This window comes from Shewanella sp. CG12_big_fil_rev_8_21_14_0_65_47_15, from assembly GCF_002783505.1.
Lineage (GTDB): Bacteria > Pseudomonadota > Gammaproteobacteria > Enterobacterales > Shewanellaceae > Shewanella.
In genome coordinates this window covers 1-57,671 of record NZ_PFGL01000042.1, presented here as the reverse complement: position 1 = coordinate 57,671, position 57,671 = coordinate 1, and the positions used below count along the sequence as shown (strand labels likewise).

The 57,671-nt window shown below is 46.0% G+C and carries 55 protein-coding genes (1 of these 55 running past the window's edge); 28 read left to right on the top strand and 27 right to left on the bottom strand.

What is annotated here, in order from left to right; genetic code table 11:
* The 5 genes from COW15_RS10995 to COW15_RS10975 all read left to right on the top strand — a co-directional run.
* Positions 1 to 1,544 carry the 3' portion of an oligopeptide:H+ symporter gene (locus tag COW15_RS10995; RefSeq protein ID WP_293632609.1) on the top strand. It extends 7 nt beyond the left edge of the window, so only the last 1,544 of its 1,551 coding nucleotides appear in the window; its start codon lies beyond the left edge, outside the window; it ends in the stop codon at positions 1,542 to 1,544.
* A 364-nt stretch (positions 1,545 to 1,908) separates the two neighbouring features.
* Complete coding sequence (locus COW15_RS10990) at positions 1,909 to 2,751, top strand: hypothetical protein (RefSeq protein ID WP_011920338.1); 843 nt, start codon at positions 1,909 to 1,911, stop codon at positions 2,749 to 2,751.
* On the top strand, positions 2,748 to 3,158 hold the full coding sequence (locus COW15_RS10985) for a hypothetical protein (RefSeq protein WP_293632608.1): 411 nt from the start codon (positions 2,748 to 2,750) through the stop codon (positions 3,156 to 3,158). Before COW15_RS10990 ends, COW15_RS10985 begins: the two co-directional genes overlap by 4 nt.
* 125 nt (positions 3,159 to 3,283) lie before the next feature.
* Positions 3,284 to 3,667, top strand: coding sequence for a hypothetical protein (locus tag COW15_RS10980; RefSeq protein ID WP_049766862.1), 384 nt, complete (start codon positions 3,284 to 3,286; stop codon positions 3,665 to 3,667).
* 132 nt (positions 3,668 to 3,799) lie between these two features.
* The gene (locus COW15_RS10975) at positions 3,800 to 4,414 is read left to right on the top strand and encodes a recombinase family protein (RefSeq protein WP_293632607.1); all 615 of its coding nucleotides are present in this window, start codon (positions 3,800 to 3,802) and stop codon (positions 4,412 to 4,414) included.
* A 6-nt stretch (positions 4,415 to 4,420) separates the two neighbouring features.
* Here COW15_RS10975 and dinD read toward each other — a convergent pair whose 3' ends face one another.
* From dinD to mobI, 4 genes are all read right to left on the bottom strand, one after another.
* Positions 4,421 to 5,281, bottom strand: a complete 861-nt coding sequence (dinD, locus tag COW15_RS10970) for a DNA damage-inducible protein D (RefSeq protein ID WP_286994449.1) — start codon at positions 5,279 to 5,281, stop codon at positions 4,421 to 4,423.
* 11 nt (positions 5,282 to 5,292) lie between these two features.
* Positions 5,293 to 6,825, bottom strand: a complete 1,533-nt coding sequence (locus tag COW15_RS10965; protein WP_293632606.1) for a type I restriction-modification system subunit M — start codon at positions 6,823 to 6,825, stop codon at positions 5,293 to 5,295.
* 1 nt (position 6,826) lies between these two features.
* Positions 6,827 to 7,420 (bottom strand): restriction endonuclease subunit S, encoded by a 594-nt coding sequence (locus COW15_RS10960; RefSeq protein WP_293632605.1) that lies wholly within the window; start codon positions 7,418 to 7,420, stop codon positions 6,827 to 6,829.
* 446 nt (positions 7,421 to 7,866) lie between these two features.
* On the bottom strand, positions 7,867 to 8,427 hold the full coding sequence (gene mobI, locus COW15_RS10955; protein ID WP_286994455.1) for a conjugative transfer protein MobI(A/C): 561 nt from the start codon (positions 8,425 to 8,427) through the stop codon (positions 7,867 to 7,869).
* Between the two features lie 532 nt (positions 8,428 to 8,959).
* Here mobI and COW15_RS10950 point away from each other — a divergent pair.
* The 3 genes from COW15_RS10950 to COW15_RS10940 are packed head-to-tail and all read left to right on the top strand — an operon-like array spanning position 8,960 to position 11,254.
* Complete coding sequence (locus tag COW15_RS10950; protein WP_286994456.1) at positions 8,960 to 9,160, top strand: helix-turn-helix domain-containing protein; 201 nt, start codon at positions 8,960 to 8,962, stop codon at positions 9,158 to 9,160.
* 13 nt (positions 9,161 to 9,173) lie between these two features.
* Positions 9,174 to 10,850 carry a DUF927 domain-containing protein gene (locus COW15_RS10945; RefSeq protein WP_293632604.1) on the top strand — a complete coding sequence of 559 codons (1,677 nt, stop codon included), beginning with the start codon at positions 9,174 to 9,176 and terminating at the stop codon, positions 10,848 to 10,850.
* A gap of 59 nt (positions 10,851 to 10,909) precedes the next feature.
* Entirely contained in the window at positions 10,910 to 11,254 is a 345-nt protein-coding gene (locus tag COW15_RS10940) for a helix-turn-helix domain-containing protein (RefSeq protein WP_259561444.1), read from the top strand.
* 406 nt (positions 11,255 to 11,660) lie between these two features.
* On the opposite strand, the gene COW15_RS10935 is transcribed toward COW15_RS10940, so the two are convergent.
* From COW15_RS10935 to rpmH, 6 genes are all read right to left on the bottom strand, one after another.
* On the bottom strand, positions 11,661 to 12,830 hold the full coding sequence (locus COW15_RS10935; protein ID WP_293632603.1) for a site-specific integrase: 1,170 nt from the start codon (positions 12,828 to 12,830) through the stop codon (positions 11,661 to 11,663).
* A 163-nt stretch (positions 12,831 to 12,993) separates the two neighbouring features.
* Positions 12,994 to 14,355, bottom strand: coding sequence for a tRNA uridine-5-carboxymethylaminomethyl(34) synthesis GTPase MnmE (mnmE, locus tag COW15_RS10930; RefSeq protein ID WP_293632602.1), 1,362 nt, complete (start codon positions 14,353 to 14,355; stop codon positions 12,994 to 12,996).
* 105 nt (positions 14,356 to 14,460) lie between these two features.
* Positions 14,461 to 16,086 carry a membrane protein insertase YidC gene (gene yidC, locus COW15_RS10925; protein WP_293632601.1) on the bottom strand — a complete coding sequence of 542 codons (1,626 nt, stop codon included), beginning with the start codon at positions 16,084 to 16,086 and terminating at the stop codon, positions 14,461 to 14,463.
* A 3-nt stretch (positions 16,087 to 16,089) separates the two neighbouring features.
* Positions 16,090 to 16,344 (bottom strand): membrane protein insertion efficiency factor YidD, encoded by a 255-nt coding sequence (gene yidD, locus COW15_RS10920; RefSeq protein WP_011070421.1) that lies wholly within the window; start codon positions 16,342 to 16,344, stop codon positions 16,090 to 16,092.
* Complete coding sequence (rnpA, locus tag COW15_RS10915; protein ID WP_007652336.1) at positions 16,311 to 16,667, bottom strand: ribonuclease P protein component; 357 nt, start codon at positions 16,665 to 16,667, stop codon at positions 16,311 to 16,313. The genes yidD and rnpA overlap by 34 nt, the downstream gene beginning before the upstream one ends.
* A gap of 15 nt (positions 16,668 to 16,682) precedes the next feature.
* Positions 16,683 to 16,820: a 50S ribosomal protein L34 gene (gene rpmH / locus COW15_RS10910; protein WP_006083827.1), complete on the bottom strand. Its 138-nt coding sequence runs from the start codon at positions 16,818 to 16,820 to the stop codon at positions 16,683 to 16,685.
* 446 nt (positions 16,821 to 17,266) lie between these two features.
* On the opposite strand from rpmH, the gene dnaA reads away from it, so the two are divergent.
* From dnaA to gyrB, 4 genes are all read left to right on the top strand, one after another.
* Complete coding sequence (dnaA, locus tag COW15_RS10905; RefSeq protein WP_293632600.1) at positions 17,267 to 18,655, top strand: chromosomal replication initiator protein DnaA; 1,389 nt, start codon at positions 17,267 to 17,269, stop codon at positions 18,653 to 18,655.
* A gap of 19 nt (positions 18,656 to 18,674) precedes the next feature.
* Positions 18,675 to 19,775, top strand: a complete 1,101-nt coding sequence (dnaN, locus tag COW15_RS10900) for a DNA polymerase III subunit beta (RefSeq protein WP_293632599.1) — start codon at positions 18,675 to 18,677, stop codon at positions 19,773 to 19,775.
* 177 nt (positions 19,776 to 19,952) lie between these two features.
* Positions 19,953 to 21,035, top strand: a complete 1,083-nt coding sequence (gene recF, locus COW15_RS10895; protein WP_293632598.1) for a DNA replication/repair protein RecF — start codon at positions 19,953 to 19,955, stop codon at positions 21,033 to 21,035.
* Positions 21,036 to 21,051: 16 nt separating this feature from the next.
* Positions 21,052 to 23,469 carry a DNA topoisomerase (ATP-hydrolyzing) subunit B gene (gene gyrB, locus COW15_RS10890; protein WP_293632597.1) on the top strand — a complete coding sequence of 806 codons (2,418 nt, stop codon included), beginning with the start codon at positions 21,052 to 21,054 and terminating at the stop codon, positions 23,467 to 23,469.
* Positions 23,470 to 23,544: 75 nt separating this feature from the next.
* Here gyrB and COW15_RS10885 read toward each other — a convergent pair whose 3' ends face one another.
* The gene (locus COW15_RS10885; RefSeq protein ID WP_293632596.1) at positions 23,545 to 24,207 is read right to left on the bottom strand and encodes a glutathione S-transferase family protein; all 663 of its coding nucleotides are present in this window, start codon (positions 24,205 to 24,207) and stop codon (positions 23,545 to 23,547) included.
* Between the two features lie 173 nt (positions 24,208 to 24,380).
* On the opposite strand from COW15_RS10885, the gene COW15_RS10880 reads away from it, so the two are divergent.
* Positions 24,381 to 25,421 (top strand): HDOD domain-containing protein, encoded by a 1,041-nt coding sequence (locus tag COW15_RS10880; protein WP_293632595.1) that lies wholly within the window; start codon positions 24,381 to 24,383, stop codon positions 25,419 to 25,421.
* 68 nt (positions 25,422 to 25,489) lie between these two features.
* Here the strand turns inward: COW15_RS10880 and glyS are convergent, their stop codons facing one another.
* Positions 25,490 to 27,556 carry a glycine--tRNA ligase subunit beta gene (glyS, locus tag COW15_RS10875; RefSeq protein WP_293632594.1) on the bottom strand — a complete coding sequence of 689 codons (2,067 nt, stop codon included), beginning with the start codon at positions 27,554 to 27,556 and terminating at the stop codon, positions 25,490 to 25,492.
* 10 nt (positions 27,557 to 27,566) lie between these two features.
* Positions 27,567 to 28,472 carry a glycine--tRNA ligase subunit alpha gene (glyQ, locus tag COW15_RS10870; RefSeq protein WP_198781729.1) on the bottom strand — a complete coding sequence of 302 codons (906 nt, stop codon included), beginning with the start codon at positions 28,470 to 28,472 and terminating at the stop codon, positions 27,567 to 27,569.
* 117 nt (positions 28,473 to 28,589) lie between these two features.
* On the opposite strand from glyQ, the gene COW15_RS10865 reads away from it, so the two are divergent.
* Positions 28,590 to 29,165 carry a DNA-3-methyladenine glycosylase I gene (locus COW15_RS10865; RefSeq protein ID WP_293632593.1) on the top strand — a complete coding sequence of 192 codons (576 nt, stop codon included), beginning with the start codon at positions 28,590 to 28,592 and terminating at the stop codon, positions 29,163 to 29,165.
* A gap of 111 nt (positions 29,166 to 29,276) precedes the next feature.
* Here the strand turns inward: COW15_RS10865 and COW15_RS10860 are convergent, their stop codons facing one another.
* From COW15_RS10860 to fadB, 6 genes are all read right to left on the bottom strand, one after another.
* Positions 29,277 to 32,465 (bottom strand): amidohydrolase family protein, encoded by a 3,189-nt coding sequence (locus COW15_RS10860; protein ID WP_293632592.1) that lies wholly within the window; start codon positions 32,463 to 32,465, stop codon positions 29,277 to 29,279.
* A gap of 263 nt (positions 32,466 to 32,728) precedes the next feature.
* The gene (locus COW15_RS10855) at positions 32,729 to 33,175 is read right to left on the bottom strand and encodes an MOSC domain-containing protein (RefSeq protein WP_293632591.1); all 447 of its coding nucleotides are present in this window, start codon (positions 33,173 to 33,175) and stop codon (positions 32,729 to 32,731) included.
* 47 nt (positions 33,176 to 33,222) lie between these two features.
* Positions 33,223 to 33,468, bottom strand: coding sequence for a sulfurtransferase TusA (gene tusA, locus COW15_RS10850; protein WP_293632590.1), 246 nt, complete (start codon positions 33,466 to 33,468; stop codon positions 33,223 to 33,225).
* Positions 33,469 to 33,647: 179 nt separating this feature from the next.
* Positions 33,648 to 34,811, bottom strand: a complete 1,164-nt coding sequence (locus COW15_RS10845; RefSeq protein WP_293632589.1) for a diguanylate cyclase — start codon at positions 34,809 to 34,811, stop codon at positions 33,648 to 33,650.
* A gap of 240 nt (positions 34,812 to 35,051) precedes the next feature.
* The gene (gene fadA / locus COW15_RS10840; protein ID WP_293632588.1) at positions 35,052 to 36,215 is read right to left on the bottom strand and encodes an acetyl-CoA C-acyltransferase FadA; all 1,164 of its coding nucleotides are present in this window, start codon (positions 36,213 to 36,215) and stop codon (positions 35,052 to 35,054) included.
* Between the two features lie 22 nt (positions 36,216 to 36,237).
* The gene (fadB, locus tag COW15_RS10835) at positions 36,238 to 38,388 is read right to left on the bottom strand and encodes a fatty acid oxidation complex subunit alpha FadB (protein ID WP_293632587.1); all 2,151 of its coding nucleotides are present in this window, start codon (positions 38,386 to 38,388) and stop codon (positions 36,238 to 36,240) included.
* A gap of 321 nt (positions 38,389 to 38,709) precedes the next feature.
* Here fadB and pepQ point away from each other — a divergent pair, with 321 nt between their 5' ends.
* The 4 genes from pepQ (at position 38,710) to hemG (COW15_RS10815) (ending at position 42,735) form a co-directional block, all read left to right on the top strand.
* Positions 38,710 to 40,032: a Xaa-Pro dipeptidase gene (gene pepQ / locus COW15_RS10830; protein WP_293632586.1), complete on the top strand. Its 1,323-nt coding sequence runs from the start codon at positions 38,710 to 38,712 to the stop codon at positions 40,030 to 40,032.
* Positions 40,033 to 40,058: 26 nt separating this feature from the next.
* Positions 40,059 to 40,673 (top strand): YigZ family protein, encoded by a 615-nt coding sequence (locus tag COW15_RS10825; protein ID WP_293632585.1) that lies wholly within the window; start codon positions 40,059 to 40,061, stop codon positions 40,671 to 40,673.
* A gap of 77 nt (positions 40,674 to 40,750) precedes the next feature.
* Positions 40,751 to 42,208: a TrkH family potassium uptake protein gene (locus tag COW15_RS10820; RefSeq protein WP_293632584.1), complete on the top strand. Its 1,458-nt coding sequence runs from the start codon at positions 40,751 to 40,753 to the stop codon at positions 42,206 to 42,208.
* A 2-nt stretch (positions 42,209 to 42,210) separates the two neighbouring features.
* On the top strand, positions 42,211 to 42,735 hold the full coding sequence (hemG, locus tag COW15_RS10815; RefSeq protein WP_293632583.1) for a menaquinone-dependent protoporphyrinogen IX dehydrogenase: 525 nt from the start codon (positions 42,211 to 42,213) through the stop codon (positions 42,733 to 42,735).
* Positions 42,736 to 42,783: 48 nt separating this feature from the next.
* On the opposite strand, the gene COW15_RS10810 is transcribed toward hemG (COW15_RS10815), so the two are convergent.
* Complete coding sequence (locus COW15_RS10810; protein WP_006083802.1) at positions 42,784 to 43,092, bottom strand: metalloregulator ArsR/SmtB family transcription factor; 309 nt, start codon at positions 43,090 to 43,092, stop codon at positions 42,784 to 42,786.
* Positions 43,093 to 43,292: 200 nt separating this feature from the next.
* Here COW15_RS10810 and hemG (COW15_RS10805) point away from each other — a divergent pair, with 200 nt between their 5' ends.
* Positions 43,293 to 43,844, top strand: coding sequence for a menaquinone-dependent protoporphyrinogen IX dehydrogenase (gene hemG, locus COW15_RS10805; protein ID WP_293632582.1), 552 nt, complete (start codon positions 43,293 to 43,295; stop codon positions 43,842 to 43,844).
* 69 nt (positions 43,845 to 43,913) lie between these two features.
* Here hemG (COW15_RS10805) and COW15_RS10800 read toward each other — a convergent pair whose 3' ends face one another.
* From COW15_RS10800 to def, 5 genes are read right to left on the bottom strand one after another with little or no spacing between them, the layout of a single operon-like run.
* The gene (locus tag COW15_RS10800) at positions 43,914 to 45,356 is read right to left on the bottom strand and encodes a TrkH family potassium uptake protein (protein WP_293632581.1); all 1,443 of its coding nucleotides are present in this window, start codon (positions 45,354 to 45,356) and stop codon (positions 43,914 to 43,916) included.
* Positions 45,357 to 45,376: 20 nt separating this feature from the next.
* Positions 45,377 to 46,786 (bottom strand): Trk system potassium transporter TrkA, encoded by a 1,410-nt coding sequence (gene trkA, locus COW15_RS10795; protein WP_293632580.1) that lies wholly within the window; start codon positions 46,784 to 46,786, stop codon positions 45,377 to 45,379.
* A 15-nt stretch (positions 46,787 to 46,801) separates the two neighbouring features.
* Positions 46,802 to 48,088: a 16S rRNA (cytosine(967)-C(5))-methyltransferase RsmB gene (gene rsmB / locus COW15_RS10790; RefSeq protein ID WP_293632655.1), complete on the bottom strand. Its 1,287-nt coding sequence runs from the start codon at positions 48,086 to 48,088 to the stop codon at positions 46,802 to 46,804.
* Between the two features lie 2 nt (positions 48,089 to 48,090).
* A complete protein-coding gene (gene fmt, locus COW15_RS10785; RefSeq protein ID WP_293632579.1) occupies positions 48,091 to 49,047 on the bottom strand; it encodes a methionyl-tRNA formyltransferase in 957 nt (318 codons plus the stop codon).
* Between the two features lie 8 nt (positions 49,048 to 49,055).
* Positions 49,056 to 49,568, bottom strand: a complete 513-nt coding sequence (gene def / locus COW15_RS10780; protein ID WP_293632578.1) for a peptide deformylase — start codon at positions 49,566 to 49,568, stop codon at positions 49,056 to 49,058.
* Positions 49,569 to 49,693: 125 nt separating this feature from the next.
* On the opposite strand from def, the gene COW15_RS10775 reads away from it, so the two are divergent.
* The 6 genes from COW15_RS10775 to hemF all read left to right on the top strand — a co-directional run bounded on the left by COW15_RS10775 (position 49,694) and on the right by hemF (position 54,716).
* Positions 49,694 to 50,812, top strand: coding sequence for a LysM domain-containing protein (locus COW15_RS10775; protein WP_293632577.1), 1,119 nt, complete (start codon positions 49,694 to 49,696; stop codon positions 50,810 to 50,812).
* An 83-nt stretch (positions 50,813 to 50,895) separates the two neighbouring features.
* A complete protein-coding gene (gene dprA / locus COW15_RS10770; protein WP_293632654.1) occupies positions 50,896 to 51,918 on the top strand; it encodes a DNA-processing protein DprA in 1,023 nt (340 codons plus the stop codon).
* Between the two features lie 2 nt (positions 51,919 to 51,920).
* Positions 51,921 to 52,394: a DUF494 family protein gene (locus tag COW15_RS10765; protein ID WP_198781773.1), complete on the top strand. Its 474-nt coding sequence runs from the start codon at positions 51,921 to 51,923 to the stop codon at positions 52,392 to 52,394.
* Positions 52,395 to 52,504: 110 nt separating this feature from the next.
* Positions 52,505 to 53,068, top strand: a complete 564-nt coding sequence (locus tag COW15_RS10760) for a type I DNA topoisomerase (RefSeq protein WP_293632576.1) — start codon at positions 52,505 to 52,507, stop codon at positions 53,066 to 53,068.
* Positions 53,069 to 53,215: 147 nt separating this feature from the next.
* A complete protein-coding gene (locus COW15_RS10755; protein WP_293632575.1) occupies positions 53,216 to 53,782 on the top strand; it encodes an L-threonylcarbamoyladenylate synthase in 567 nt (188 codons plus the stop codon).
* A gap of 25 nt (positions 53,783 to 53,807) precedes the next feature.
* Positions 53,808 to 54,716, top strand: a complete 909-nt coding sequence (gene hemF / locus COW15_RS10750) for an oxygen-dependent coproporphyrinogen oxidase (protein ID WP_293632574.1) — start codon at positions 53,808 to 53,810, stop codon at positions 54,714 to 54,716.
* A gap of 34 nt (positions 54,717 to 54,750) precedes the next feature.
* Here hemF and COW15_RS10745 read toward each other — a convergent pair whose 3' ends face one another.
* Positions 54,751 to 55,191: a group II truncated hemoglobin gene (locus COW15_RS10745; protein WP_293632573.1), complete on the bottom strand. Its 441-nt coding sequence runs from the start codon at positions 55,189 to 55,191 to the stop codon at positions 54,751 to 54,753.
* Between the two features lie 153 nt (positions 55,192 to 55,344).
* Between COW15_RS10745 and aroE the strand changes: the two genes are divergently transcribed.
* Genes aroE through COW15_RS10730 form a run of 3 tightly spaced genes read left to right on the top strand, consistent with a single transcriptional unit; the run spans position 55,345 to position 56,736 of the window.
* Positions 55,345 to 56,193 (top strand): shikimate dehydrogenase, encoded by an 849-nt coding sequence (aroE, locus tag COW15_RS10740; protein WP_293632653.1) that lies wholly within the window; start codon positions 55,345 to 55,347, stop codon positions 56,191 to 56,193.
* A gap of 5 nt (positions 56,194 to 56,198) precedes the next feature.
* Positions 56,199 to 56,474 carry a DUF1488 domain-containing protein gene (locus COW15_RS10735; RefSeq protein ID WP_293632572.1) on the top strand — a complete coding sequence of 92 codons (276 nt, stop codon included), beginning with the start codon at positions 56,199 to 56,201 and terminating at the stop codon, positions 56,472 to 56,474.
* A 22-nt stretch (positions 56,475 to 56,496) separates the two neighbouring features.
* Positions 56,497 to 56,736, top strand: coding sequence for a hypothetical protein (locus COW15_RS10730; RefSeq protein WP_293632571.1), 240 nt, complete (start codon positions 56,497 to 56,499; stop codon positions 56,734 to 56,736).
* 175 nt (positions 56,737 to 56,911) lie between these two features.
* Here COW15_RS10730 and COW15_RS10725 read toward each other — a convergent pair whose 3' ends face one another.
* Complete coding sequence (locus tag COW15_RS10725) at positions 56,912 to 57,460, bottom strand: gamma carbonic anhydrase family protein (protein WP_293632570.1); 549 nt, start codon at positions 57,458 to 57,460, stop codon at positions 56,912 to 56,914.
* Between the last annotated feature and the right edge of the window lie 211 nt (positions 57,461 to 57,671).

Sequence of the window (57,671 nt, the reverse complement as noted above, 5' to 3'; positions counted from 1 at the left end):
CTCCTGTTCCTTCAGCCCAGTGGCCACGCCAAATTCCTTATATCATTGCCAGCGAAGCTTGTGAGCGTTTTAGCTTTTATGGAATGCGCAACATTCTAACGCCCTTCTTGATGACGGCACTCTTGTTATCAGTACCGGAACATCTCCGTGGTGCCATGGCAAAGGATGTGTTCCATTCCTTTGTCATCGGGGTGTATTTTTTCCCATTATTAGGTGGTTGGATCGCTGACCGTTTCTTCGGAAAATACAATACTATTCTGTGGCTTAGCTTAATTTATTGTGTCGGTCATGCTTTTCTTGCCATTTTTGAGCACAGTATTCAAGGGTTCTATACTGGGTTGTTTTTGATCGCCCTTGGCTCGGGTGGTATTAAGCCCTTAGTTTCTTCCTTTATGGGGGATCAGTTTGATCAAACCAACAAATCTTTGGCTCAGAAGGCCTTCGATATGTTTTATTTTACGATCAATTTTGGCTCTTTCTTCGCTTCTTTATCTATGCCATTGCTACTGAAAAATTTTGGCGCGGCGGTGGCATTTGGGATCCCAGGTGTACTGATGTTTATTGCAACCGTATTTTTTTGGTTAGGGCGCAAGCGTTATGTGCATATGCCACCCGAATCTAAAGATCCCCATGGTTTTTTACCTGTCATCCGTACAGCATTACTGACTAAAGTCGCTGGTCAAGCCAATGTGGGTTTAGTACTCGCTTTAATTGGCTTGGTGTCTGCAGCCTATGCTTTAGTGAATATTCCTACTTTAGGCATTGTGGCGGGTTTATGTTGTGCACTGGTACTCGTTATGGGCTTTACCGGCGTAGGGGCTTCACTGCAGCTTGAAAGAGCTAGGGGGATCCACCCTGATCATGCCGTGGATGGTGTACGGTCTGTGCTACGTATTTTAGTGCTATTTGCCTTAGTTACCCCGTTTTGGTCCTTGTTCGATCAAAAGGCATCTACTTGGATTTTACAGGCTAACGATATGGCTAAGCCTGAATGGTTTGAACCTGCTATGATGCAAGCCTTGAATCCATTATTAGTCATGTTATTGATCCCATTTAATAATTTTGTGTTATATCCCGCGATTGAGCGTATGGGGATAAAACTGACAGCGCTGCGTAAAATGGGGGCGGGGATTGCTATCACAGGTTTAAGTTGGATAGTGGTAGGAACGATTCAATTGATGATGGATGGCGGTTCAGTACTTTCTATCTTCTGGCAGATTTTACCCTATGCCTTGCTGACATTTGGTGAAGTGTTGGTTTCGGCTACGGGGCTAGAATTTGCTTATAGCCAAGCACCTAAAGCCATGAAGGGGAGCATTATGAGCTTTTGGACCCTTTCAGTGACAGTCGGAAACCTTTGGGTACTGCTGGCTAATGTCAGTGTAAAAAGCCCTGCTGTGACTGAACAAATTACACAAACGGGTATTAGTACCACGGCGTTCCAAATGTTTTTCTTCGCTGGATTTGCCCTTTTAGCTGCATTGGTATTTGCACTTTACGCCAGATCCTATCAGATGCAGGATCACTATCGCCAAGTGGGGTAACGCAAATTTTACTCCATTAGGAAGACAAAAAAGCCCATTTTAAATGGGCTTTTTTATTTGAATCAATTATTTGCCGATACAGAAACTAAAAATGTAAAACTATTCAAATTGTTAGAAGAATATTGGCGCACATGTGGAGTGCAACTCATTTGTCGGGTTTTGTCATGGAAGTATCTATTCTAGGGGATTCTCAACATTTTTAAAGTGGGATATCTGGGAAAGTGGGAAAAGAATATAAACTGCTATTGTTACCCATTTTGAAGTTTGTACTGTCAGTACAAACTATTGATTTTTAATAATTATTTATCAAAATAGCTTGCATTTTACTACCTCCATGCGAATCTTTATAAAGCAGGAGGTAATCATGAAAAAATACCCATCTTTATCATTAATCGCTTTATGTGTGTCCTTGTCTGGTTGCGTAACTGGACCCCGTCATTATGCTCAAGATGAATCTCGGGCTTTAAATCTAGCGCGAGCCGGGGGCATCTACGATTTGGATTTGAGAGATTCCCACGATGGTGTCCACTCTTATAGCAAGGGTATGTTGGTTCCATTGCTTGATCTCGCCAGGCTAACGACTTCATTTGATGATCCGCTTAGGCGTCTTTCTGGTACGCAGACGTTCGCGTTTAACGCTACCGATATAATGATGACACCAGACAATCCCTCGGCTAGACCAAGTCTAATGGGATGGATGCCCGCATCTGCTGCTACTTCAGAATCTCAGGCTTATGAGAAATACGTGCATCTTGTCGACCAGGCTATCCAGCATGTGGCCGATGATATGGCGTTGAATGTCACTAAACTGAGTAATGTAGAAACACCGGAAATTGATGGCCATCCCATGATTCTTTGGTCTGTTGAAAGCGCTGAGCATGGATGCGGTATTGGTCAATGTGTGGTTGCTTACAACATTACGACTCCTTATCTCTGGAAGAGCCCGCTCTATATTAAAGGTGGTGAGTCCGAAAGCTATAACATCGTCGCCAATCACTCGAAGAACTATTCTCGCTTTGTTTTCCGCCAGTCAGGCCAACAAGACTTTCCAGTTGATGAGTTTTATAGAGCCGTCAGTGCTGCATTGCCATCGTGGATGGTGATCTATTACCCACCTAACCTTGTGGTTCAGGATGGCCAATCTCTCCCATATCCAGTGCTGTATGAACAAGGAAAACAACTGTTGTTTAAGGAGCCTGCTTTATGAATAGTGAATATCAGGATCTAGACAATATTGTTCTGGCGATGGATGAACTTCAAACTGACCCCATAATTATTACCTACCTGATCAGTCATCTACTGACGAGAGATTCGGTGTTTCATCAACCTAGAGTGGGATGTGTCAAATGCAAGAGCACGGGAGAATTAGTCTATCCACATAGTTGGATTGTTGATCTCAGACTGAATCAGACTTTCAACACATTAGACAGCTATCCGCACGGCATTTTTGAGCCATCATCCTATCGTAACCTTCAGTATTTTGGCATGCCTCTTATAGTCCCTGAATTCGAATTATCTGAACTCGATGAAATGACTGATTCTATGTTTTCCAAGTTATTCAGTTTACAGGGAATTGATATTCGAGTGAGCGGAGGTCGTTATGACTGCATTTGACTGGGGAATGCTTGGGCTATTCCTATTTTTTAGTTTGGTCACCTTCTGGTGTCTTTACAGCTATAGCGCCAATCAGAAATTGTCAGGCCAAGACAAACCTCAAACCGAAGAGTTGGAGGGGAAACATGAGTCAAAATCTCAAAAATGATTTAGTAAATATAGTGTTGCTTGGTGTTTTGCTACTGGGATTGATGCTAGCTCAAGACTCTGGATGGGGATTCTTGCTCGCAGGTTTGCCATTGGTCATTTGGTGCTTTAAAGCTTTCGCATTTATCCAACGCAGATGGTGGTTAGCCGTTCCTTTTTGGTGTGCGCTCACTTATTTGTGTTGGCAAATGTCCTTGGCACTTTGGGCTGGCTATCTATTCGTTGCGTTTGTCAGAAATATGATGAAGTTAAATAAAACCTACCCAATACCAAGTCGTCATAAACGAATGAAACCAGATAGTTCCGTTTTCATGGATAGTTTTGATTACGACTATAGAAACCATATTGGGTTTGATGACTGATTTTGGCACTTAGCTGGTTCCTTTTGAGTACACATCAACGGAACTAGCCATCAGACTGGCTTTTCTTCCAACAGAACCACCTAAACCAGACCAGAGATACAGCACCACTTATAACAGACTGTGGAGATCAAGATGTTCATTCGAGCTTACCTTAGGGCATCAACCAAAGAACAAAATGCTGAACGGGCTCGTGATTCCCTTATCCAGTTTGCTGCTCAATATGGCCAGCGAATCGCCGCTTTTTATATCGAGAATGTTTCTGGCGCCACATTGCACCGGCCTGAGTTGATGCGCCTGATTGCCGAGTCAGGCGAGGGTGACATTGTGCTGGTTGAACAGATCGACCGTCTGGCGCGGCTCAAGCAAAGTGATTGGGATACGTTGAAACAAAAGCTGGCTAGCAAACGCCTAGCCATTGTTTCACCGGAACTACCCACCAGTTGGCTGGCTTTGCAACAACATAGCGAAATTGACTTTACCGGTACTATTTTACAGGCGGTGAATGCCATGATGTTGGACATGCTCGCTGCCGTTGCTCGCAAAGATTATGATGACCGGCGACGTCGTCAATCACAGGGAATCGCAAAGGCTAAATCCGATGGTAAATATAATGGGCGTCAGCCAGATCTCAAACGTCACCAGCACATAGCCAGCCTACTGAAAACTGGGCATAGCTACAGTGACATTCAAGATATGTTAGGGTGTTCGCGGCACCTGATTGCTACTATCTCGAAGAGTATGGTCTAGTTCGAATTATTCATTTTTTGTATCCCCATCACTTAGCGTGTCCGGTTTTTTCAATGACTTTTTGTCTGCGGATGCTAATCGTCGCTCGACCTTTTTCACATCTTCTGAAGGTGGTAAATGTTCTGGTCGTATACCTCGGCTTAATAGTGTTTGGCGTACAGCATCGTTATTGGTTACATGCTCGATGGATATTTGCTGCTCGCGGGTCATCTGCTGTGTTCGTGCATTGTGGATAGTGATCTCAGTGGCAAAGTCTTTGGCTTTGAGAATAATCGTTGGTGCAAAGTCGGCTAGCGGGCGGTTATCGGGCACTTGCCATTGGGCTTTCATTGCTTGTGTGCTTTTACCAAACAGTGCTGTGTCACCTTTGCTGCGGATCAATGCAAAGTTTTGGTTACCGCCAGTTTGTTCAAATATAACACTGGAGAGCTCTTTTTCGGTGGCTGATAGTTTTTGCCGTGCTAGCACTCGTTCAGCTTCTAGCAAACGTTGTTCAATTAACTCTGCTTTACGGGTTTGCATTGCAAAATAGGTTTGTGCGAAGGCTATTTCTTGCTTACGTGAATCACCGTTTTGTGCGACCAGATAGCAGGCGTAACGAGTAAGCATTACATCGTCGATTTCTCGTTGGCTGCCTGAACCTAGCTCGACCATTTTCCCGACGTCGGCAAAATGGTCCACAATGGCATGGCCGCTGATTTCACAGGCAGTTTTAGCTTTTGATATGACGCTGACAAAGTTATCCCATTTCCCATAGCCCAATAGGTGTTGCAGATCTCTCGCTAACCAATATTCAACACCATTTTCGGTTTGCTGAGCATGACCTTCAAAGGTTGTTGTGAGTGTTTGAATTTGTTGTTGTTCCATTTTGTCCCTCCTTATTTTGCATTGTTCCCAAAGCCCAATTTGGCCAAATAACCTGTCATTTCATCCTCCAAACTAGCTAAGTGGGCTTTAAGTTGTTCACGCTCAGCATGTACAGCCATCAGGTCGATTTTTTTCTCTTCTTCGAAAGTATCTACATAACGTGGAATGTTGAGGTTGTAGTCGTTATCTTGGATATCTTTCAGACTGGCAAGATAGGCGTATTTATCGACGTTTTCATTCGCTTTGTAGGTTGCGACGATTTTTGCGATATTGTCGGCACTGAGTTGGTTCTGGTTTTTACCGGGTTTAAACTCGTGTGAGGCATCGATAAATAGGACGTTGTCATCAACCTTTTCTTTTTTGAAAATCAGAATTACGGCTGGAATGCCGGTCCCATAAAAGAGCTTATCTGGCAGGCCAATCACTGCATCCAGTAGATTTTCATCAATCAATTGCTGGCGGATTTTGGCCTCAGTTGAGCCACGGAATAGCACACCGTGGGGAACAATTACCCCCATACGACCAGTCTTAGGTTTAAGTGTCTCTATCATATGTAGAATGAAGGCATAGTCGCCTTTAGTTTTTGGCGGTATACCACGACGAAAACGGTTGAACTTGTCATTTTCAGCGTCCTCATGTCCCCATTGAACTACAGAAAACGGCGGGTTGGCTGCTACAATATCAAACAGCATTAAGTCGCCGTTTTTATCCAACAATTTAGGATTGCGAATGGTATCGCCCCATTCGATTTTGTGGTTGTCTTCACCGTGCAGGAACATATTCATTTTGGCCCGTGACCAAGTTGAACCATTCATCTCCTGCCCATAGAGAGCGTAGTTTTTACTATCAAATTTTGTTCGTACTTTATTTCCACATTTTATTAATAGTGAGCCAGAACCACAGGTAGGATCGCAGATACTGTCGCCTGGCTGCGGTTCAAGCAACTCTGCAATCAAGTCACTGACTTCTGGTGGGGTATAAAATTCACCGGATTTCTTGCCACTACTGACTGCGAAGTTTTTGATTAAGTATTCATAGGCATTACCAATTACATCCAATGTACCGACGCGACTAGGTTTGAGGTTTAGTTCCGGCTTAGCAAAGACTTCCAGCAGATAACGTAGGATGCTGTTCTTCTGTTTATCTTCACCTAAGCGGTCGGTGTTGAAAGAGATATCTTGGAACACACTTTTCCCTGAATCTCTGAATTTGGTGCCATTGGTTTCTTCAATGGCATGCAGTGCTTGGTCAATGCGCTTACCATTGTCAGGTTCATAACGATGTTCGTACAAATAATAGAAGCTGGCGTTTTTGGGTAGCGCAAAACGCTCGTACTTCATCATCTCTTCGATGAGCTCTGGAGTATCATCATACTGAGCTTTGTAACCATCGTAATGGTCTTGCCATACATCAGAAATGTATTTAAGAAATAACATGGTCAGGATTAAGTCTATGTAATCGTCTGCGTCGGTAGTGCCACGGAAAATGTTACAAGAGTCCCACAATGCTTTGTTTATACTGTCTTGATTGATATTTTCGTTCATTTTATGACTGATTTCCTAACTGAATCTGCGTACATAACTGGTCAAAATAAATATCGCCATTAACAATTAGACGCTGATAGGTTTCTTTTTGTGCAAGCCAGTTTCTGTGGATTTTTTCGATTTGGTACTGTTGCTCTAATGGTGGTAAATCTATCGGCATTGCAGCCAGAATTTTTGCGGTCACTTTATTAATGTTGGTTCCTTCACTCATTCCATTAAAGTAACGTTGCCCTAACAATGAGTTGATGTACCACTGTAAATAATAAGGTGAAATAAGGTTGTGATTGCAGCGTATCACCGCGGTTTGATTGGTTGTTATGGTTGGTCTATCCCATTCCTCACTAAAGATTGCCGCAGAAAACACTGGCCCTCTCAAACGAAATAAAAGATCTCCAGGTCTTAAGTAATGACTATCAGGACTACCCTCCGGAATCACTTTTGCCAGTGTGTTGGCTGCTATACTGCCATCAAGCGTAATATCTTTTGTCTGAATGAGATAGCACGAACCCTCATTACCTTTGTCTTTGATTGCTGAGGTAAATGCCATGCCAAGTTTTATCGTTGTTATCTCAGCTAGTGTTTTGGATATGTTCATAAGGTTAACAGAAGGGGGAGTTACTCCCCTTTTCCTTCATGTTGATTGATACTAACAGATTGATAAATTGAAACTTCACCAATGTGAACAGATAAGTCATAGTTAATAGGTGTGGTAGATGCTATGTGAAGAAGAATAAAAAAGGTTAATCTTACTAGCATTGGTCGTTTGTCGTTCTTTGTAGCATTTGTCCCAGTATTTTGATAATTTATTCTGTGCATGAATTTTAGTCTCCTTGATTAAGTGTGTATCTGTACGAGGGAGTTGCCCCTCCCTCGTACACTAGGAGAACTCTCCTAGTTACAGAATAATATTAGATCTCTTTTTGATACACTGCAAGTAGTACGACCCTCCTAGTTTTGTATTTTTAATACTTTTCCTTTATCACAATGAAAATAAAGGATTTTTATTTTTGTTTGTTCAGAACGTTTTTCTCTTTATTTCCACTAATTAAGGCTATCTGTCATTTCAACGAGCTTATTTTCGTTCCAACGACACAATTGTCGTATCCGCATCAGATTGGCATTTGCTCGACGAATGACGGCAAAGTTGTCTTCAACGAATTCGATGACTGGTTTTTCCCAGTCCTGAGCAAGGGAAAAGGTTGATCGTAGGTAGCGATATTGGTCACCACGAGATAGATAATGGCTGATGACGTTATAGCCATCAGTTCCTTTTTTACGAGTGAACTCATTGTAGAACCAGTACATTTCAAACTTTCTATCTCGTAGTCGTACTCTGCAGCCATAGTGGCCTGGATAACCGGGTGTTTCCTTACCTCTATGAGCCTTGTTGTGTTGCCAAAATAGTTCTGAAATCTGGCGTGCCATGTAGTAATAACGCAGCTGTTCCAGCTCAACAGACCTGTGAACGTAACGTAAATACTGTTGTGATGACGAATGGGCGAAAAGCATTGCCTCGTCGTGGTCTATCTTTTTGTCATCGTTTGATAAAAAAGTATTCCAAGCCGCAATTTGTTTATTCAAAACTGTAAATGGGTCTGTCATTGAACGATCCTCTGTGTTGTTGATACAGAGGCAGTCTATTGCTGTATACCCATTTTCATCCCCTGTCTTCATGCCCTTTTTGGGCACTTGGGTCTTTTGGTATGACGCCTTAGCCAAAAGACCCAGCCAATTCCTTTCCAATAACTATCTAATGGGGGACCTAGACAGGTTTATTCCATACAACTGCTATCTTCTTCAAAATACCTCATCCAAACGATTCCATTTTTAATGGGGGACGTGGCTTTAAGCGTTGTAAATCGTCAGGTCTCTAAACTTTCACATGTGAAAGTTTATTCTTGGGGCGTTCACAGGCGCACAAATTGATACGGTAATGTAGGTCAATTCATTAGCCGCTTGGCTTTTTTGTACTCCTGAGGCTGTTTCTTAAGTTTAGGCTAAATAAATTTCATTAAATATCAGTGTATTGATAGTTTTTATGAATGTGTCCCAAAAGGGCTGTTCCAGCGGTCTGTTTAGTTAGCCTTTTTCGAGATGATTGCTCCTGCAAGCTAGATAATAAACAGGAGTCATCATGAAGGGTAATACCAAATCTAAACAAGGCGAGCGGTTACTGACTTATGCAGAAGTGTGTGACGTTTTGCAAACGTCACAAGCGACACTTCGTCGCTACGTGCGAGATGGACGCTTTCCTCCTCCAATAAAACCCAATCCTAATGGACGTACTGTGCGCTTTAGGTACAGCGATATAGCTGCCTGGTTGAGTGATTTGTAACGGAGGACGAGTGATGCAATATAAGTTGCAAGATGATGGGCTCTATTGCTTGTCTTCTGATCGCTGGCTGCGAATAGGCGGTTGGATTCAGGTTTTGGCTCGTACTCGTTTAACTGACAAACGGCACGGGCATGGGGCTTTGCTGGAATGGCTGAACTTCGATGGAGTAATGCTACGTGAAGTTGTATATGCACGAGATCTTAACAGCGATAACGCCCGCCAGATCAGGGATATGTTGGTTGATACTGGTTATCCCTTAACTCCAGGTCAGTCAAGTTGGAGTCGGCTTCAACATTTTCTAATAGAGCAGATGGCTCTTGCTGCTCCGGCTACTGTGGTGAATCGCACAGGCTGGCACGGGCCCATATTTGCCACAAGCAATTGGACTGTTGGAACTGCCGATGAACCACATCATTTTGTGGGTCAGCTATCTAGCTCCACGTTGTTAGAGGAAGCCGGGGATTTGAGAGATTGGCAAAACCATGTTGGGAAGCTGTGCAGTGGGAATCCGCTGGCTATTTTTTGTGTAGGAACTGGGTTGGCCGCACCGTTACTTGCGCCAGCGGGCATGGAAAACGGAGCCTTTCATTTCGTTGGCGCTTCTTCCGCCGGTAAAACAACTTTGTTGCAGATTGCGGCAAGCTTATATGGCAGCGATAGCTATAGACGTAGCTGGATCTCTACAAGCAATGGATTGGCTGCAGTCTCATCAGAGCACAACGATATGTTGCTGACGCTGGATGAGATAGGAATGGCTCGCCCAGAAGACGTTGATACTGCCATTTATCAGATCATGAACGGCTCAGGAAAACTGCGCGCTAACGTTTCAGGAGAGTTGGCCGCGACGTCACAATGGCGAACGCTGGTGCTCAGTAGCGGGGAAGTTTGGATTGCCGAATTACTTCAGCAGATAGGTAAGCCACTTAGGGCTGGTCAGCAGATACGACTGGTGGAGATCCCAATTTTTGGTATACATGGCGCATTCGATGAATTACATGGCCGTAAGAGCGCTCAACAATTCGTTGATGAGCTTAAAATGTCTTGTCAGTGCTTTCATGGCACAGTAATCCGAGAGTGGTTATCGCTACTTACAGGGCAGCATGATGAGCTTAGCCGCTACCTCAGCTATGAAATTGGTCGTCTTAGCAACGCTTGGACAAGCGATTCAATGGCCTCTCAAGTACAGCGAGTCGTTAGACGATTTGCACTGATTGGTACTGCACTATGCCTCGCTAGTCGAAATTTCATCTTGCCGTGGTCTGAGGAAGAGTCACTCGATGCTGTACATAAAGTCCTTCGTGCGTGGCTCGCTAATCGTGGGCACTCTAAGAATTCCGAAGAGTTTAGGCTGCTTAGGGCATTGGAAAAAGCGATGCGCAACTGGGAACGCAATATCGGTGAAATTGATCAGGATTCAGGTAAGGGAATGCCAGGTTACCGCCGTTCACTGGATGGATGCGAATTGTGGCTTATCAACAAAACTCATTTCCTGCAAAAACTTGAGCTTCCCACCCACTATATGCGAGAAGTGGAAATCTTGCTGCAACGCAATTGCTTGGTAACTAATGAGCGCTCCAGGGGAACCTATAAGACGCGGATTAATGGTGAGTTTCAACGTTTTTTTGCGCTCAAACCTGACCAAGTTAGGCGCCACCTTGAAGACTTAGAGAGGGTTGAACATGACGACTAGCTTAGTGTTCCCAGTTTCCCACTTTTCCCTGTTTGATTCTGAGGTAAAGGAGTATCAACATGACTGAAAAAGAGATGCTTCAGCGCATGCTGATGGATATGTCACAGCTTAAAAAACTGATTACCGATCACATCAAAAACGAGCAACGTCCTGACACAACAAAGGAAATCCTCACCGTTGAGGAATGTGCTGAGCTGACGGGGCTAAAGAAAAGCACTTTGTACCGATTGACCCATGAACGCAAGATTCCATTCTTCAAACCTAATGGTAACCGTGTGTTCTTCAGGCGAGCCGATATCTTGGCTTGGTTGCAGAGTAACCGAGTTGCTTCTTCAGATGAGATTGATAAAGCCGCTGCAGATCATCTAGTTGCTAACCGAAAATTTTATGGTCGGAGATATTGAGTAGCTATTTAAGCTGCTGAAAGTAAAAATTAATCATTAGATGCGTTACATGTCATGTTCTCTAGCTGTGACATGTAACTGTTGCTATTTAAATTGACAGATTAGGTTTTAATGACTAAGTCTTAATGTGCTTACGCGCTATCAAAAACACATCATTAACTATGGACGGTAAATATGTCTGTTAAACATACTCCAACAGGTGTCGTACACAGCGGTGCTAAAGGCGGCACTACTGGCTGCGGCACTGATACGAAGAAAAATGCAGATCACTGGGTTAATTCCCACGAGAAAATCACATGTGATAAGAACGGATGTAAAAACTAACGATCTTATGTGGTTGATGGAGGGCACTGTCGAGGTGCCCTTTTCTTTGTAAAGATTTAGTCGTTTGGTAGCAATAATGCTCTTAGTCTGATGACTCATCGAAGATATCAGGAAAGGTCCGCATGGCCTCTGTGCGGCGGGTTTCCAGAATATCTGCGTAGATTTCTGTCGTTCTGAGTTCGCTGTGGCCAAGCAATCTGGAAAGGGAATAGATGTCCAGACCACGGGCAAGCTGGTTTACAGCAAAGGTGTGTCGGCCAGCATGAAAGGTCACGTGTTTGGTTATCCCGGCACGTATAGCCCACTGCACTAGCGCGACATTGCTATAGCTGTCGTAACGTAAGCCTTTAAAGACCCGTTCTGTCGGTTTTCCCCTGTTTTCCAAGTTGAGCAAACGTACTGCTGAATCCGGTAAGTCGAGATATTGCAGACCATTGCCCGAGTTTTTGAGCTTTATCTGGGAAAAGATTATTCGGTAGTGGCCTTGGGCAAACAGTTCAATTTCACTCCATACCAGTTTATGTATGTCTGACCAGCGTAGACCCGTAGTGCAGGAGAACAGAAATGCTCTTCGTAGCACATCGTAACGGCATTCAGCCTTGGTAAGGGCCTTTACCTCATCCAGAGTAAGGTAAGTGCGCTGTGTCCTCTCTGCTTTGATGGATTTGACTTGTTCAACAGGGTTATCTCTGATTATTCGGTCTCGTTGCGCTTGGTTGAGCGCAGCCCGGATTTTATTGAAGTAGCTACAGGCGGTATTCCTGGATAGGCCGGTATCTGATTTTGTTATTGCCTCATGCTGTAGGTAATGGCGGAACCCTTCCAAGAAGTATTTATCTACCTGTTCAAAAGTAAGTTCTGCGTGGCCGTGGTATCGGTGGAGATGGATGCCCGCTGAAACCCAAATTGAGTAATTGGATTTACTACCGGATGCTTTACTTGCTGTTACTTGATCGAAGTAGTCAAAGAAGCTGGCATTAAGTTTTGTGCGGTCATCCAAGCCATGTTTGGCAGATTCCATTTCTAGCAGGCGTTTGGCACGAATAGCTTCGGCTTTTTGCAGTGTAGTTTTATTGTACTCGCGCTCAACTGCGTTTTTTGGCTTGTTATAGAGGAATAGATTCAGCGGTTCGTAAGAGCGCTTTTGAGCCCTTGAACCGTCTTCCGAGGTCTTTGAGCCGTAATAGTACACAAGCCTGATGGGGCGCAGGCCATTCTTATCTGGTTCTCGTTTTTGTATATTGATTTTCATAGGTTTTTCTCATCTTGTGCTCCGCATGTGCTCCAGAATTTATCTTCGGAGCACATACGGAGCAAGAATAGACAAAACCCTTCAAATTGCTTCCCACCCAATAAAACAAAATTATTTTAAAATCATAATGTTGTTTTGATTTGGTTTGATGCGTTTTACTCTTTTACTTCCCGATACAGAATGAGCTAAAAATTTTGCCGAGTAGGTCGTCGGAAGTAAAGCGTCCGGTGATCTCGGATAATGCTAATTGGCACATACGTAACTCTTCAGCCAGCAGTTCGCCCGCGAGGTAGATTTCTAATTGCTCTTTGCCTAGTTGCAAGTGACTTGCGGCTATCTCGAGTGCTTCGAGATGACGGCGACGGGCAATAAAGCCACCTTCGAGATTACTCTGATAGCCCATGAGGGACTTTAAGTGCTGCTTTAGCTCTTCAACACCGAGCCCGGTTTTGGCCGAGATCCGATAGACGCTGTAACCTTGTTCTTCGGTCATCATTAAGTTTTCGCCAGTGAGATCGGCTTTATTGCGGATCACTGTCACGCCCAAATTGGCGGGCAGGCGATCGATAAAATCGGGCCAAATATCATGGGGATCGACGGCGGCGGTTGTGGTGCCATCCACCATAAATAATACGCGATCGGCACTATTTATCTCGTTCCAGGCGCGCTCTATACCGATTTGTTCAACGGTATCAGTGGTGTCGCGTAGACCCGCGGTATCGATAATATGCAGCGGCATGCCATCTAAATGGATATGTTCACGTAATACATCACGGGTGGTACCGGCTATTTCGGTGACAATCGCCGACTCTTTACCTGCTAAGGCATTTAATAAACTGGATTTTCCGGCATTGGGGCGACCGGCAATCACTACTTTCATGCCTTCACGGATAATAGAGCCTTGCTTGGCGCTGGCTTGCACTAGGTCGAGTTTGTCGATGATTTTATACAGCGCATTGGCAATTTTGCCATCACTTAAAAAGTCGACTTCTTCATCGGGGAAATCAATCGCGGCTTCAACGTATAAACGCAGGTTCGTGACTTGGTCCACCAGCTCATGAACTTCCTTAGAAAACTCACCCTGTAGCGATTGCAGTGCGCTTTTAGCGGCTTGCTCGCTGGTGGCATCGATAAGGTCGGCAATGGCCTCGGCTTGGGTTAAGTCGAGCTTATCGTTCATAAAGGCCTGTTCGCTAAATTCACCCGGTTTGGCGATACGAATACCTTCAATTTCCAATACGCGTTTGATCAGCATATCGAGGACGATTTGCCCGCCGTGTCCTTGAAGTTCCAATACATCTTCACCGGTAAAGGAATTAGGGCCTTTAAAAAATAGCGCTATACCTTGGTCTATCACTTGGCCCGAGGCACTTTTAAAGTCGCAATAGTCGGCATAACGGGTCTTAGGTTGATGACCTAAGATGGCCATAGCAACATCACTGGCCTTGTTGCCTGAAATTCGAATGATACCCACGCCGCCACGTCCGGGCGCGGTGGCTTGAGCCACGATAGTGTCAGTTGTCACGGAAATACCCACTAATATCGATCAAATCATCTAAAGGAAAAGGCGGCCAATGAAGCCGCCTTTTTAAATATGTAGGAGTTGTTGGCTCCTATCTAGCGCTAGGGCTTATTTTAAGCCTTTTTTCTCTAGACCTGCATAAATAATCTTCTGCTGGATAATGGCAACTATGTTACCCACTAACCAGTACAGTACTAGACCCGATGGGAACCACAGGAAGAATACGGTAAAGATCATTGGCATCCACTGCATCATCTTCACTTGCATTGGATCCATTGTCGGTGCGATAGGTTGCATCTTCTGCATCACAAACATAGATGCGCCCATCAGCAGTGGCAGAATGTAGTAAGGATCTTGTACCGATAAGTCGTGGATCCATAACATAAATGGCGCATGACGTAGCTCGAAGCTTTCTAGCAATACCCAGTACAAGGCAATGAAGATTGGCATCTGTAAAATGATAGGTAAGCAACCACCCATAGGGTTAACTTTTTCTTTCTTATACAGTTCCATCATGGCCTGACCCATCTTCTGACGGTCATCACCAAAACGTTCTTTCAGCTCAGTCAGTTTAGGTTGCAGGTTGCGCATCTTCGCCATTGAGGTGTACTGCGCTTTGGTCAGCGGGAACAGTAAACCACGAACGGTTAAGGTGATCAGGATAATTGCCACACCCCAGTTACCCACAAATGATTGATAGAACATCAATAACCAGTGGATTGGAACGGCTAACCACCAAAGGAAACCGTAATCAACTACTAGGTTTAAGGTATCAGAGATGGCTGACAGAGCTTTTTGATCCTTAGGACCAACGTAGAACTGTGAGCTAATTTCTTGAGTCGCACCTGGTGCAATATCGTATACCGCGCCGCGGAAGCCAATGTTAGCTAAACCGCCTGCGCTAACACTTGAGAAAATCGTGTTGCTGTCGGTCGCTGGTGGGATCCAAGCCGATACGAAGTAATGTTGTAGCATCGCAGCCCAACCGCCCAAGGTAGCTTGGTTCAGGTTGCCTTTAGCCATGTCATCAAACTTGTATTTCTCATAACGCACATCTTGCGTTGAGAATGCGCCACCGCGGTAGGTTGGCATCATCATGCTGCTTTCGGTCGGCTTAATTGTTTGTTTAATCTGACCGTACATCTGTACTTGCAGTGGCGTTGTCGAGGTGTTGTTGATCTTGTAATCAATATCGACGTTAAACTTGCCGCGATGGAATACAAACACTTTAGTGTATGTCACGCCATTGTCAGCGACATAAGTTAATGGAACTTCTAAGCTGTCTTGGCCATCGGCTAAGGTAAATTCAGTCGCAGAGGCAGTGAATACTGCACGACCTTTGGCACTGCTATCGATACCATCACGACCAATCAGGCCACTCTGGGCTATATAAGTGAAATCTTTCGTTTGCTCAAGCAACACGAAGGGTTGGTCTTTACCCTGTTCCATTTTGTGTGAAACTAGCGCTGCAAAAACGATGTCACCACCCACAGGGTTGAGTTGCACATCGAGTTGATCGGTTTTTACCGTGATAATATTTTGAGTTGCAGCGACGGCTGCTGGCACACCTGTATCAGCTTCTGGAACATCGGCACTGTGAGTGCTAGCCGTGTTCGCCACTAAGGACGATTCGGTTGCAACGGGTTTAGGAGCTTTGTCTGCTTGCCACTGTTGCCACAGCAAAAAGCTGACAAACAGTAGTCCTATGAGCAATATATTGCGTTGAGATTCCATAGCCTATTTATTACACCTGTCATTTTTAGGGGGGACGGGATCGCTACCGCCGGGATGTAAAGGGTGACATTTTAATATGCGTTTCAATGCAAACCAACAACCTTTCGCGGTTCCGTGCACTTTTATTGCTTCAATGGCGTAATGAGAGCAAGTGGGATTGAAACGACAACGAGGGCCCAGTATAGGGCTAATGAAGATTTGATAGCCACGAATTAACGTGGTCGCTAGCCATTGTAGCGGCGACTGAGTTTGCGCCATAGCTTTTCTATCAATTTGTTGATTTCTGCGTTTTCCATTTCCATCACGCCATTTCTGACCAGCACAACGATATCAAGGTGAGGAATGTCGTGTTGATTTAAACGAAAACTATCTCTGATGACGCGCTTAATGCGATTACGTTGATTGGCGCGTTTTACATAGCGTTTAGCAACAGTAAGGCCCAGACGCGGATGTTGTTCCGAGTTAGGAATAGCGAGCAAGGTAATTTCAGCAGAAGATGCTTTGATGGGATTGGAGAATACAGATTTAAATTGCGCGGGAGTTAGCAAACGTAACTCCCGCGTAAAGGTATAGCTAGTCAACTAGTTATCCACTTATTAAGCAGATAAACGAGCGCGACCTTTCGCACGACGACGTGCAAGCACCTTACGGCCGCCTACAGTAGCCATACGAGCGCGGAAGCCGTGAGAACGCTTGCGCTTCAGGTTGCTAGGTTGAAAAGTACGTTTACTCATGATGGCAATCCGTCTTTGTTATTAGTGAACATTCCTTATCTCTAGTTATTAGAGGTAAGGGCAAAAAAGAGGCCGAATTGTAATCACTTTACTTGGTCTCGTCAACAACGAAAGTCGGTAAGTGGTTTATTTCTGCCAGCGTGTCCTGAGATCCATCCCCGCAATACACCATAAGATGTGGATAACTCTGTGTACGGCTACTATATCTAGTAGTAACGGGGATCTTTGACTCGATCAAAGGGGCGCCATTATAGATCAATGTGGATCGCTTAATAAAGCGGGATTTGCGCTAATTGTTTAATAAAAGGATCGATTTTGATCTTTGATGATCGAGGATATCCACATAGAATGATCTCGCTGGGGATAAATATTTTTTAAGGATAGCGATCATTGAGATCTCGCTATAGAATACACCTCTTTTTTGATGATCTTTTGGGGATAACTTAGTGGCTGTTTCACTTTGGCAACAATGTATCGGACGACTGCAGGATGAGCTTTCTGCTCAGCAGTTCAGTATGTGGATCAGACCGTTACAAGCCGAAATGGATGGAGATACTTTGGTGCTTTATGCGCCCAACCGCTTCGTGCTCGATTGGGTCAGAGATAAATACATCAATATCATTAATCAGTTTTTTACAGAGCAAATGGGCAGTGATGCGCCTAAGCTACGCTTCGATATTGGTAGCCGTCCATCGGCGAAAAAGCCTGAACCCGTGGCTCCGATAGTGGCAACGCGAGTGCCTAATCCTCAGACTAAAGCGACAGTAGGGACATCTTTTAATACTCAAGCTGAGCCTATCGCTAATGCTAACCATCGCAGCAATATCAATCCAACCTACCAGTTTGATAACTTCGTTGAAGGTAAATCAAACCAATTAGGTAAGGCTGCGGCGTTGCAAGTGGCTGAAAATCCAGGTGGTGCCTATAACCCATTATTCTTATATGGTGGAACAGGTCTAGGTAAGACTCACCTGTTGCACGCGGTTGGTAACGGGATCATTAAAAATAATCCCAATGCCAAAGTGGTTTATATGCATTCCGAGCGTTTTGTCCAGGACATGGTCAAAGCGCTGCAAAACAATGCGATCGAAGAATTTAAACGTTACTACCGTAGCGTCGATGCCTTGTTTATCGATGATATTCAATTTTTTGCTAATAAAGACCGATCTCAAGAAGAATTCTTCCATACCTTCAACGCCTTGCTGGAGGGGAATCATCAAATTATTTTGACTTCAGATCGTTATCCAAAAGAGATCGACGGTGTTGAAGACAGATTGAAATCGCGTTTTGGTTGGGGTTTAACTGTGGCTATTGAGCCACCAGAGTTAGAAACCCGCGTGGCGATTTTGATGCGTAAAGCGCAGGAGAGCGGTATTAACTTACCCGATGAAGTGGCCTTCTTTATTGCTAAACGTTTACGTTCAAACGTGCGTGAGCTAGAAGGGGCGTTAAACCGCGTTATCGCCAACGCGAACTTCACGGGTCGACCAATTACCATTGATTTTGTTCGTGAAGCCTTACGTGACCTCTTGGCACTTCAAGAAAAATTAGTCACTATAGACAATATTCAGAAAACCGTAGCTGAATACTACAAGATCAAGATGGCTGATATGTTGTCTAAGCGTCGTTCGCGCAGCGTTGCGCGCCCTAGACAAGTTGCCATGGCGTTATCCAAAGAATTAACTAACCAAAGCTTGCCGGAAATTGGTGATGCTTTTGGTGGTCGAGATCACACCACAGTGTTGCATGCCTGTCGTAAGATTGCTCAGCTACGGGAAGAGAGCCACGACATTAAAGAAGATTACGCTAACTTGATTAGAACCTTATCTTCTTAAAATCAAGGAATTGGACACCATGAAATTTTCAATTGATAGGGATGCCCTATTAAAGCCGTTGCAATTAGTGTGTGGTGCGGTAGAAAGACGCCATAACTTGCCCATTTTGGCTAATCTCCTTGTAGAAGTAAGTGGTCACTCACTTAAGTTGACGGGCACAGATCTAGAAGTCGAACTCGTGGGCCAAGCTGTGGTTCATGGTGATATAGAAGAAGGTCGTACTACGGTTCCGGCTAAAAAGCTGCTGGATATCGTTAAATCTTTGCCTGAACAAAGCGAACTGAAAGTCGAGCAACAAGATAATAAGTGGTTGCTGCGTTCAGGCCGTAGCCGTTTTTCCTTAGCGACGTTGCCCGCAGAAGAATATCCCAATGTTGAAGCCTTCCAAGCCGAGATTGAATTTAGTTTGAAGCAGGGCGTGTTGAAGTCGATTATCGACTCGACGCAATTTTCTATGGCTAACCAAGATGTGCGTTATTACCTCAACGGGTTATTGTTTGAGACTGAAGGTAATGTGTTGCGCGCTATTGCGACCGATGGCCATCGTTTAGCCTTAAGTCACCGTACGATTGAAGCACAATTACCTGAAAAACAAGTCATAGTTCCGCGTAAGGGCGTAATGGAAATGGCACGTTTATTAGAGTCGGACGATCTCGATATCGCGATTGCTATCGGTGATAATGCCATTCGCGCCACTACGGCTAATACAGTATTTACCAGTAAATTAGTCGATGGCCGCTTTCCCGATTATCGCCGTGTATTGCCAAAGGGCGGTGATAAAATAGTGATTGCGAGTCGTAACCATTTAAAGCAAGCGCTGACCCGTGCATCGATTTTATCCAATGAGAAATTCCGCGGTGTGCGTATTCAGCTTGAAGCGGGTTTACTCAAAATCACAGCGAATAATCCTGAGCAGGAAGAAGCGGAAGAAATCATCGATGTGGATTACAACAATCAATCCCTAGAAATTGGTTTTAACGTCAGTTATTTACTCGACGTGCTCAACAACCTTAAGTCCGATGATGTGCGTATCACGCTCATTGATGGTAATTCCAGCGCCCTAATTGAAAACCATTTGGAAGAAGATTCCATGTATGTGGTTATGCCAATGCGCTTATAATCCATATCAACAAGCCTGTGTTTACTGGTTTATCTTTACTATCTACATCGTCTTGGGGCGGTGTAGATGCCCTTGAAATGCCTCAGTTATGCTTTCCATTGTTGAATGGTAGAGTTGCGATATGATGAGCCCTATAAGTTTTTGCCTAAGCCGTTTACTCGGTGTTATGAGTAATGCATGAGCCTGACCCGTCTTAATATAGAAGCTTTTCGCAATATTCAATTGGCGCAATTAAGCCCAAGTGCTGGTATTAATGTCATTTATGGTCAAAATGGCAGCGGCAAAACCAGCATTTTGGAGGCGATTTATTTCCTTGGTATGGGGCGCTCCTTTCGCAGCCATTTATCCCAACGGGTGATCAATAACGACGAGGATAAGTTGACCTTATTCGCTACGTTAAATTTACCCCGTGGTGACAGTAAAATCGGTTTACGGCGGTTTCGTAGTGGCGAGACGGAAGTGAAAATCGACGGCGAAAAAATTAAACGTCTGTCGACATTAGCCGAAACCTTACCTATTCAAGTGATCACACCAGAAAGCTTTTCGTTACTGTTTGAAGGCCCAAAATCCCGGCGACAATTTATCGATTGGGGCGCATTTCATGCCGATCCACAGTTTTATGGTGCTTGGACGAATGTTCGTAGAGTTCTTAAGCAAAGAAATCAATTGCTTAGAAACGGTTCGTCCTACAGTCATATTCAATTTTGGGACCGAGAGTTTGTGCGTTATGCCGAGCAGGTCACTGAAATACGAAACCATTATGTAGACTCGTTAAATGAGCTACTTAAGGGTATAATCGGGGAGTTTTTACCGCTGATAGATGTGAAGGTTTCATTTACCCGCGGCTGGGATAGTAAGACGGATTTTGCAGAACTACTCGAAAACCAATATTCCAGAGATTTGGCCACAGGTCATACCGTCAGCGGTCCCCATAAAGCTGACCTTAGACTTCGTGTAGGCACTTTGCCGGCGCAGGATGCCCTGTCCCGTGGTCAATTGAAATTATTAGTCTGTGCACTGCGTATTGCACAGGGAAAGTTGCTCAAACAACAAATAGATAAACACAGTATTTATCTTGTGGATGATCTTCCATCCGAGTTGGATGCACAGCATAGGCAGCTATTGCTAAAGCAGCTCGTGGACACTGGTGCACAAGTGTTTGTCACTGCCATTGAGCCTGCAGCAATAGTCGATTCGTTACACACGCCTCCCAGTAGGATGTTCCATGTGGAACAGGGACGTGTAACGGTAATTGAATAACCATTGAGAGAATAATATGTCAGAGAATAGTTACGATTCTTCGAGTATTAAGGTCCTTAAGGGCCTTGATGCAGTACGTAAGAGACCTGGGATGTATATTGGTGACACCGACGACGGTACGGGTCTACATCATATGGTGTTCGAAGTAGTCGATAACTCTATCGATGAAGCCTTAGCCGGCCATTGTACTGATATCACTATTACTATCCATGTCGATGGTTCGGTTTCTGTTAAGGATGACGGCCGTGGCATTCCGGTCTCTATCCATGAGGAAGAAGGCGTATCGGCGGCAGAAGTTATCATGACGGTATTACATGCCGGCGGTAAGTTCGACGATAACTCCTATAAAGTGTCTGGTGGTCTGCACGGTGTGGGGGTCTCGGTTGTCAATGCTTTATCTAAAAAGCTGCAAATGACCATTCGCCGTGCGGGTAAAGTATATGAGCAGTTTTATACCCACGGTGTGCCTGATGCGCCAATCAAAGAGATCGGCGATGCGACTAAAACCGGTACCGAAATCCGTTTTTGGCCAAGTGAACAAACTTTCAGTGATGTTGAGTTTCACTTTGAAATTCTGGCAAAACGCGTGCGTGAATTGTCATTCCTGAACTCAGGCGTCGGTATTCGTCTGGTTGATGAACGTGACAACAAGAATGAATTCTTCAAATACGAAGGCGGTATTAGCGCATTCGTCGATTATTTGAACCGTAATAAAACTCCCGTCAACAAAGACGTATTCCACTTTATGCAAGAGCGTGAAGATGGTATTACCGTTGAAGTGGCTATGCAGTGGAACGACGGTTATCAAGAAAATATTTTCTGTTTTACCAACAATATTCCACAGCGTGATGGTGGTACTCACCTAGCGGGTTTCCGTGGCGCCTTAACGCGTAACTTAAACAACTACATGGAAAACGAAGGCTATAACAAGAAAGGTAAGACTAACGCGACAGGCGATGACGCCCGTGAAGGTTTGACCGCCGTTATCTCTGTTAAAGTACCCGATCCTAAGTTCAGCTCACAAACTAAAGATAAGTTAGTTTCGAGTGAAGTGAAATCTGCGGTTGAACAAACCATGGGTGAGAAGCTGAACGATTATCTGCTGGAAAACCCAGCCGATGCGAAGTTGATTGTCGGTAAAATTGTCGATGCGGCCCGTGCCCGTGAAGCGGCGCGTAAAGCCCGTGAAATGACCCGTCGTAAAGGCGCACTCGATTTAGGTGGTTTGCCAGGTAAGTTGGCCGATTGCCAAGAGAAAGACCCTGGTCTTTCAGAAATTTACATAGTGGAAGGGGACTCTGCTGGCGGTAGCGCCAAGCAGGGACGTAACCGTAAGAACCAAGCGATTCTGCCACTGAAAGGTAAAATTCTAAACGTTGAGAAAGCCCGCTTCGATAAGATGTTGTCTTCTCAAGAAGTGGCCACACTGATCACGGCCCTTGGCTGTGGTATTGGCCGCGATGAATATAACCCAGATAAAACCCGTTACCACAACATCATCATCATGACGGATGCTGACGTTGACGGCTCGCACATTCGTACTTTGCTGTTGACCTTCTTCTTCCGTCAAATGCCTGAATTGATTGAACGTGGTTATGTATATATTGCCCAGCCACCACTATTTAAAGTGAAAAAAGGCAAGCAAGAACAGTATTTGAAAGACGAGCCAGCATTGACTCAATATCTCACGACTCAGGCATTGGATGGCACTATTGTGTACCCAACGCAAGGGGCTCCGGGAATGTCGGGTGAGCCGTTAGAGCGTTTAGTGACTCAGTACCGTGAAGTGGAAGCGATTGTTGCCCGTTTAGAGCAACGTTATCCAACACACATTACTAACCGTATGCTTTACCACCCAATGATCAGCAATGAGATGTTGGCCGATGAAGGCAAGATGAAGGATTGGATCGATGCCTTTATCCATGAGCTGGTGGAGCTAGAAAGCAGCGGCGTGTTGTATTCTGGTGAGCCGATTCTCGATCCTGAGCGTAAAGTATATCTGCCTAAGATCACCATTCGTAAACACGGTATAGATACCAACTACCTGTTTTCCTATGATTTCTTCCAATCTACTGACTACCAACGTATCGGTAAGCTAGGCGCCGCATTAGAAGGCATGATTGAAGAGGGTGGTTATGTGCAACGTGGTGAACGCGTGAAAGAGGTGGGTAGCTTTCTCGAAGCACTAGATTGGACGATTTCTGAAGCTAAACGCGGCTTGTACATCCAACGCTATAAAGGATTGGGTGAAATGAACCCTGAGCAATTGTGGGAAACTACAATGGATCCTGAATCACGCCGCATGTTGCAAGTGACGATTGATGATGCCGTGGGTGCCGATCAGTTGTTCACTTGTTTGATGGGTGATCAAGTCGAACCTCGTCGTGAGTTTATCGAAGCGAACGCCTTGAACGTGGCTAACTTAGACGTTTAATCTTTAGACGATTTAAAATCGTTAGCGATTGATAAAAAAGGGAAAGCTTTGCTTTCCCTTTTCTTTTGCTCAAAACTATCTATCGACACCCGCTTCATCGGCCTCGACAATTTCAGTCTCTGCCTTAGCCGCATTAATCCAAGCCTGCATTTCTGGGCAATTGATCACATACTGCATATAAGCGCGACTTGCCTGGGATACCTCAATGCCGTAGGTGATAAAGCGCATCACCACTGGGGCAAACATCATATCGGCAATCGACCATTGGCCAAATAACCAAGCACCTTTATCCTGGGATGGAGCAAACTCGGCCATTTGTGTCGACCAAATTGCATCGATGCGCTCAATGTCTTTGCGGACCGCATCGGTGAGTTCGACATAACGGCTCGCGCGTATGTTCATTGGTAGAGCGTTACGCACGGCATTAAAGCCTGAATGCATTTCACAGGCGAGGGATCTGGCTTTGGCTTTTTGCTTGGGATCCTGTGGCCAAGCCGTTCCTGACAGATAAGTATCATTGATATATTCACAAATCGAGAGTGAATCCCATACCGTGATATCGCCATCGACTAATGTCGGTACTTTTAAAGTCGGCGAAATGGCGTTGAGTTGCTGATAAAAGCTGTCGGTATCGAGTTGCAGTAATACTTCGTTGAACTGCACGCCTGATTTTGCAGCCATTAACCAAGCCCGCAGTGACCAGCTAGAGTAATTTTTATTGCCTATATAAAGATCCATTTTTTAACCTTTCTATTCTCTGTCATGCTATTTAGTAAAGAATAAGCCGTGCAAGCTATGCCAATATGTTATGTTTCTTGTGTCAGCTACGGGACGTTATGGTTGAGCCTATAAATTGCAGTGGATGCCTTTTTGTTGTTATTAACTGTCTATTTATCCTAGGTTGGTATTTTTTGATCAAGTCATTTTTTAACAAAATATTTAATATTCGCGAAGAATCGAGCCTTGAGCGACCTAAGAGTTTTACTAAGATAGATCTTGGTAAGCCAATCAGTGCTGCATCTCCTAGACAGATGGATACTGAGTACAATATGGCGGTCTGTGTTGACTTAGATGCGCTGTTTTATAGCTTATTATTTTCCGCTCGCACCAAAGACACTGGTGGTGTTGCAAATAATCTAGAGCGTCGGGTTATGCTTGAAATAGAACAAGCATTAGCATCGCCACAAGTGATCGCCGAAAAAGTGTTAAAGTTGCCGTCAAAGGTACTGGAGTTAGATCGTAAGCTTGCCGATCCACTGTTTGAAACTAAGGATTTACTTTCACTGATAGAGCAAGATCCCCTGCTCAGTGTGGAAGTCCTTAAACTCTGTAATTCACCCGCTTTTAAGCGTGCAGGCAAAGATATTACTAGCCTTCAGCAAGCCTTAGTGCAATTAGGTCGTGAACAGTTAAGGTATTTTGTTACTAGTTGCTTAGTGCGTGAAATGTTAGATATTAAGCCCATTTATTTTCGACGTTTTGGGGCCGAGATTTGGCGTCATTCAATGCAGGTGGCTTTTTTGACGAGTGAACTCAGTGAAGAGGATAGAGACACAGCCTTCTTGCTTGGCTTATTACATGATGTGGGCAAACTTGCGATTTTTAAGATATTACTCGATGCATTTGTACAGGCAGAACCTGACGATCAACCTAATTCATGGTTATTTAGACAAGTGATGACGGCCAAATCGCTCACCTTAAGCGCTCTGCTTGCTAAATATTGGCAGCTGCCCAGTACCTTCGAAACCGAGTTAGATAAGCTTGCCAATATCAATTCGCGGCCAAGATCGGGACTCGCTGCGATTGTGTGGCGGGCGAATGTGATCAGTGAAATATCTATGCTACATCAAGCGGGTAAGTTATCCGCAGAAGTGCTCTCGGATTTATTAGCCCAAGTGATGCTAGATAAAACGCAGTTTGATGAACTACATCAGAAGCTACAGCAGTTTTAATTTGTTGGAATTAAGCGAATTAAAAAACGCGCTTTTAAGCGCGTTTTTTAATGGTACTTAGCGGCACATTATTGCAGTAGTGAGATATCCGCTACGTGCAGGAACTGCTCGCGTAAATTATTTAACAATGCTAAGCGATTGTTTTTTAACGCTTCATCGTCTGCCATTACCATCACATCTTCGAAGAATTGATCCACGCTTTCACGTAAGTTCGCCAGCAGTGTTAATGCCTGTTGGTAATCAGCATTTGCAAACAGCGGAGCGAGTTGAGGCTGCAGTTCGGCAAGCTTAGCGGCTAATGCTTGCTCTGCGGCTTCGGTTAATAAACTCGCATTGATCGTTGTCGGTAAAGCGCCTTCAACTTTCGCCAGAATATTAGACACACGCTTATTCGCCGCCGCCAGGGCGCCAGACGCTTCTAGGCTTCTAAAGTGTGATACCGCATTGATACGGCTATCAAAATCAGCTGGGCGTGTTGGGCGACGTGCTAATACAGCTAGGATCACATCAACATCGATACCTTTATCTTGATACCAAGCACGGAAACGAGCCATTAAGAATTCAAGCACTTCATCGCTTGCATTGGCGTTGCTTAAGTTAGTGCCATGCAGAGCTTGCGCTTTAGCAATAAGGTCAACTAAATCAAGCGGTAGCTTGTTTTCTACTATGATACGTAGCACACCGATAGCGGCCCGGCGCAGTGCGAATGGGTCGGCAGCGCCCTTAGGGGCTTGGCCAATGCCAAAGATACCGACTAAGGTATCGAGTTTATCCGCTAAAGCTACTGCGCAAGATACGCCAGCACTTGGTACTGTATCGCCAGAGAACTTAGGTTTGTATTGCTCTTCCATCGCCACCGCTACGGCTTCGGTTTCACCATCGAGGCGGGCGTAGTGCATGCCCATAGTGCCTTGAGTATCGGTAAATTCCATCACCATATTGGTCATCAAATCGGTTTTAGATAACAAACCAGCACGGGCTGCATCGACCGCATTCGCGCCCGTTTGCTCGGCAATAAAGGCGGCGAGGGCAGAGATGCGAGTGACTTTGTCTTTTAAGGTGCCGAGCTGTTGTTGGAACAGAACTGTTTCTAGGCTTGGTAAACGTGATTCTAGCGTGTGCTTCTTATCGGTATTAAAGAAAAACTCAGCATCGGCCAAGCGTGGACGAACCACTTTCTCGTTACCAGAGATAATTTGTGTTGGATCTTTAGATTCGATGTTGGCCACAAAGATAAAGTTTGGCAGTAACTTACCCGCATCATCGAACACTGGGAAGTATTTTTGATCGCCCTTCATGGTGTAGACCAAGGCTTCAGAAGGTACATTTAAAAACTTTTCTTCAAAACTTGCGGTTAACACTACTGGCCATTCAACCAATGAAGTCACTTCTTCCAGTAGATTATCTTCGATATCGGCGGTGCCACCAATCTTAGCGGCCGCTTTTTCGGCATCGGCTTTGATTAAGGCTTTACGGCTTTCGTAATTGGCGATGACTTTACCTTTTTCTTTCAATAGATTGAGGTAGTTATCCGCATGGTCAAGCTCGAAGCCTGTCCCCATAAAGCGGTGGCCGCGGATATTACGAGCCGATTTAATCCCGAGTAATTCACCTTCGATTAACTCACTGCCTAACAACATAGTGGCGGTATGCACAGGGCGAATAAATTGGGTTTTATTATTACCCCAGCGCATAGGCTTAGGTATTGGCAACTTATCTAAGGCACGTTGCGCCATGTCTGCAACTAAGCTCTTGGTTTCAACGCCTTCCACTTTGGCGTTATAAACCAGCCATTCGCCTTTGTCAGTGACTAGACGTTCTGCCTGATCGACCGTGATACCGTTACCACGTGCCCAACCTTCGGCGGCTTTAGTCGGTTTACCTTCGGCATCGAAGGCTGAACTCACAGCTGGGCCGCGTTTTTCAACCACTTTGTCGGCTTGTGCAAGGGCAAGTTCGGTAACGTTAATCGCCAGACGACGTGGTGCTGCATACCAAACGGCTGAGCTAAAGGCTAAATCGGCTTTGGTGAGTTCTTCGGTAAAGTTAGCTAAGAAAGACTCGGCCAGTTTACGCAGCGCCTTTGGTGGTAATTCTTCCGTGCCTAACTCTATGAGTAAGTTTTCAAAATTCATGTGTTTACCTCTACTTACACATTGGGAAGCCAAGCGCTTCGCGTGCCTGATAATAGGATTCAGCAACCGCTTTAGCCATAGTACGAACGCGCAGGATATAACGCTGACGCTCGGTCACCGAAATGGCGTGGCGTGCATCGAGTAAGTTGAAGGCGTGTGAGGCTTTCATCACTTGCTCGTAGGCGGGCAGAGGTAAAGGTTTTTCCAGTGACAATAAATGCTGACACATTTTTTCGCACTGATCGAACAGGGTGAACATAAAGTCCACATCGGCGTGTTCGAAGTTATAGGTCGATTGCTCAACTTCGTTTTGATGGAACACATCACCATAGGTGATGCGGCCCAGTGGACCATCGGTCCAAACGAGATCATAAACGCTATCAACACCTTGGATATACATGGCTAGACGCTCTAGGCCATAGGTGATTTCACCTGTGACAGGGCTACATTCTAAGCCGCCGACCTGTTGGAAGTAAGTAAACTGGGTCACTTCCATACCGTTTAGCCAGACTTCCCAGCCTAAACCCCAGGCGCCTAGTGTTGGTGATTCCCAGTTGTCTTCCACAAAACGGATATCATGGATTTGAGTATCGATACCCAGTGCTTGTAGAGAACCTAAATACAGCTCTTGGATATTATCCGGTGACGGTTTTAACACGACTTGGAATTGGTAGTAGTGCTGTAGGCGGTTCGGGTTTTCACCGTAACGGCCGTCCGTCGGGCGGCGCGATGGCTGCACGTAGGCACTGCTCATTGGTTCTGGCCCTAAAGAACGCAGGAAAGTTTGCGGGTGGAATGTACCAGCGCCGACTTCCATATCTAGAGGTTGAACGATTGCACAACCTTGCTGTGCCCAATATTCCTGTAGGGTTAAAATGAAACCCTGAAATGTTTTTACGTCGTGTTTTGTCGTCATGTCTACTTGTCTACTGCCGTCAGCCTGAATAGAAAATGGGTTCGATTATACCTTGTAGATATCTGCTTATGTAGGTTATTTTTTACCTTCTTAATTAAAACAATAAGGTTATATACCATGGAAGAGATCCGTTGTGGCTGGGTAAGTGATGATCCTTTATATCGTGACTACCACGATAACGTCTGGGGGCGGCCGGTTCGAGATCCTAAAGAGCTGTTTGCTAAGTTGTGTTTAGACGGCCAACAGGCCGGATTATCTTGGATTACTATTCTGAAGAAACAACAAAACTATGAACAGGCCTTTGCTAATTTTGAACCAGAAGTCATTGCTGGCTTCGATGTGGCAAAAGTGGAGGAACTTATGTTGAATTCTGGCATAGTGCGTAATCGCTTGAAGGTGAATTCTATCATCAAGAATGCCAAAGGATATTTAGCCTACACTGCGGATGGCAACGATTTTTCTGAATTTTTGTGGAGTTTCGTTGGCGGTAAGCCTTTGGTGAATCAGTTTTCGTCTATGTCCCAGGTTCCTGCACAAACGCCAGAATCTGAAGCCATGTCAAAAGCCTTAAAAAAGCTTGGATTTAATTTCGTCGGCCCAACAATTTGTTATGCCTTTATGCAGGCGGTGGGTATGGTGAATGATCACCTTGTGGATTGTATTGTCTACGATGCCTGTTGTGGTCATAAGTAAACTATTCATTTTGCAATGATGAGCGCTGTAAACAAAAAGGCATGTTCCACGTGGAACATGCCTTTTTGTGAATAACTTTTTCTTCTTACTAATTCATCCTACTAATGAGTATTAGACTTTTTCGAAGAAAAATGGCTTACGTTTTTGTTTACTGCCATTAAGTTGGTTCATCTTTTCGGCATCGAATAACTTACCATTGACCATGGTATAAATGACTTTATCTGTGACGCGTATATCCGCTAATGGATCACCATCAATAACGATTAAGTCTGCGAGTTTACCAGCTTTAATCGAACCTAGCTGTTGTTCCATACCAAAGGTCGTCGCCGGATTAATAGTGGCTGTTTTCAGCACATCCATATTACTCATGCCGCCTTGGGCGAACATCCACATTTCCCAATGCGCTGCTAAGCCTTCACGCTGACCGTGGGCGCCAATATTTGGGTGAACCCCTAACTTATTGAGTTCATTAGCGACTTTGGCCACATTAAAGTGGTTGTAATGAGCGTCTGGTGCATGTGGGCGACGCATTGAGCGAGCTTGCAAGATATCACTTGGTACATACATCGACAGACGCGGATGTGCCCACACATCGGTTTTGTCGTACCAGTAGTTTTCACCAGAGATACCACCGTAGGCGACTACTAAAGTTGGAGTGTAACCGACTTTAGTTTGGCTCCAGAATTGTTTGATATCGTTATAAATCGCCGCCACTGGCAGAGAGTGTTCAACCGTTGTATGGCCATCGGCGACCATGGTGAGATTGTGTTGCAGCAAGCTGCCACCCTCGGGCACGACCATCATTTCGAGTTCACGAGCGGCGGCGATAACCTGCTGCCTCTGATTACGACGGGGTTGGTTATAGCTTTTAACGCTAAATGCTCCGACTTTTTTCAGACGCTCAAGGTGGAATTTTGCATCATCGAGCGAGTCTATGTGCGAGGTGTAGCCAGGCGCATTCGCTCCATAAAGTATGGTGCCTGTGGAAAATATGCGTGGACCAACAATATTGCCTGCTTTTTGTTGTTCGGAAGCGGCAAAAATCTCAGTCGTGTCATTCGAGGGATCGTGAATCGTGGTCACGCCCAAAGATAAACCGGAGTAGAGTGCCCAGTTTTGTTGCGGCACGATTTCATCATCGGCTTGGGCGCCATGGGCGTGGGCATCGAATAGCCCTGGCATGATGGATTTGCCTTTGATGTCGATGATCTGTGCATCCTTGGGAATCGCAACATTGGCATCACCGACGGCGATAATATGATTGTCTTTGACTATGACCACACCATTATCAATCACTTGGTCATTTTCCATCGTAATCACTTTGCCACCGACGAAGGCGATTGTTCCACGTGGAACATCGGCTTTTTCGGTAAAGCCTAAATTGATAATGCTTGGCTTAGCTTGCTCGTCTTTTTTCAGATATTGGGAATCCACGTCGGCTTGATACAGTTCAGGCCCAAGCGTCCAGTAGAGTTGATTGTTCTTACTATTCCAGCTGATACTTTCGCCAGCTCGCACGCTTAGCTGCGTCACAGGAAGATTGCTGGCGTTAGGGCCTATTTCAACCGTTTCTCCATGTTTGGCAAATGGCGTCACCCAGACCTTAAAGCGTTCAGCAAAAGCTAATTGCTCACCGTCCGGTGAAACCCTAAATTCGGTCGCATGTTTGCTGCTGTAATGGACTCGTTTATCGAAGCCATCTAAGTTGATAGAAGATAACTGTGGCGTTTCATCTTCGCTGCTATTCATAAAAAAGATGCGATCGGTTGATGCACCAAATTGTGCTTGATAGCCCTCGGCGGTGATTTTCTTGTTTTGTTTGGTTTTTAAATCGACCTTGTATAAACCGGGTTCCTGCGACCAAGTTCTCGGTGTGAGGTTTCCGCCTTGGGTTTTACGATACACAACGAGTTCACCATCGGGTGAAAAGGTGGGCTCAACATATTTCCCTGGCTCAGATGTTAACTGCTTAGATTTGCCACCTTTGGCGCTAATGACTTGTACTGTTCCTTGGTCTTGGTCATTCCAAGTGGTGAAAACAATATTTTTGCCATCGCGGGACCATTGGGGATAGAGTTCTTCGATGTCGTTCCCTAACCCGGTTAAGCGCGACATCTTGCCATCGGGAAGGGATTTTAACCAAATCTTACCTAGTGCTTCGAAGGCGACTTTAGTGCCATCGGGAGAGACCTGTGCCATACGTAGCATTTTTACATCGAAAGCATCTTTATCTATATCTTGCTTAAAGCGCACCGAGGGTTGTACTGCAAGCTCGGTTTTTACACTAAAGGGGATATCTGTGAGTGTTTTGCTGGCAACATTGAGGCGATTAATCTTTCCCTTCGCCCAGAAGAAAAGATCTTTGTTATCTTGAGTCCACGCCATAGTGGGATAAACGCCGTGGATTGCCCAAGTCTCTTGCATATCACGGTCTAGTTCGCCAAACAGTTTAGTAGTTTCACCTGATTTAAGGTCGAGCAGGTAGAGTGATGAGTTAAAATCATCGCGTTTTATATAGGCGAGCTTAGTGCCATCGGGACTCGGTGTTGGTCTAATCGCGCCACCAGTGCCTTCAATCAAGATTTCAATATCACCGGTTTGGGTATCATAACGTTTGATTTTGTAGATACCGTTAACAGAGTCCTTTGAATAGTGGAATGTTTTGCCTGGCGTATCATCTTGGCTAAAGTAGATATAGCGGCCATCGGGTGAGTATGCGGGTTCGCCTAAGTCTTTCTGATCATTTGGACGTTCGGTGAGTTTGACGCCTTCGCCGCCCGCTACGTGGTATAGCCACACTTCGCCAGCGCCTAAACTACGACTGGCGGTGAAATGTTTACGCCCAACAAGATATTGGGAGTCTGGACTCCAAGCGGGGCTGTTGAGTAAGCGAAAGGTTTCAGTCGTCACAGTGCGAGGGTTGCTACCATCGGCATCCATGATCCAAATATTGTCGCCACCATCGGCATCTGAGGTAAAGGCAATATGTTTACCATCTGGGCTGTACACCGGCTGCATTTGCCATGCAATGCCTTGGGCTAATGGTTTAGCTTCACCGCCCGTTACTGGGATTTGGTAAATGTCGCCGAGTAAGTCGAAGACGATGTGCTTGCCATCTGGACTGACGCTGAGGTTCATCCAAGTGCCTTCATTAACATCAATTTTGACTTTTTCTAGCGGTGCATTAGTGGGAGCGTTAACATTCCATACTGTCTCCTTAGTTTCAACTGCATTAACGGCGAGGGTATTCATCCCTAGGGTGAGGGCGATATAAAGCGGGGTGAGTTTAGATTTCAACATGTCACTTCCTGTTATCGTTCTTATAGACTGCTTGAGTGGTATTAATTTTAAGATGAACTTTTGTTAATAGTTAGTCTAGTTATCGCATAAATAGGTAAGAAGGAAAATGTAAATACTGTTTCAATTGATGATCGAGCGAAGGATAAGTAATGACTATATGGATATGAGAGTTGGCACAGCAAAAATGGAACCAAGTAACTTGGTTCCATTTACAGAGGAGTATGGAGAATTAACTAAGAGTGGCCGACTAGCTGGGAATAAAATTAGCTTGGATTAACTAGAGTTATCTCATCGCCTAAGTGGATCATGGCATCATTCAATACTCGGCAGGTTACACCGCCTCGCCAATCTGGAGTGAGCGCAGCTTCTAAACCGACATGTGCTATTTCCATCTTTTTACAGGGATCGGTCTCACCCGTGATTTCAAGTCGTAACTCCCCGATCTGTAAATGTTTACCAACATCTGTACTGCTAAATACGAGATCATCAACCAGCAGGTTTGCTCTGCGAGTCGTCCAAGGTAAGTCTACCTCAATACTATCGCAGACCCGTTGCCACTGAAATTTGGAAAGCACAGTGACTTGGCGTTTGCCTGGGCGACCAAACACATCTTTCTCTACACCGCTGAGTTGGGTGACATTGGCACAGAGAACTTCATTCATCGGGCCGCTCTTTACTGTTTTATAGGCAATCGCCAGCAGTTTTGGCATGGTTTCTCACATCCTTTGTTTTATGATTAAGTCGCTAACGATACGACTTAAAGTCCTTTTTTGATCAAATATTGATATGGCGTTTTCGTGGTTTCGCTGGCGATTAGAGTGTGATCCATAAATTCGCAAAAGCTTGGAATATCACGCGTCGTCGCAGGATCATCGGCAATGATAAGCAGTGTCTCGCCGGCAGCCATTTGTCTTACCGTTTTACGCACCATCATTACCGGCTCTGGGCAGCGTAAACCAAGTGCATCGAGTCTGTGTTGAGCGGTCGAGAAAGCGTCGTTCATATAACCTCTTGTGAACGATTAAACAGAATTGGCTAATGTTACTCCAGTGATTATGAGAAACCAAGTTGAGCGGGGGAATTTGTGACCTGTTTAGAGTGTATTATCCGGTCAGCGATTTTTGATAAGTTTACGTGCATGTTTCACGTGGAACATAACAACAATCGAGTTTAGGGGCGCGTCTATTCAACGGCTTTCTTAATCACTTGAGGTTGAATTGGATGGATCTCGGCTTGATGAGTGTTTTCTGGTTTTATTTCATTGGCGGTAACCGTATTTTGTTGTTGAAGTTTTGAAGCCCGTTTAAAGCTATACATTTTTTGGTCCGCCTTATGGATCAGACTATTTGCATCATCATAGTCATAGGGTCCCGTCTCCACAATTCCATAGCTTAATGAGATGTCCCTAAGGCTCTGCTTAATCTTTTGATTAAATCGAGTCACAAAATTATCCAGCGCTTGTACCTCTCGACAATTAGGCATAATGATACAAAACTCATCTCCACCGTAGCGGAAGCTATAATCCTCCGATCGCGTACTCTCTTTTATTGCCTGCGCAACAGCACAGAGAACGTCGTCTCCAGATCTATGTCCCTGAGTATCGTTAAATAATTTAAAATCATCCACATCTAAGTAGATCACGCTTACGGGCTCGGCACGCCTTTGGGCTGCTCTTAGAATGCGCGTTGCAGTTTCTTGTAGATGCCTTACATTGAGTAAACCTGTTAAGGGATCAGTTTGAGAAAGCTCTTCTAGTTGCTGAGTTCGCTCTTTGACTTTACTTTCCATACTTTGGGCGTATTTCTCGGCTTTATCTTTGGCGTTTTCTATTTCAGAGACAAGGCTGCGAATATAGGTATCAAATACCAAAGTGACATCGAAAAGTACCAGTTTATCTATGGCTACTCGTATTTGTTGGCCTTGCATATCGTCTTGTATCACCTTGTTAATTACGGCGTAGATCAGTTCTTTCAATGTGTGCACCGCAGAAAGATAGAGCTTAGGCTCGACACCAATTCTTTTATGGACTAAACCAATCCGCAGGCGATTGTTTACATATTCGAGGTCATAAACACCATTGAATAAATCGAGCACATATCTTCTCTGAGCAGTGCGTAAACGGGCAAGGGTATCTGAGTCACCAATTAACAGCGCAATTTCAGATACACTCGTTTGTAGGCCGTAAAAGTCATCGACGATTTTATCTATGTTTTCTTCGATAATGGGCTTAAAAGACAGTAGGGCTTTTACATCTGCCAGAGTAAAAGAGAAGAGCGCCTTACGAAACTCGATCTCAAGCTCAGTGATCCGCATTTGTTCGAAAAGGGTCTGTTCCGTTTGAAGCATTCAGCTCTCCTTAAATTGCATGACACAACTGCATCCTTGCCTTTCTATGTTGGCCCAAGGCCCACTATGGATGTGATACTTTAAGATGCCCCTAGAAGTTAAGTTGATAACTAACTAATTATCAACTAGAGGCTTAGGCTTTAGAGGAATATAAATCTTATAATTTCAGAGCTTAAGATGGGTGACGCAATAAAAAAGCCGGAATAAATTCCGGCTTTGGTTGATGATTCAAATAACGAATTAAACGCGTTCGAACACTGTGGCGATACCTTGGCCTAAACCAATACACATGGTCGCTAAACCTAAGGTCGCATCTTTGTCTTCCATCAAGTTGATCAGCGTCGTAGAGATACGAGCGCCTGAACAGCCCAGTGGGTGACCGAGTGCAATCGCGCCGCCGTTGAGGTTAATTTTGTCATCAACCACATCCGCTAGGCCTAAATCTTTTACACAAGGTAAAGATTGAGCAGCAAAGGCTTCGTTCAGTTCAATCACGTCTAAATCGGCAACTGTGATACCGGCGCGGGCCAGCGCCTTTTGTGTGGCAGGTACTGGGCCATAACCCATGATCGCCGCATCACAACCCGCAACCGCCATAGAGCGAATACGTGCACGAATTGGTAAGCCAAGTGCGCGCGCTTTAGATTCTTCCATGATCAACATGGCTGAAGCACCATCAGACAGTGCAGAAGAAGTTCCCGCAGTCACAGTACCGTTGACTGGATCAAATACCGGGCGCAGTGCAGCCAGTGATTCCATTGTGGTTTCCGGGCGGATCACTTCGTCTTGCAGTACTTTAATTAAGGCGCCGTTGGCATCGTGACCTTCAATGCCATAGATTTCCTTGGCAAAACGGCCTTCAATCGTCGCGGCATAAGCACGTTGATGAGAACGTACTGCAAAAGCATCTTGCTGTTCACGGGTGATACCGTGCAGTTTACCTAGCATTTCAGCCGTTAAACCCATCATGCCAGAGGCTTTCGCCACGTTATTAGCAAGACCTGGGTGGAAGTCGACACCATGGCTCATTGGCACGTGGCCCATGTGTTCTACACCACCAATCAAGAAGGTGTCGCCCATACCCGTCATAATGGCGCGCGCGGCTTGGTGAATCGCTTCCATAGATGAACCACATAGACGGTTAATGGTAACCGCGCCAGCAGTCTTGGGTATACCAGCAAGCAGTGATGCGTTACGGGCGATATTGAAGCCTTGCTCTAGGGTTTGTTGCACACAACCCCAAATCACGTCTTCAATGGTGTTTGGGTCGAGCTGCGGATTACGCAGCAACAGACCTTTCATCAATTCGGCAGAGAGTGTTTCTGCACGCACATTACGGAACACCCCAGCCTTAGAACGGCCCATAGGAGTACGGATGCAATCTACGATAACAGCTTGTTTCATAATTAAATTCCTTTCCCGCTAATTAGGCTTGGTAGTAGCTACCGTTGTTGGCTGCGAGGGCACGCATGGCGTCGGTGACTTGATACAGACCGCCCAAGTGAGCGTATTTGTCTGCTAAGGCGACAAAGTTTGCGACACCCATGGTATCCAAGTAACGGAACACGCCGCCTCTGAATGGTGGGAAACCTAAGCCATAAACTAGGCCCATATCCGCTTCGGCAGGCGATGCGACAATGCCTTCTTCTAAACAGCGCACGGTTTCGATGATCATAGGGATCATAGTACGGGCAATAATGTCATCGGCTTCAAAGGCTTTTAACTCGCCAAAGGCATCTTTCAATAGGCCGTAGCTGGTTGGATCGACATCTTTCTTCGGCTTACCACGGCTATCAACAGAGTAGACATAGAAACCTTTGCCATTTTTCTGACCAAGGCGTTTGTTTTCGAACATCACGTCAATCGCGTCAGTGCCAGATTTACCCATACGATCGGGGAAGCCTTCGGCCATTACCGCTTGAGCGTGATGGCCAGTGTCTAGGCCTACAACGTCTAGCAGATAAGCAGGGCCCATTGGCCAGCCGAATTGTTTCTCCATCACCTTGTCAATTGCAGCAAAGTCACCACCTTCTGCGAGCAGGCCGTTAAAGCCAGCAAAGTAAGGGAAGAGTACGCGGTTAACAAAGAAACCAGGGCAATCGTTAACCACGATTGGGGTTTTACCCATTTTGCTGGCGTAAGCCACAACAGAGGCGATGGTTTCTTCAGAGCTGTGCTCGCCACGGATAACTTCGACCAACGGCATTTTGTGCACTGGATTGAAGAAATGCATACCGCAGAAACGCTCAGGTTTCTTCATGCTCTTAGCGAGCAAGTTGATTGAAATCGTAGACGTATTTGAGGCGATAATCGCATCTTCACTCACATAATCTTCAACTTCGGCTAATACAGTTGCTTTAACTTTAGGGTGTTCAACAACGGCTTCGACGACAATATCGCTGTGTTTAATCGCGGCATAATCTAACGAAGGCGTGATGTTGTTCAGTACCTTGGCCATTTTTTCTGGTGTTGAACGGCCACGGGCAACTTGCGCTGACAGCAGTTTAGCGGCTTCATTGAGGCCTAAATCTAATGCTGGCTGGGCAATGTCTTTCATGACAATCGGTGTGCCTTTGCTGGCGCTTTGGTAGGCTATGCCGCCGCCCATAATGCCTGCACCTAGTACGGCCGCGTTGTTGACTTCTTTCGCTAGCTTGCCGGCTTTCTTCGCTTTACCTTTAACAAATTGATCGTTAAGGAAAATACCGATAAGTGCCTTAGCAACGTCGGTTTTAGCCAGCTTGATAAAGGCTTGATGTTCGATTTGTAATGCTTCAGCACGACCTTTAGTCGATGCTTGCTCAATCACGCTTACAGCAGCCATTGGTGCGGGGTAGTGTTTACCCGCAACCGCAAACACCATGCCTTTGGCAGTGGTGAATGACATCATAGCTTCGAGTTTTGGCAGCGTTAGTGCAGACAGTTTGCGGTGACGACGCGCTTGCCAATCCAGCTTTTCAGCAACAGCATCTTTGAGCATTTGAATCGCAGCAGCTTCTAGCGCTTGTGGTGCAACCACGGCATCCACAGCGCCGACTTTCAGTGCATCTTCAGCGCGTTGGTCTTTACCGGTCGTGATCCACTCGAGGGCGTTATCTGCACCAATCACACGTGGCAGACGAACCGTACCGCCAAAACCTGGGATGATACCGAGTTTAGTTTCAGGTAAACCGATTTTGGCTGTGGTATCTGCGATACGGAAATCCGTTGCCAGAATGGTTTCACAGCCGCCACCTAAGGCAAAGCCTTTGATTGCCGATGCGGTTGGGAAAGGTAAGTCTTCGAGTTTGTTGAAGACTGCGTTAGCTTGTTCAACCCAAGAGAGCAGGACGGCGTCATCCTGTGCGAACAGGCCTAAAAATTCGGTAATGTCGGCGCCCACAATAAAGGTATCTTTACTTGAGGTCAGCACTAACGCTTTGATATTGGAATTTTGCTTGATGCTGTCTAATGCCGCATCGAGCGAGGCGAGGGTTTCTCTGTCGAATTTGTTCACCGAACCGGGTGCGTTAAAGCACAGCTTGGCAATATTATCCTCGAGTAACTCAACTTGAATTGTAGGACTTTGGTAGATCATTGCTTGCTTCCTTTTGGCTTAAAAGTGATACCCACCATTATCAATTGGTGTTAGTACGACTCTCTATCTCACAGCAGCTTCGGCCATCATTTGACCAGTTGTATGCCAGTGTGCTTCGAAATTCGATAAATTACAACACCCAATTTAAACGACTGTTTAATTTCTTGTCGGCTAGAGTGATTTTTCACCTTTGTGATACACTGCACAGAGTGTAGAACAGCCTGATGACTTTAAAGATTTCCCCTGAGGAATTCATTCGTTAGTCGTCACAGTTAAATTCGGTTTTATTTATTTCCCTTTATTGATTACAGGATATGACAAATGGATCAATTGGCTCATCACTATCGTGCCCATATCGCCGAGCTAAATCGCCGAGTCGCAGAGATTTTATCTCGAGAAGCCTTGTCTGGTTTAGTGATCCATTCGGGTCAGCCGCAGCGGATGTTTTTGGATGATATCAATTATCCCTTTAAGGCAAACCCGCACTTCAAGGCATGGCTGCCAGTGCTGGATAATCCGAATTGCTGGTTGGTGGTCAATGGCCGTGATAAGCCGCAGCTGATTTTTTATCGGCCAGTGGATTTTTGGCACAAAGTGTCCGATGTGCCTGATATGTTTTGGACCGAGTATTTCGATATTAAGCTGCTGACCAAGGCTGATAAGGTCGCTGAGTTTTTACCGACAGATATCGCCAATTGGGCCTATTTAGGTGAGCATTTAGATGTGGCCGAAGTGTTGGGTTTTACCAGCCGTAATCCCGATGCTGTGATGAGTTATCTGCATTACCATAGAACCACTAAAACCGAATATGAGCTGGAATGTATGCGTCGCGCGAATCAAATTGCGGTGCAGGGGCATTTGGCGGCTAAAAATGCTTTTTATAATGGTGCGAGCGAGTTCGAAATCCAGCAGCACTATTTATCTGCAGTTGGCCAGAGCGAGAATGAAGTGCCCTATGGCAATATCATCGCCCTTAACCAAAATGCGGCAATTTTGCATTACACCGCACTTGAACACCAAAGCCCTGCGAAACGTTTGTCATTTCTTATCGATGCGGGCGCGAGTTACTTTGGCTATGCCTCTGATATCACTAGAACCTATGCCTTCGAGAAGAATCGTTTCGATGAATTGATCACTGCGATGAATAAGGCGCAGCTAGAGCTTATCGACATGATGCGTCCGGGTGTGCGTTATCCCGATTTACACTTGGCCACCCATGCTAAAGTCGCGCAAATGCTATTGGATTTTGATTTAGCCACGGGGGATGCCCAAGGTTTGGTCGAGCAAGGCATAACCAGTGCTTTCTTCCCCCATGGCTTAGGCCATATGTTAGGCCTACAAGTGCATGATGTTGGCGGCTTCTCCCACGATGAACGCGGTACTCATATTGCGGCGCCAGAGGCCCATCCATTCCTACGTTGCACGCGCATTTTAGCACCAAACCAAGTGCTGACTATGGAACCCGGGTTATACATTATCGATACTCTGCTTAATGAGCTTAAACAAGATGGCCGTGGCCAACAGATCAACTGGCAAACGGTGGATGGGTTAAGGCCCTTTGGCGGTATTCGTATCGAAGATAACGTCATAGTGCATCAAGATAGAAACGAGAACATGACCCGTGAACTCGGTTTGGCTGATTGATATAGGGTAAAGATTAGGGCGGATGTGTGCTCGAAAGTTATAGCGTTCCCTGTGAAAATATCGTCATTGAAGAAGAGATAAAGCATAGCCGCTTTATCTCTTTCCTCTTTCACTGCGATAGCATAGATAAATTGAAGTTAGTACTCACTGACATAAAGCGTGATTATCCCGGCGCAAGCCATTATTGCTCTGCTTTTGTGGCTGGCGCGCCTGATGATAGCGTCTTGATTGGTTCGAGTGATGACGGCGAACCCGCAGGCAGTGCTGGTCGACCCATGTTAGCTGTATTGCAAGGGGCGAATATCGGCGAAGTGGGTGCTGTTGTGGTGCGTTATTATGGTGGCACTAAACTGGGAGTCGGTGGACTCGTTCGGGCTTATACGTCGGGCTTAAGGCAAGGTTTGGTTCAATTACCGACGCGACTCAAACAGTTACGTTATCCCGCCAAGTTGCATTGTGATTATGCGCAGCTGCGCGATGTTGAGCATCTATTACAGCAAGTGGATGCTGTGATTATCGATAAGCAATTTGCCGAAGCGGTCGATATTTTGTTCGAAATAGGGCGGCAGCAACAGACATTACTGTGTGAGTCGTTGGCGACACTCAGTCAGGGAGGTTTGAGCCCTGAGTTTGAGCTGTGATGCCTGCGTAAATTATGCCAAAATAGCCCAAATGCTGAAAATACCTTTGCAGCCAATGGAATGATTGAACTCGCTTAATGCAATATAAAACCATAATAAGAATCATAGGTCTGCTGATTGGTTTATTTTCAATCACTATGCTGCCACCAGCACTGATCGCTGTTTGGTATAACGATGGCGGCGGCACGGCGTTTATTCAGGCATTTTTTGTCAGCCTATTTATTGGTTTCTGGCTCTGGTATCCCAATCGCCACTGCAAAGAAGAATTGCGTACCCGAGAGGGATTCCTGATTGTGGTGCTGTTTTGGACCGTACTGGGTTCTATCGGTGCCTTACCCTTTATCTTCTCGAGTCAACCCGATCTCAGCTGGACCGATAGTTTCTTCGAATCTTTCTCTGCGTTAACCACCACCGGAGCCACAGTGATTGTCGGGCTCGACTTCTTACCTAAAGCCATTCTGTTTTACCGCCATATGCTGCAATGGCTCGGTGGTATGGGGATTATTGTGCTCGCCGTGGCGATTTTGCCAGTACTTGGCGTCGGCGGAATGCAGCTCTATCGCGCCGAAATTCCGGGCCCAGTGAAAGACAGTAAGATGACACCGCGGATCGCCGAAACTGCTAAGGCCTTGTGGTATATCTATTTACTGTTAACTATTGCCTGCGCTGGAGCCTATTGGCTGGCGGGAATGAGTGTGTTTGATGCGGTTTGCCATTCGTTTTCTACTATCGCCATCGGCGGCTTTTCGACCCACGATGCCAGCATGGGATATTTCGATAGCTCTGTGATTAACCTTATTTGTGTGTTCTTTTTAATCGTTTCAGCGGTGAACTTTAGCGTGCATTTTGCGGCATTCTCGCGGCGAGGCATTAACGTTAGAGTGTATTTTAAAGATGCTGAATTTAAGATGCTGGTGGCGATTCAACTTATTCTCACCGCGATTTGTTTCCTCACGCTTTATCATTCGGGCATTTATGATTCGCCGGAAGAAACCTTAGACCATGCCTTATTTCAGGCGGTTTCCGTGGCCACTACTGCGGGATTTGGTACTGAAAGCTTCCATATGTGGCCGCTGTTTTTACCCATTCTATTGATATTTTCGAGCTTTATCGGTGGCTGTGGCGGTTCAACAGCGGGCGGGATTAAAGTGATTCGGGTTATTCTGCTGCTGTTACAGGGCTCGCGCGAATTAAAGCGACTGGTCCATCCTAAGGCGATGTTCTCTATCCGTATTGGTTCTAAAGCCTTGCCCGATCGCGTTGTCGATGCCGTGTGGGGATTCTTCTCTGCCTATGCGCTGGTGTTTGTGATCTGTATGCTTGCACTCATGGCGATGGGATTAGATGATATTACCGCCTTCAGTGCCACCGCGGCTTGCTTAAACAATCTAGGCCCAGGCTTAGGCGCGGTAGCCAGTAACTACGCCAGTATTGGCGATGAAGCTAAATGGGTATTGGTCGTGGCTATGCTATTTGGTCGCCTCGAAGTATTTACCTTACTGATTTTGTTTACGCCAACTTTTTGGAAGAATTGATCATGCAGACGTTAATAATTTATTCGACAATTGATGGCCAAACATTGGCAATTTGCCAAAAAATGAAGACGATTGCTGAGCAGGCGGGAGAGCAGGTTTCACTGGTCACATTAGCGCAGGCAGAAGCGTTGAGCTTAGCGGATTTTGATAAAGTGCTGATCGGCGCCAGTATTCGTTATGGTAAGCATAGACCTGAACTTTACCAGTTTGTAAACCGTCACCATGCGGTGCTCGATACTAAGATTAATGGCTTTTTTACCGTTAACGTCGTGGCGCGCAAACCCCAAAAAAATACGCCTGAAACCAATCCTTATATGCAAAAGTTTTTGCAGCTTTCACTATGGCAGCCACAGCAGTTAGCCGTCTTTGCGGGTAAGATTGATTATCCCAAATACGGCTTTTTCGATCGCACTATAATACGTTTTATCATGTGGATGACGAAGGGACCGACCGATATTAAGGGAACCTTCGAGTTTACCGATTGGGCTAAGGTTGATGCCTTTGGTAGCCGTTTTAGCCAACGTTAAATAATTAAGCCCCAGTCGTTGGGGCTTAATTTTAGGTGGGCTTTGCCATTACACAGCGCAGTAGCGGCTGTGGAGAATAGAAATCACTTGGGTAACTTGCTCGTTCTTGAGCTTGTAGTAAACAATCTGTGAACTCTTACGGGTATCCACCAGATCTTCAGCGCGTAATACGGCTAAATGCTGGGATAGTGCCGACTGGCTTAATGGCACAGTGGCATTAAGCTCGGTTACGCTCAATTCTTTATCCAGCAGTAGGCATAAAATCATTAGGCGATAAGGGTTTGCTATGGCCTTGAGCCATTTAGCCGCACTTTCCGCATTAGTTACCATTGCAGCTACATCTATGTCATTTTGCATAAGGTCACTCACTTTATCGCCTTTGATTAGATAATTCTAATTGAATACTTCAATATACGCAATCATACTGCTCAGTAATGTAGATCTCAATTTTTGCATGACAGAATATGAGATACCGCCGATTTGTGATCCTATTAGGGGTTTATTGAGCCGAATATGGCCACAATGGTGACATTAACTCAGTGGATCGGAAACAGCCTATGATACGGATTCTTGTGCTTTATTTTACCCGCGGTGGTCATACGGCCAAAATTGCCAGCGCAATTGCCGAGCAATTAATATCTCGTGGAGCACAGGTCGACCTCGTCGATATCAATAGTGCTGCCGCCACTTGCATTAATTGGCCCGATTATGATGTCGTCGCCTTTGGCGCCTGCGTACTCTATGGCACCTACGATAAGACTGTGTTCCAGTTTATCGAGCAACATGCAGAGGCTTTGGGTGCACTGCCAAACAGTTTCTTCTGCGTCAATGTGGTGGCGAGAAATCCAGAAAAACGTATTCCTGAGAATAATAAATACCTACAAAAATTTATTGCGCTATCACCGTGGACGCCAGCCGATCTTAAAATCATTGCGGGAAAAGTGGATTATCCTTCATGGCCTTGGTACGACAGGTGGATGATCCAGTTGATTATGAAGATGACCAAAGGCCCAACCGATCCTAAGTCGGTTATCGATTATACCGACTGGGCAGATGTGAAGGTCTATGCCGATCATCTGTTGGAATTAGCTGACGTTACTGTTATTTAGGACGGGTCAGGCTTAATAAAAAAGGCGCTTAACAAGTTAAGCGCCTTTCAGTATTCAAGCTCTACAGAATTAATACTTCCAGAAACTCGGGTGGAATAACACTGCTACGGTCAGAATTTCTAAACGACCGAGGAGCATGCCGAGCGACAACGCCCATTTCGCCACATCGGGCAGGGTTGAGAAGTTACCCGCAGGGCCAATGATTGGGCCTAAACCTGGGCCTACGTTGGTGACCGCCGTGATAGCACCCGTGAAACTGGTCATAGGGTCGAGCCCCGTGAGCACTAAAATCACCGACAATCCCACAATCACCATCATAAAAAGCAGCATAAAGGTGATTAGCGAACGCACAATATCTTCGCTGATGATGCGATTATTATAGCGTTCCCTAAAGATACCATTCGGATGACATTGCTGTCTCAACTGCTCGCGCATAATAGCGCCCGCAATTTGGAAACGAAAGATTTTAATCCCGCCAGAGGTTGAACCAGAGCAACTGCCGACAAACATTAAAAATAAGAAGGCGATATTGGCAAAAGCGCCCCAAGCTGCGTAATCCGTTAAGCCATAACCTGTAGTTGTCACTACGGAAACGACGTTAAAACTGGATAAACGCAGTGCATCGAGCAGCTCAATCTCGCGGGTTTGCCATAGCCAAAAGCCAATAGAGCAAGAGACAAAGGTCAGGAAAAATAAGAAGCCTTTTACTTGAGCATCGTTCCAAATCCGAAGATCCCTTTGCTGTACGGTTTGCACAAACATGAGGAGTGGTAAGCCTCCCGCAGCCATAAAGAAGATACCAACCCAGTGGGCCGAGTTTGAAAATGCCGCCATAGAGCTGTCGGAGGTGGAATAGCCGCCAGTCGATAGGGTGGTCATCGCATGGTTGATGGCTTCAAACCAAGTCATACCCGCAAGGTGATAGGCAAAGCCACAGCTTGCTGTGAGTAAAACATAAATAAAAAACAGGTGCTTAGCCATGCTTTGGGTTCGAGGGACGGCTTTGTCGCTCCAGTCTGAAGATTCTGTACGAAATAGCCGCATACCACCGACGTTTAAGAAGGGGAGAATCGCTACCGCCATGACGATAAAACCAATCCCCCCAAGCCATTGCAGCAATGAGCGCCAGATTAAGATACTGTGATCCATAGTATCTAAACCCGAGAGGACGGTGGAGCCTGTCGTTGTGATGCCGGACATGGTCTCGAAAAAGGCGTCCGTGTAACCAATACCGTGGTACAAGGTAAAAGGCATGGCCGCAAAGAGACTCACAATCAGCCAGGTTAGGCTGGTCAGCAAAAACATATCTCGAATATTGAGGTGAATCGCTTTACTTTGGCCGTTATGCAGACAAAGGCTGGCGCAAACCCCTGTTGCCAAGGCTGACAGCATGAATGATCCCACAGTCTCTTCGCCATTGAAAACGGCGACGAGTAGTGGCACAAACATAAAGGCTGTCAACATGGAGAGAAACAGCCCTAGAATAAACAGTAGTGGTCTAAAGTTCAGCATACATTAGCTTACTAAGGCAGTTAGAAGAAAAAGGCGCTAGGTTGGAACAGTTTCTCGACTTCGCCGACAAACTTCTTATTCACGAGGAATAAGATCACATGATCCCCTTGCTCTATCACGGTTTTGTCGTGGGCCATTAACACTTCTTCGTTGCGCACTATGGCTCCAATGGTGGTTCCTGGCGGTAATTTGATCTCTCCAATCGCCTTACCCACCACTTTAGATGTGCTGGAGTCACCATGGGCAATTGCTTCAATCGCCTCGGCTGCACCGCGACGTAATGAATATACGTTACAGATATCGCCTTGGCGGATATGGGTTAATAGGGCTGAAATCGTCGCCTGCTGGGGGGAAATAGCGATGTCGATATTGGCTTCTTGGACTATATCCACATAGGCCTCGCGTTGGATCAATACCATCACCTTTTTTGCGCCCATACGTTTTGCCAATAGGGCTGACATAATATTGGCTTCGTCGTCATTGGTAACTGCAATAAATACGTCGGTTTGATCTATGTGCTCTTCGAGCAATAACTCCTGATCCGATGCGTCACCACAGAATACAGTGGTGTTTTCAAGCTGTTCCGAGAGGGCTTCCGCACGCTCAAACTTATGTTCGATAAGCTTCACTGAATGAGTGCGCTCGAGGCGCTTTGCAAGGCCTAACCCTATGTTGCCACCTCCGGCGATCATAATATTGCGGTAGGTGTTATCGAGTTTTTGCATCTCACTCATTACTGCGCGAATGTGGCGGCTGTCGGCGACGAAGAAGACTTCATCATCAGCCTCAATAATGGTGGTACCGCGGGGCATGATAGGGCGTCCTTGGCGGAAAATTGCCGCAACCCGGGTATCAATATTGGGCATATGTTCGCGCAGTGCCGCTAACGCATTCCCCACCAGTGGGCCACCATAATAGGCGCGCACAGCCACAAGACTTAAGCGGCCCTCGGCAAATTCGAGCACTTGCAGTGCGCCAGGATACTCGACCAGACGTTGAATGTAAGCGGTCACTAACTGTTCTGGGGCGATTAATTCATCGATCACAAAACCGCCACGGGGGCGACCCTCACTGTTTTTGGTCTCGCTATCGATAAATAGTTTATCGCGCAACGCCAGATAGGGTTCAGAGCGAATACGGGCGATTTTAGTGGGAGTGCCAAAGAGACTGTAGGCCATTTGGCAGGCAACCATGTTGCATTCATCGCTGTTGGTGACAGCAATAAGCATGTCGGCATCCTCGGCGCCAGCTTCCTTTAGTATATCGGGGTGGGCACCATGGCCCGCCACGACGCGAAGGTCATATTTATCCTGCAGGGCGCGTAATCTGGATTTGTCGCTATCGACTATGGTGATGTCATTGTTCTCACCGACCAAATTCTCGGCCAAGGTTCCCCCGACTTGACCCGCACCTAATATGATAATTTTCATGGCCTTGCTTACTTCCTAATGGGTCGCTTTCAATAAACGGGCGTAATAAAACCCATCCATCTTGTGTTGTCCCGGCGTGATTTGCCAACCAATATCCTGTGGCGAATTTTGCTGGGAGAGTGTGTCTAGCTTAGCATCTGCTGTTTTGGCTAAAAATGCACTGATCTGATCGCGGTTTTCCTGCGGTAAAATCGAGCAAGTTGCATACAGGAGTGTGCCACCGGGTTTGAGCCACTTCCAGCAGTGATCGAGAATTTGTCTTTGCAGCTCAGCGAGTTCTTCTATGTCATGGTTTTTGCGTAACCATTTGATATCGGGATGACGGCGGATAACCCCCGTCGCTGAGCAAGGTGCGTCGAGTAAGATACGATCAAACTGTTCACCCTGCCACCATGAGTCGATATTGGCCGCATCACCATGGATAAGTGTTGCCGTTAATGACAGTCGATCAAGGTTTTGCTGCACCCGCTCGAGACGTTTGGCATCAAAGTCGACGGCGACTAGCTTGATGCTGGGTTCAAGTTCGAGTAAATGGCAACTTTTGCCGCCGGGCGCCGCGCAGGCATCGAGAACAAGTTCATTGGCCTTCGGCGCTAACAGTGTCGCCGCCCATTGGGCTGCGCCATCTTGCACAGATGCAGCGCCTTCGTAGAAGCGCGGCAGTGTCGCCACATCCTTGGGGTGGGCGAGTAGAATGGCATCATCACTCAATCCTGCACTGGCTTCAATCTCAAGTTCGGCTAAGGCGGCGAGGTAATCGCTACGGCTCTGGGATAAGCGGTTGTTTCGCAGCCACATCGGCGGCCGCTCGTGACCCTGTTGGATGACTTCTTGCCAGTTGTCGGGATAGGCTGCCTTCAAGCGTTTAATTAACCAGCCTGGAGTGTTGTAGCTTAAGGTTTCCGACTCGGTACTCAGCGGGGTTAATTGACGTTGAATATTACGTAGTACGCCGTTCACCACTTTGACCATGCCTTCAAATTTTAACTGGCGGCAGGCTTCGGCGGTTTCTGAAATCGCAGCATGGCTAGGGATGCGGGTGAAGTACAACTGATAACAGCCGACAATTAATAGCTGATGAATGATCCGTTGTTTGCCTTTTAATGGTTTTTCGAGGCATTCGCTGATGCGTTTTTCGATTTGTGGCAGAGTGCGCATCACGCCGTAACAGAGTTCGGCGAGCAGGGCTTTATCTTTGCCGCTGGTCAGGTGTTTTTGTTGTTCGGGTAGGGCGACCGAGAGTGACACGCCCTTTTCCAATACCTCGAAAATGGCTTTCGCCGCCAGCGCGCGCAAGTTCATCATTATTGTGCCTCGCTGTTGAGGCGAGTATTAGGGCTAAACCATTCGCCGCGGGCATTGAGAATATCGGCAACGCTGAGTGGTTTCTTTCCGGGTAATTGCATGCTCAGCAGGGTTAACACGCCATCGCCAGTCGCGACTTCGATGCCTTTCTTGCTGGCGCTGATAATAGTGCCGGGTGCGGCATTGCTGCTGGTGGAGCTGACTTGGGTCTGCCAAACCTTGATGGTGTTGCCTTGGTGCTCAAAATAGCTCACCGGCCAAGGGTTGAAGGCGCGGACCTCTTGCCATAGCTGCTTAGCAGATTTATTCCAGTCGAGTCTGGCTTCTTCTTTACTGAGTTTCTCTGCGTAATTCGCTAAGGTTTCATCTTGTTTTTCTGCGACTAAGGTACCGTTTCCGAGACCTTCGAGGGCCTGCAATAGGGCGACGGGACCTTGCGCTGCGAGTTTTTCATAGAGGCTGGCCGAAGTGTCATCATCTTCGATCGGCAGAGTGGTTTTTAGCAACATGTCGCCCGTGTCTAGCCCCACATCCATCTGCATAATAGTGACACCGGTTGCTTTATCGCCCGCCCAGAGTGCGCGTTGGATCGGTGCCGCGCCGCGCCAGCGTGGCAAGATCGAGCCATGCACGTTGATACAACCTAAACGCGGTGTATCTAGGACGACTTTGGGCAGGATCAGACCATAGGCGACAACCACCATGATATCGGCATTGAGTGCGGCAAGCTCTTGTTGTGCGGGTTCTTTGCGAAGTGAGCCGGGTTGATAAACTGGAATATTATTGGCGAGCGCGAGTTCTTTTACTGGGCTGGCGGTCAGTTTTTTACCGCGGCCAGCGGGTCTATCGGGCTGAGTGTAAACGCCAATCACATTATGGTGTGAGTCGAGCAACGCCTGTAAATGGCGAGCGGCAAAATCCGGTGTTCCGGCAAAGATGATGTTGAGTGGTTTCAAATCTGATCCTATGCTTCTTTGGCGTCCAATCGGGCCGCTTTTTCTAGTTTCTGTTTGATCCGTTGACGCTTTAACGGCGACAGGTAATCGACAAACAATTTGCCTTTCAGGTGGTCCATTTCATGCTGGATACAAATGGCAAACAGTTCACTGGCTTCAACCGTAAATTCACTACCATGTCTATCTAAGGCTTTGACTGTGACAAACTCCGCGCGATCGACCTTGGCATAAATCCCTGGGACAGACAGGCAGCCTTCCTCGTTACAAAAACCACCACTACTGGCAATAATTTCAGGGTTGATAAATACCTTATGGCGTTCGACTTCATCTTGTAAATCGATGACGATCAGTTGTTTATGGTAATCGACTTGGGTTGCGGCCAGACCAATCCCTTTTTCTTGGTACATGGTCTCGAACATATCATCGATTTGAGTTTGCAGCTCAGCATTAAACTCTGTGATAGGTTTTGCTTGGGTTCGCAATCTTTCATCGGGAAAGCGTAAAACTTTTAACAGTGCCATACTTAAACTCTTAACAAGTCTGTCAAATCTCAGCCAGTTGGTTATACTGACTGAGGCTAATGGGTTAATTTTAATCTTTAGTGCCTATCAATAACAGTAAAAGCTCGATTTAAGAGCCAAACAACATGGACTGCACCATGAAACGGTTAATTTTACTCGCGTTAATGACATTCAATTGCACGTTTGTTTCCGCAGATACCCTGACGCTTAAGGCGGGGCATCCCGAGTCATATGTGGTAAAAAAGGGCGATACCCTTTGGGATATTTCCGCGACGTTTTTAAATGATCCGTGGAAATGGCCGCGTCTATGGGATGTTAACCCACAGATCGCAAACCCCCACCTTATTTATCCCGGTGACCAGCTCACATTAGTCTTTATCGATGGCCAACCCAGATTAGTGCGTAATGGCGACGGTAAACCCCATGTCAGAAAGAGTCCTGAGGGCCGTATCGTTGCTAAGAGTGACGCTGTACCCGCCGTCGATCTCGCTCTGATTGAGAATTATTTGGTGCAAAATCGAGTGGTTGATTCGCAGTGGCTCACAGCACAACCTATGGTGCTCGCGGGGGAAAGCCCTTCACGCCACCATGTGTTGGATGATGTGATTTATATCGACAGCGAATTACCTTTAAATAAAAAATACGGTGTCTATGAGCGTGGTCGTGAGTTTTTCAATAAGGAAACGGGGGAAGCCTTAGGGCAGGAAGCGATTCTAGCATCAACGGGGCAAGTTATAGAGTCTGGTAAGGTTTCTAAAATCAAACTGCTGAGTAATTTCCGTGAGACTAAGGCCGGTTTTAAAGTGCTGCCGATGGAAGATGATTCTTTAATGTCTGCCTATTTCACCCCTAAACCCGCGGATTTAAAGACGCCAGCCACAGTATTAGCCATTGAGTCTAAGATGCGTGAAGCGGGTAAGTTGGATGTCGTGTACTTAGATAAAGGTAAACAAGATGGCGTCGGCCCCGGTGAAGTGTTCTCGATTTACCGTGATGGTGAAGAGATAGTCATCAGCCATGATGGTTTACCCGTACCCGCCACCGAACGTACGGCCTATGACAATATAGTCGCATCCATCTCATCGGATCGCGCGATAAAAATGCCTGATATCTATCATGGTCGATTGTTAGTTTTTAAAGTGTTTGATAAGGCAAGCTTAGGATTAATTGTCGCCAATGAACGTCCGGTTCGAGTTGACGATAAACTAGTGGCTCCCGACTCTTTAGCCTATAGAGGTCAATAATTTCTGCACATTTGGTCGATTGGTTAGTTGTTAGTGCTGTATCTGGGCTTGGACCCGCCCAGATCCAACAATTATTAAAACACATGGATGTGGACGATCTTAGGCAGAGATTAGAGCATGAAAGACAAGCCCTGCCTTTATCTGATCAACGGCTCCATAGCCTTGCTATTGATTATCAAAAAGTGGATGCTGCCCTTGAGTGGCAACAGCAGTCTGAGTTCCATCATTTAATTTGTCTCTCCGATCCTCTTTATCCTCCCTTATTAAAACAACTCCCTGATCCGCCTGCCGTCCTGTTTGTTAAAGGTTGTTTGGAGGCTTTAGCCCTTCCTTATCTTGCGATTGTTGGCAGTCGTAATGCATCTCCTAGCGGATTGCAGGTCGCTTATCAGTTGGCCGCTGAGATATCCTCAATGGGATTTGGTATCTGCAGCGGCATGGCAATGGGGATTGATGGTGCCGCCCATAAAGCCTGTGTCGATCGGGATCGAAGGACGATTGCTGTACTGGGTACCGGTATTGATACTATTTATCCCCGTAGGCATCGACAGCTTTATGAGAATATTCAGCAGCAAGGCTGTATACTCAGCGAGTTTTGGCCGGATGTGGGGCCGTTTGCGGGTAATTTCCCGAAACGAAATCGCATCATCAGCGGTCTTTCTTTAGGTACGCTAGTGGTTGAGGCTTGCCGTAAAAGCGGCTCTTTAATCACAGCTAGGTTGGCGATGGAGCAAGGGCGCGAGGTGTTTGCCGTTCCCGGTTCCATCCTTGGTGGCTATCATCAGGGCTGCCATGATTTATTGCGTGATGGTGCAAAACTTGTGGAAACCGCGGCCGATATAGTAAATGAGTTGGCAAGTTTGACCGCTTTCCACCTTGAAGAATTAAAGTCATGCCACCATATACAGCTACAGCAAGGTGAGATTTGTCATTTGCCATTTGCGTCGCTGTTAGCTAGTGTAGGTTATGAGGCTACAACAATTGATGCTGTAGTTGAACATAGTGGAAAAACGATAGATCTGGTGTTAGAACAAATGCTTGAACTTGAGTTGCAAGGTTGGGTTGTTGCAGTACCCGGTGGTTACGTCAGAGTAAAGAGGAGCTAGCCATGTTTGATATCCTCATGTATCTATTTGAAAACTATGTTCACAGTGAAGTTGAACTATTAGTGGATGAAGACGAGTTAACCAAGGAACTCACTCGCGCTGGTTTCCATCAGTCCGAAATTTTAAAAGCGTTAACTTGGTTGGAACGTCTCGCGGAACTACAGGAAGGGGATAAACCTTACCTGTGTAACCATGATCAACATTCATTTCGTATCTACACCAAAGACGAAATGGAAAAATTAGATGTGGAATGCCGTGGTTTCTTGCTGTTTTTAGAGCAAGTTAAAGTGCTGAATGTCGAAACCCGTGAAATGGTGATCGACAGAGTCATGGAGCTTGATGAACCTACCTTAGTCCTCGAAGATCTAAAGTGGGTTATCTTGATGGTGCTATTCAACGCCCCCGGCCATGAATCCGCCTATGAGCAAATGGAAGATTTAATTTTTGAGCAGCCCGAAGGCCGACTACATTCTTAATCGTTGCGATACTATGAATAATGAGAGAAAGGAGGCTAAGCCCTCCTTTTTTGATGCCATGAGTTTGTTGGTGGCCAAGCGTTATGCGCTTTGATTGGTGGTGAATGATTATGTCTAAGATCGATGAACAATTATTTAGTGCCCATGAGCACGCCTTGGAAAAAGAATACGAACTTTGCCCCGAGTGCGGCAGTGAGTTAACGGTAAAACACAGTAAGCACGGCAGTTTTATTGGCTGTAATAACTATCCTAACTGTGAGTACACTCGTCCCTTAGTGCAGCACGAATCCATTGAAACCCAAGTGATTGAAGGTTCAGTCTGCCCTGAATGTGGCCACGAGTTAGCGGTAAAGTCTGGTCGATTTGGGATCTTTATCGGCTGTACTCAATATCCAAGTTGCACGCATATTGAAAAGCCCGATCAAGGGGCAGATAAGCCAGATATCCCTTGTCCAGAATGCAAAACGGGTAAACTCGAACATAGAACGAACCGTTTCGGTAAGAGTTTTTATGCCTGCAGCGCTTATCCTAAGTGTAAGTTTATTGTGAATTATCCACCGGTTGCTGAAGAGTGCCCGAATTGTGGTTATGGGATTTTGGTTGAGCGTAAGGGGGCGGCAGGGATGCGCTTAGAATGTCCGCAAAAAAGCTGCAAATACAAAAGACCCCTTTAGTTTATTGTGTGACCTGCATCTTAATATTTGGCCGATGAAAGTGGCTTGAGTATAATCCTTGGCTGGCCGCTGATGGGGCGGTCAGTATTCGAATTTATCCAATGATTTGATTGTAGAAATCGACCATACTCAAAAGGTGATCCTAAGATGCTGCAGCTGTACCCATCTGACATAAAAGACATTGTGCTTAACGGTGGCGTTATCGCTTATCCAACCGAGGCGGTTTATGGCCTAGGTTGCGACCCGGATAATGACACCGCTATCCAAAAGTTATTGGTGGTAAAACAGCGCCCATGGCAAAAGGGACTGATCTTAGTCGCCAGTGATTTTCAGCAGCTTTTAGCCTATGTTGATGAATCGCAATTAACGGCTGAGCAGCTCGAATTTGCATTTTCTAAGTGGCCAGGGCCTTTTACCTTTGTGATGCCAACCAAAGCGCATGTTTCGAAATACCTCTGTGGCGAGTTTGACTCTATCGCAGTGCGCGTATCTGCCCATGCTGGGGTACAAGTCCTGTGCCGCGCGCTTAATAAACCTTTAGTATCGACCAGCGCTAACCTTGCCGGTGAAGATCCCGCATTAACCGCCGCTGAAATCCTTGCCGATTTTGAAGGTAAAATTGATGCACTCGTATTGGGTGAACTCGGTGAACAACGCCAGCCCTCTACCATTATCGATGCGCGAAGCGGCAAAATTTTACGCAATGGACAATGAGCAAACCAATAATAAGGATAACAAGATGAGTGTGCCTAATGCTGCAGTGGTAAAAGCGTTTTTACTCGATCTACAAAACCGAATTTGTGCAGGGTTAGCAAAGTTAGATGGCCAAGCGACCTTTGCCACCGATTCATGGACCCGCGCCGAAGGCGGTGGTGGCACCAGCCGAGTATTAACCCAAGGCGCGGTGTTCGAGCAGGCAGGGGTTAACTTTTCCCATGTGACTGGCGCCGCTATGCCGGCATCGGCAACGGCGCATCGCCCAGAACTGGCGGGTCGCAGCTTCGAAGCTATGGGTGTGTCTTTAGTGATCCATCCTAATAATCCTTATATCCCAACGACTCATGCCAATGTGCGCTTCTTTATCGCTCAAAAAGAGGGCGCAGATCCCGTGTGGTGGTTTGGCGGCGGTTTTGACTTAACGCCTTATTATCCCTTCGAGGAAGATGTGCGCGAGTGGCATCAAACGTCTAAGGCTATCTGTGCGCCTTTCGGGGATGAGGTTTATCCCAAGTATAAGAAATGGTGCGATGAATATTTCTTCCTGCCACATCGTAATGAAACCCGCGGTGTAGGCGGATTGTTTTTCGATGACTTGAATCAAGCAGGATTCGATCAAAGCTTTAGCTTTATGCAAGCCGTGGGCAATGGCTTCTTAACGGCCTATGCGCCGATTGTCGAGCGCCGTAAAGATACTGAATTCGGTGAGCGTGAGCGCCAGTTCCAACTCTATCGTCGTGGTCGTTATGTTGAGTTCAACTTAGTCTACGACAGAGGCACCTTGTTTGGTCTGCAGACGGGCGGGCGTACCGAGTCTATCTTAATGTCGATGCCGCCATTAGTGCGTTGGCAATATGGCTATACGCCGGAGGCGGAAAGCCCAGAGGCAGATTTGTACGATAACTACCTCAAACCCCGCGACTGGGTTTAGCCATTAATCTTATAAAGTGGATACAGCATCCACTTTATTGATTACGCATATGATTGGCCAGAGTTGAAATCGCCTCATAAATGGCGGCCCTATGCTCTGGCTTGTTAATGTTCTCTTCAATCGCAAACTTCATACAAAACAGCCATTGATCGCGCATCGCCTCATCGACAGCAAAATGCATATGCCGTGCTCGCAATGCGGGATGACCATATTTTTGCTGGTAGAGCTGCGGTCCACCGAGCCAACCACTTAAAAATTCGAACAACTTCTGCTCTGATTCCGCAATTGGCGCCCTATGAATGGAAAACAGTGTTGTCGTTTCTGCCGAGTTTGCCATCTTCCGATAAAAACTCTTGGCGATAGCGCGGAGCACTTTTTCGCCGCCGATTAAGTCATAGGCGTTCGATTGACTCGGATCGCGATCATCCTGTGGTGGAGTGTTGTGTTTACTAAAAATCTTTTTAAGCCAGTTCATTTGAATAGTCGTTTACTAAAATAGAAAATATTGAGCCGATGGCGCATTATAGCGTGAAATAGAGTATGAAATTCAGTTGAGTATAATTTGGCTTGCGTGCCCCTAAAAGCGCGTTAGACTGCAAAGCCATTGAACCTGAAATTTAATATCGCTATGACAGACAGATACGCAGTGTTTGGCAATCCCATTAGCCACAGTAAATCGCCGTTTATCCATGGACAATTTGCTGCGCCCACTCAAGAATCATTAACCTATGAAGCCATTCTTGCTCCTGTGGATGGTTTTGAAGCCTCTTTGACGGCGTTTTTCAATGCGGGCGGCAAGGGGGCGAATGTGACCGTGCCTTTTAAGGAGCAAGCTTTTGCGCTGTGTGACAGTCTTAGCCCAGAGGCCAAACTCGCCGGCGCGGTAAACACTTTAAGCGTATTGGCCGACGGCACTATTCGTGGTGATAATACCGACGGTTTAGGGCTGGTGGCCGATCTCATCGCTAACTTAGGCAGCCTACAAGATAAGCGCGTGTTACTTATTGGTGCTGGTGGTGCGGCGCGCGGTTGTATTCTACCGTTATTAAATGCCGGAATTACGCAGCTAACGATTAGCAATCGCACTCATACTAAGGCGCAGCTTCTGGTCGATATCTTTACTGCTGTGGATGAGGGGGCTTTTGCGAATAGAGTCTCCGCCGTAGAAATGAGTGCTCTTGCGGGTGAGTTTGATATCATCATTAACTCAACTTCCGCTAGCCTTGCGGGCGAGTTGCCACCTTTGCCAGCACATATCATCACCACCCAAACGGTTTGTTATGACATGATGTATGGCGCCTCGGTCACCGCTTTTAACCAATGGGCACTCTCCCAAGGTGCGGCAAAAGTCATCGATGGACTCGGCATGTTAGTCGGACAAGCGGCTAAAAGTTTTACCCTATGGCGAGGTATTGAGCCCGACACCCAAGTGGTGTTGGCACTTTTGCGGGACAAACTAAAGGCTGAGCCTAAGTAGGAAGCATGAATCAAAGTATTCTTTTCCCCGATCTACAATATTGGGATGATGCCCAAGGACAGATCTGTTTTATCGCCCAGTCCCAGGGGATGAACATCAAGTGTTATATCAGTGCGAATAAGTTGGCCGAGCTGAATGATTTCTCCCCGCAGCCGAGTACCGATGAAGCCGCTGCTATGCTGGCCTTATTTGATGCGGTGAGATTTGATGCCGAAGAAATGGCGGAAGAGTTAATCAAAGCCGAAGAGTTCGATGAGTTCGGGGCAGTACACTTAGGCTAGATGAATTTAAGAGATAGGGTCCATGAAAATAACTGGCTCCCATAAACACGATGTCACAACCGATGGCTTAATCGAATTGGATTCAATTGCCATTGCAGCAAACTCATCAGATCTTAGAGATATAGCCAAGTTTCTAAATGATGCTGCAAATGAAATGGACAAACTTGGCAATGACTTTGATCATATTCACTTAATGGATTCATGGCCCAAATGGCAGGACAACTTGCCTGATATTCTGGTACTTAGTGAAAAATACAATTAACAAAATTGTTAACCATATATGCCCGTTAAAACGGTGTTACACGCCAAAGTTAGATAGAGTGCTAATCAATTAGCGAATAGTAAAAGGCGGCAGAGACTCAATGAGTCTTTGCCGCCTTTCTTATATAGCGATAGTAACGCTAAGTGACTAACTGTAATCGACTAACTCTAAGTGATTAGAGGTTTTGTAACTCGACTAAGTACTCGTTTTTCAGTCTGACATAGTTGTCGGCAGATTCTGGCAAAAAGGCAATTTCGGCAGGCGTTAATGGACGAGCCTGCTTAACTGGGCTGCCTACATATAAATAGCCACTCTGTAGTACCTTGCCCGGTGGCACTAAAGAGCCCGCACCTAAGATCACATCATCTTCTAAAATCGCACCGTCGAGAATAATCGCGCCCATACCCACTAATACTCGGTTACCGACTTTGCAACCGTGGAGCATCGCCTTATGACCAATAGTCACATCATCACCAATAATCAGTGGATGGCCATCGGGACGAGCAGCTGACTTACGCGTCACATGTAATATGCTACCGTCTTGCACGTTCGAGCGCTTACCAATACGAATATGGTTAACATCACCACGCGCCGCCACCATAGGCCAAATGCTGGCGTCAGTATCTAAAGTAATATCGCCAACAAGCACCGAAGCTTCATCTACATACACATTATTGCCTAATTGAGGGTGAATACCTTGGTAAGTTCTGAGTGGCCCTGACATAGAAAAGTCCCTAATTGAGTGGTTTTTTGCATTATAAAGGTTAAAAACTGGCTGGTCAGGTCAAATATCCAACGAACAGCGAGAAAATGACAATTATCTTAAAAATAGGGGTTGCGCACTTTCTCAATCTCCCTATAATGCGCATCCACTGACACGGCAGACAGCGAAAGCAAGCTGGCGAGTGAGGTTGAATTGAGTAGCTTACTCTCTG

Excerpts from the sequence above, each read along its gene's own strand:
- COW15_RS10725 (WP_293632570.1), bottom strand. The coding sequence starts at position 57,460 with ATGTCAGGGCCACTCAGAACTTACCAAGGTATTCACCCTCAATTAGGC.
- trkA (WP_293632580.1), bottom strand. The coding sequence starts at position 46,786 with ATGAAAATTATCATATTAGGTGCGGGTCAAGTCGGGGGAACCTTGGCC.
- COW15_RS10760 (WP_293632576.1), top strand. The coding sequence starts at position 52,505 with ATGTCTAAGATCGATGAACAATTATTTAGTGCCCATGAGCACGCCTTG.
- COW15_RS10980 (WP_049766862.1), top strand. The coding sequence starts at position 3,284 with ATGAGTCAAAATCTCAAAAATGATTTAGTAAATATAGTGTTGCTTGGT.
- aroE (WP_293632653.1), top strand. The coding sequence starts at position 55,345 with ATGACAGACAGATACGCAGTGTTTGGCAATCCCATTAGCCACAGTAAA.
- recF (WP_293632598.1), top strand. The coding sequence starts at position 19,953 with ATGAGCCTGACCCGTCTTAATATAGAAGCTTTTCGCAATATTCAATTG.
- tusA (WP_293632590.1), bottom strand. The coding sequence starts at position 33,468 with ATGAACGACGCTTTCTCGACCGCTCAACACAGACTCGATGCACTTGGT.
- COW15_RS10860 (WP_293632592.1), bottom strand. The coding sequence starts at position 32,465 with ATGTTGAAATCTAAACTCACCCCGCTTTATATCGCCCTCACCCTAGGG.
- dnaN (WP_293632599.1), top strand. The coding sequence starts at position 18,675 with ATGAAATTTTCAATTGATAGGGATGCCCTATTAAAGCCGTTGCAATTA.
- COW15_RS10730 (WP_293632571.1), top strand. The coding sequence starts at position 56,497 with ATGAAAATAACTGGCTCCCATAAACACGATGTCACAACCGATGGCTTA.
- def (WP_293632578.1), bottom strand. The coding sequence starts at position 49,568 with ATGGCACTGTTAAAAGTTTTACGCTTTCCCGATGAAAGATTGCGAACC.
- COW15_RS10820 (WP_293632584.1), top strand. The coding sequence starts at position 40,751 with ATGCAATATAAAACCATAATAAGAATCATAGGTCTGCTGATTGGTTTA.
- COW15_RS10960 (WP_293632605.1), bottom strand. The coding sequence starts at position 7,420 with ATGAACATATCCAAAACACTAGCTGAGATAACAACGATAAAACTTGGC.
- COW15_RS10950 (WP_286994456.1), top strand. The coding sequence starts at position 8,960 with ATGAAGGGTAATACCAAATCTAAACAAGGCGAGCGGTTACTGACTTAT.
- COW15_RS10990 (WP_011920338.1), top strand. The coding sequence starts at position 1,909 with ATGAAAAAATACCCATCTTTATCATTAATCGCTTTATGTGTGTCCTTG.
- yidD (WP_011070421.1), bottom strand. The coding sequence starts at position 16,344 with ATGGCGCAAACTCAGTCGCCGCTACAATGGCTAGCGACCACGTTAATT.
- COW15_RS10800 (WP_293632581.1), bottom strand. The coding sequence starts at position 45,356 with ATGCTGAACTTTAGACCACTACTGTTTATTCTAGGGCTGTTTCTCTCC.
- COW15_RS10765 (WP_198781773.1), top strand. The coding sequence starts at position 51,921 with ATGTTTGATATCCTCATGTATCTATTTGAAAACTATGTTCACAGTGAA.
- COW15_RS10885 (WP_293632596.1), bottom strand. The coding sequence starts at position 24,207 with ATGGATCTTTATATAGGCAATAAAAATTACTCTAGCTGGTCACTGCGG.
- fadB (WP_293632587.1), bottom strand. The coding sequence starts at position 38,388 with ATGATCTACCAAAGTCCTACAATTCAAGTTGAGTTACTCGAGGATAAT.
- hemG (WP_293632583.1), top strand. The coding sequence starts at position 42,211 with ATGCAGACGTTAATAATTTATTCGACAATTGATGGCCAAACATTGGCA.
- COW15_RS10985 (WP_293632608.1), top strand. The coding sequence starts at position 2,748 with ATGAATAGTGAATATCAGGATCTAGACAATATTGTTCTGGCGATGGAT.
- COW15_RS10735 (WP_293632572.1), top strand. The coding sequence starts at position 56,199 with ATGAATCAAAGTATTCTTTTCCCCGATCTACAATATTGGGATGATGCC.
- COW15_RS10940 (WP_259561444.1), top strand. The coding sequence starts at position 10,910 with ATGACTGAAAAAGAGATGCTTCAGCGCATGCTGATGGATATGTCACAG.
- COW15_RS10810 (WP_006083802.1), bottom strand. The coding sequence starts at position 43,092 with ATGCAAAATGACATAGATGTAGCTGCAATGGTAACTAATGCGGAAAGT.
- glyQ (WP_198781729.1), bottom strand. The coding sequence starts at position 28,472 with ATGACGACAAAACACGACGTAAAAACATTTCAGGGTTTCATTTTAACC.
- COW15_RS10945 (WP_293632604.1), top strand. The coding sequence starts at position 9,174 with ATGCAATATAAGTTGCAAGATGATGGGCTCTATTGCTTGTCTTCTGAT.
- gyrB (WP_293632597.1), top strand. The coding sequence starts at position 21,052 with ATGTCAGAGAATAGTTACGATTCTTCGAGTATTAAGGTCCTTAAGGGC.
- rpmH (WP_006083827.1), bottom strand. The coding sequence starts at position 16,820 with ATGAGTAAACGTACTTTTCAACCTAGCAACCTGAAGCGCAAGCGTTCT.
- COW15_RS10845 (WP_293632589.1), bottom strand. The coding sequence starts at position 34,811 with ATGCTTCAAACGGAACAGACCCTTTTCGAACAAATGCGGATCACTGAG.
- hemG (WP_293632582.1), top strand. The coding sequence starts at position 43,293 with ATGATACGGATTCTTGTGCTTTATTTTACCCGCGGTGGTCATACGGCC.
- COW15_RS10965 (WP_293632606.1), bottom strand. The coding sequence starts at position 6,825 with ATGAACGAAAATATCAATCAAGACAGTATAAACAAAGCATTGTGGGAC.
- glyS (WP_293632594.1), bottom strand. The coding sequence starts at position 27,556 with ATGAATTTTGAAAACTTACTCATAGAGTTAGGCACGGAAGAATTACCA.
- dinD (WP_286994449.1), bottom strand. The coding sequence starts at position 5,281 with ATGGAACAACAACAAATTCAAACACTCACAACAACCTTTGAAGGTCAT.
- mobI (WP_286994455.1), bottom strand. The coding sequence starts at position 8,427 with ATGACAGACCCATTTACAGTTTTGAATAAACAAATTGCGGCTTGGAAT.
- hemF (WP_293632574.1), top strand. The coding sequence starts at position 53,808 with ATGAGTGTGCCTAATGCTGCAGTGGTAAAAGCGTTTTTACTCGATCTA.
- COW15_RS10855 (WP_293632591.1), bottom strand. The coding sequence starts at position 33,175 with ATGCCAAAACTGCTGGCGATTGCCTATAAAACAGTAAAGAGCGGCCCG.
- pepQ (WP_293632586.1), top strand. The coding sequence starts at position 38,710 with ATGGATCAATTGGCTCATCACTATCGTGCCCATATCGCCGAGCTAAAT.
- dprA (WP_293632654.1), top strand. The coding sequence starts at position 50,896 with ATGGATGTGGACGATCTTAGGCAGAGATTAGAGCATGAAAGACAAGCC.
- yidC (WP_293632601.1), bottom strand. The coding sequence starts at position 16,086 with ATGGAATCTCAACGCAATATATTGCTCATAGGACTACTGTTTGTCAGC.
- rsmB (WP_293632655.1), bottom strand. The coding sequence starts at position 48,088 with ATGAACTTGCGCGCGCTGGCGGCGAAAGCCATTTTCGAGGTATTGGAA.
- fadA (WP_293632588.1), bottom strand. The coding sequence starts at position 36,215 with ATGAAACAAGCTGTTATCGTAGATTGCATCCGTACTCCTATGGGCCGT.
- COW15_RS10935 (WP_293632603.1), bottom strand. The coding sequence starts at position 12,830 with ATGAAAATCAATATACAAAAACGAGAACCAGATAAGAATGGCCTGCGC.
- COW15_RS10865 (WP_293632593.1), top strand. The coding sequence starts at position 28,590 with ATGGAAGAGATCCGTTGTGGCTGGGTAAGTGATGATCCTTTATATCGT.
- COW15_RS10975 (WP_293632607.1), top strand. The coding sequence starts at position 3,800 with ATGTTCATTCGAGCTTACCTTAGGGCATCAACCAAAGAACAAAATGCT.
- COW15_RS10755 (WP_293632575.1), top strand. The coding sequence starts at position 53,216 with ATGCTGCAGCTGTACCCATCTGACATAAAAGACATTGTGCTTAACGGT.
- COW15_RS10775 (WP_293632577.1), top strand. The coding sequence starts at position 49,694 with ATGGACTGCACCATGAAACGGTTAATTTTACTCGCGTTAATGACATTC.
- COW15_RS10745 (WP_293632573.1), bottom strand. The coding sequence starts at position 55,191 with ATGAACTGGCTTAAAAAGATTTTTAGTAAACACAACACTCCACCACAG.